Here is a 57671-nt window from a genome sequence, read left to right as displayed (position 1 = left end):
GGACATGCCGTTACCTTTTTTAAGAAACCCAATAGTAATTAAAGGATTTGGAGTTTTGGGGATTTTATTTTTTGGAGGTACTGGAATTTACGGGTTTCGAAAAATATTTGACAAAAGGATTGGGCTGATTCTCGACTCGAACGGAATAACCGACAATTCAAACGCATCAAGTATTGGACTTATTGAATGGAGTGATATATCTGTTATTACAACAAAGCAAGTTATGTCAACCAAATTTCTGTTGATTAACGTAACAAATCCTGAGAAATATATCGGAAAAGCAAAAAGTGGAATGAAAGCAAAACTTATGCGTTCCAATATGAAAATATACGGGACACCACTTTCGATTATATCTAATACCCTTAAATATGATTTCGGAGAACTTGAAAAGTTAGTACAAACCGAATTTGAACGAAATAAAAACGTTGGGTAACATTGGTATAATATAAAACTGAACAAATAAATGAGAAACGTTCATTTTGACCATATTGGAGGAAATTGGAAATCAATAGCAATAATGATTTTTGCTCTTGCTTGTATTCTAGTCGGAACATTTGAAATTATTGATTTTTCAAATCCAAAACTGAATAAATATTTAAACGTTATTGGGTTTTTAATTATAACGATTCATTACAGTAAAATATTTTGGTACAAAAACTATGTTCAATGGAACAAAAAAGGTGCTCTTATCCGAATAAATTCTTTTATAGGAAAATCCTTGAGCTTTGACCAAATTAAAACAACGGAACTGAATGATAAAAAGTTGGTTATAACAAAAAAAGACGGAAAAACAATTGCGTTTGACCTTAATGAAATTGTGGAATCGGACACTCAAAAACTGAACGAAATCATTATAAACAATACTGTTACCAATAACTAGGTGTTCGTTTGGCAGGTATCAAGCATGAACAACGAGTCTGTCCTATTTTTAGAGAAGGCTTCATCCAAAGTATGCATTTTTTTAAACAAGAAAGGCTCTCGATTTCTCGAAAGCCTTATTACTCTTGTGATCGCGACAGGATTCGAACCTGTGACCGTCTGCTTAGAAGGCAGATGCTCTATCCAGCTGAGCTACGCGACCAATAAAGTCGGGGTGGCAGGATTCGAACCTGCGACCTCCTGCTCCCAAAGCAGGCGCGATGACCGGGCTACGCTACACCCCGAAAACAGTCATTCGACTTGAAATACCCTAAACGTTAAAACCCAATTCCAATTGTTAACCCAATTGAAGTAGACTGGAAACCGAGTGAAGCTTGTTCCGAACTTAATGTGGTACTAAACCCCGTTATAAAATATTTGTCTTATTTGCGGAGAGACCGGGATTCGAACCCGGGCAACACTTACGCGTTGACAGATTAGCAATCTGCTCCATTACCACTCTGGCACCTCTCCTAATTTTTAATGAACGCTGCAATAAATTTGCGGTTGCAAATGTAGGCTAAAGGAACGTACAACGCAACTATTTTTTTTAGTTTTTTATAAAAATTATTCAGGGTATTCAATCCTTAAATGGTAAATGTTTGCAAGCTTGTGCTTTAGAACTTTCTTAATGGACTGAATTTCTTTAAAAGTTATGTTCGCATTTAAAAATTGCCCATCCTCTATCTGCTTGTTTATGATGTTTTCAACAAAGGCATCAATTTTTGTAGATGTAGGTTCTTTTAAACTTTTTGATGCCGCTTCAATACTATCGCACATCATCAAAATAGCTGTTTCCTTACTAAATGGTCTAGGACCGGGATAACTAAAATCGGATGATTCCACTTCGTCAAAATCCTCTTTTTCCTTCATATAAAAATAATAAACGACACTTGTACCGTGGTGTGTTCTAATAAAATCAATTACACGGTCCGGTAGTTTGTTCTTTCTGGCTATTTCAATTCCATCAATAACGTGATCTATAATTATTCGTGCACTCTCTTTCGAAGACAGTTCGTCATGAGGGTTAATACCTGTTGATTGGTTTTCGGTAAAGTAAGTTGGGTTTTTCATCTTACCAATATCATGGTACAATGCCCCTACCCTTACAAGCATGGCATTTGCCCCTATTTCGTTTGCAGAGGCTTCAGCCAAATTAGCAACGTTCAATGAATGATGAAAAGTTCCTGGTGCTTTATTAGACAACTCTTTTAATAATTTTGAGTTCGTATCAGATAGCTCTAAAAGAGATACATCGGATACTAAACCAAACAACTTTTCATAAGCATATATTAAAGGTTGAACAAATAAAGTAGCTAAACCACATAAGATAAACCATACAAAAGTTTCCCATTTAATTGTCTCCACACTTCCTTCATGGATAACAAAAAACGCAAAATAAGCCACAATATAGATTAAGGTTATTTGTCCTACGGAAATAAACAAATTGGCTCTTTTATAGAGTTCTGAAACCGTTAATATAGTCACGATCCCTGCCGTAATTTGAAGAAACATATACTCATAGCTATTAGGAACTATCGATCCTAACAACAATACCGTAATAACATGTGAAAACAACCCTAAACGCGCATCGAAAAAAGCTTTGAATACCAGGGGTAAAATACAAATAGGCACTACATAAATGTATTTCGAATTGTAATTAACCACCAAAGTAGTAATGAATACCATTAAGAATATATTGAAAAAAATAAAGGTCACCTTAGTATTATTCTCAAAAACTTTTGTTCGGTACTTCCTTAAAAACAATAACAACATTAAAAGCGCCAAGGCAACCAACAAGGTATACGCAAACAAAACCCAATAATAATTGGACTTGGTCCATATCTGCGATTCATATTCCGATTGTAATGATTTTAATATTTGAAATTTATCACCTTCAACTACTTCTCCTTTAGAAACAATTAGCGTTTCCCTTTCAATACTGCCTCTAGCATAAGCTATTTTATCAAGTTCTTCTTGTAAAACTTTATCTGTAAACGACTTGTCAAAAGTCAAATTAGGTTCGATAAGATCAAAAAACAACGAAACAAATGTTGTTTTGTATTGGGATAAATCATACTTTATCAATATCTTATCAATAATTTCAGTAATCTCGTTTTGTCCTACTAGATTAACAAATAACGTATTCTGCTTTTCAACCCTTTCATCTAATAGCGTTACCGCTCGATCACCTGAGAAGTTATAACTTTCACTTAGAACACCAAAAGTGTATAAATCTGAAATAATTTCCTTTCCAGCACTAAACAATGTGTCCAATAATGGTTTAGGAACAGTTTCTGAAAAGGCTTTTGTAAAGGCATTGGGGTACAAATTGTTTACTTTTGTCCTTATAGTATTATCAACATTAAAGAACAAAGAGGCATTTTCCGTAATGTTTTTCTTTTCAGAATCTATTTCTTCTTCCGATTTTTTAATGGCAAAATCAAATGGAGCATATAGGTTTTCGGATTGCCAAGGTTTGCCCCGTTCAAAATTATATCTAAATTTCCCACTCTTTGGGAACAAGTACACTATTAAAAAGGTAGTACACACAAATAATAAACCTTTATAAATTAAGGCATGGTTTCTATACAGTTTATTTATAAGGTTATTCATGTAAACGCAATATTAATTATTTTGGTCAAAACACAAAGCTCAATCATTCTTTATATTTTAGACAGTAAATCCTTTATGCAAAAAATATAGGTTTTCAAATGTAGTAAATTCTTAGCTTTCTAAGATTTTTATAATCCTTCAATCATTCTAATATATACTGAAAAATGATTATTTTCGTTGCTAGTAATTTAATCACTTAAAAATGAACAAAGAAGTCGTCATTGTTTCTGCAGCAAGAACGCCAATAGGTAGTTTTTTAGGTGCCTTATCAACAATTCCAGCTCCAAAGCTAGGTGCTATTGCGATAAAAGGAGCTTTGGATAAAATAAATTTAGATCCCAATCTAGTTGATGAAGTTTTAATGGGTAATGTTGTTCAGGCAGGTACCGGACAAGCTCCAGCTAGACAAGCTGCCATTTATGCCGGAATACCAAATACAGTACCTTGTACTACTGTAAATAAAGTATGTGCTTCTGGAATGAAAGCTGTTATGCAAGCGGCCCAAACCATAGCATTGGGAGATGCCAATATTGTAGTAGCAGGAGGCATGGAGAACATGAGTTTGAGCCCCCATTATATATATGCCAGAACAGCGACTAAGTTTGGGCCGACTTCGCTAATCGATGGCTTACAAAAAGATGGTTTGGTTGACGCCTACGATCAAAATGCCATGGGTGTTTGTGCCGATGCTTGCGCTAAAGAATATGCTTTTACTAGAGAAGAACAGGACGCATTTGCCATACAGTCGTACAAACGATCTGCTACGGCATGGGAAACGGGAAGATTTGATAATGAAGTAATCCCTGTTGAAGTTCCACAACGCCGAGGTGAACCCATAATGGTTGTCAGGGATGAAGAATTTACCAATGTAAAGATGGACAAGATAACTCAATTGCGCCCAGCCTTTACTAAAGATGGCACCGTTACAGCCGCCAATGCTTCTACAATAAACGATGGCGCTGGAGCTGTGATATTAATGAGTAAAAACAAAGCTGAAGAATTAGGATTGGTTCCTTTAGCATCTATTAAAAGTTACGCAGATGCAGCACATGAGCCTGAATGGTTTACTACAGCCCCTGCAAAAGCCTTGCCTAAAGCTTTGGATAAAGCCGGTATTTCAATAAATGAAGTTGACTATTTTGAATTTAATGAAGCTTTTTCTGTTGTTGGTCTTGCTAACATGAAACTCCTCGGACTTGATGACAACCGTGTAAATGTAAATGGTGGAGCCGTATCTTTAGGTCATCCTCTAGGCTGTTCAGGAGTTAGAATTATAATCACATTACTTAATGTTTTAGAACAAAATAATGCTAAAATAGGAGCTGCCGCAATTTGTAATGGTGGTGGTGGTGCTTCGGCAATTGTTATAGAACGAAATTAAGCTTATTATTTAATGCAATACGGAATTTGTAGTTTAAGTGTTGTTCCCTTAAGAAATGAACCAATGGATAGTAGTGAACTTGTATCGCAAGTACTCTATGGTGAACATTTTAAAGTATTGGAGCAGCGTAAAAATTGGAGTAAAATTAGACTTGCTTTCGATAATTACGAAGGATGGCTTGATAACAAGCAATATATAGAAATTACAGAAGTACAATACAACCATTTGCATAAAAGCACGCCTAAATTATCTATTGATCTGGTTGAGTTTATTCAAGACACAAATGAACAGTTACATCCTATTTTATTAGGATCTTCCCTAAATGGATTATCCATTTTAAGCCACTCCCATGACGGCAGTATTACAGAAGGAAAGAACGCAAAAGAAAACCTAATCCGTACAGCATTCTTATATTTAAACACACCCTATCTATGGGGGGGTAAAACACCATTTGGTATAGATTGTTCTGGATTTACCCAAATGGTTTATAAACTTAATGGATACAGACTTTTAAGGGATGCTTCCCAACAAGCAACACAAGGCGAGCCATTAAGCTTTATTGAAGAAAGTGAACCAGGAGACCTTGCTTTTTTTGACAATAACGAAGGATTAATTACACATGTGGGCATCATTATGGAGGATAATTATATTATTCATGCCCATGGCAAAGTGAGAATTGACAGGTTGGATCATTCTGGCATTTACAATGTAGATAAAAGAACCCACACTCATAAATTACGTGTCATTAAAAAAATAATATAAAAAAAGCCGCAATTTATGCGGCCTTTTTATACTTATTTCGTTTCTCTTTTACTAGTTCCCTGCTTCAATTGCATCAACCTTTTCTTTAAGCGCCTTATATTTAGCTGTCTCACCTAAAATACTGTAAATATTCATTAAGGTTTGCGCTGCATTTAAATTATTAGCATCAATTTCTAAGGCTTTTTGTAAGTAAGGTACAGATTCCTTATAAATCGATTGACGTTCTTCGCGTAATTCGTCATAACGCTTATCATCTTCTTTTGAGCTTCCTAAACCATTCATTTCTTCAATAATTGGCTTTTCTTTTGCTAAGATGATGGCTGACAAATTAATGTATGCATTTACATAAGAAGGATCTAATTCGATGGCCTTATTATAATATTTCTTAGCCGCTTCCATATCTTCAGACTCCGCAGATATTACACCTAAATTGTACTGTAACTCGGCGTTACCAGGATCCATTTTTGTTGCTTTCTCTAATAATCTTTTAAATTCTTCTTTATTTCCCATTTTAAAATGGACGTTGGCTTCAGAAAGCAATAAATTTATATCTTCAGGGTTTTCTTGTCTCGCATCCTTCATAGCAGCAAGTGCTTTTTCATCATTCCCTTCACTAACATAAATAAGTGCAATATTCTTAACTATCTCAGCTTTCTTTGAGTCAGTTAAACGCTCACCCGGACTAATGTGGCTGCCTGATTTCACATAAATATCACGTGTGTTTTTATCTAAAATCTCTTCTTTGTTTGTCTCTTTGTTTATAGCAAAATATTGCTTTTCTATCCCTGTATAACCTAAATCTTTAAGCTCTTCGTAAAGTTTTAAGGCCCTGTCGTATTCTTGAACGTTTACAGCTGTAGCCGCAGCATAATAAAGGAACGTCGTATCTTTAGTTGATGCTCTATAGGCATATTCGAAGTACTTTGATGAAGTTGAAAAATCTTTTTTCTCGTATGCTTCATTTCCTTTATTAATTAGGCTATTTACCATATTTTGTCTCAATTCGGCTACCTCGTCTTTATAAGAACCAGTAACTTTATCCAGACTTTCCAAAGCTTTTGTTATATCTTGATTAGACCCTGCTCCATTGGCGTATAGTGCCTGTCCTACAACATAATAATACTTGCTCTTGCTTTTATCATCCATTGATGACAACATAGCTTCTGCTTGTTTTAATGCAGCCTTTGCTTCTGAATAATTATTGTCTTTAATAGCTTTTTCGGCTGCTTTCAATTCTTTCTTTTGTGCGAATGAAAACGCACTAATTGAAAATGCTAAAGCTATAATTGTTTGTTTTTTCATTTTATAAAATATTTAATTGTCTGTATTGTTTTCGTTTATGGTATTATCAAGAGTTGTGCCACTATCAGTGCCTTCATTGGCCTCCGATACGTCATTTAAGCCTTCATCATCAACTTCATCTTCATCATGCATTACTTTAGCAACGGCTGCAATGGAATCTTTATTCTTAAGATTAATTAGCTTAACTCCCTGAGTAGCCCTTCCCATAACTCTTAAATCTTTAACCTCTAATCTAATTGCTATGCCAGATTTATTGATAATCATTAAATCATCATTATCGGTAACTGTTTTAATAGCTACTAAATTACCAGTTTTTTCCGTAATGGAAATGGTTTTAACCCCTTTTCCTCCGCGGTTGGTAATTCTATATACAGGTTCTCCATCTTCTGGATCATCTATATAGGTACGTTTCCCGTAGCCATTTTCTGAAACAACAAGCACAGACTCCTCTTGTGGGTTTTCAACCGTAATCATCCCAATAACTTCATCGGTATCACTAGCTAAAGTTATTCCTCTAACCCCTGAAGCACCACGTCCCATAGGCCTGGTTTTAGCTTCTTCAAATCTAATAGCCTTACCAGATTTAAGAGCTAACATAACCTGACTTTCACCAGTTGTTAACCTTGCTTCTAATAGCTCGTCATTATCCTTTATTGTAATGGCATTTATTCCATTGGTTCGTGGTCTTGAATATTGCTCTAAAGACGTCTTTTTAACTTGACCATTCTTAGTAGCCATAATTACATAATGGCTATTAATATAGTCTTCGTCTTTCAAATCTTGTGTACAAATAAATGCCTTAACAGCATCGTCCTGCTCAATATTTATTAAGTTTTGGATAGCACGCCCTTTAGACGACTTGCTTCCCTCTGGAATTTCATAAACACGCATCCAAAAACATTTTCCCTTTTGGGTAAAGAACAACATATATTGGTGGTTAGTACCAACGAATAAATGTTCTAGGAAATCCTCGTTTCTCGTTGTTGAAGCTTTTTGACCAACACCGCCCCTGTTTTGTGTTTTATATTCCGAAAGGGATGTGCGCTTAATATAGCCTGCATGCGAAATGGTGATAACCACTTTTTCATCAGGGATCATATCTTCTATACTTAAATCGCCACCAGCATATTCAATAATAGAACGACGCTCATCACCATATTTATGCTTTACTTCTTCCAATTCTTCCTTAATGATATCCATACGGCGCTCCTTCTTGTCCAAGATATCTTTCAAGTCGATAATTGTTTTCATCAGCTCTTCATATTCCGAACGCAATTTATCTTGCTCTAAGCCTGTAAGCTGACGTAATCGCATCTCAACAATGGCCTTCGCCTGAATCTCTGTAAGTTCGAAACGCTTTATCAAGCTTTCACGTGCTTCGTCAGCATTAGAAGATGCCCTAATAATAGCTATCACTTCATCTATATTATCTGAAGCAATAATAAGTCCTTCTAAAATATGAGCACGTTCCTCTGCTTTTCTAAGTTCATAAGTTGTTCGTCTTACTACTACATCATGTCTGTGCTCAACAAAATAATGGATTAATTCCTTTAGGTTCAACAACCGTGGTCGTCCATCGACTAAAGCAATATTGTTAACGCTAAACGAAGATTGTAATGCGGTATACTTGTATAATTTGTTTAGTACAATATTTGGAATGGCATCACGCTTTAAGACATAAACGATACGCATACCATTCCTGTCAGACTCATCACGAATCGTTGCTATACCATCCATCTTTTTTTCATTTACCAAATCAGCAGTCTTTTTAATCATGTCTGCCTTATTGACTTGATAAGGGATTTCTGTAACAATAATACATTCACGCCCGTTAACCTCTTCTATATTTGCTTTGGCTCGCATTATTATCCGACCTCTTCCTGTATGAAAAGCTTCTTTAACACCATCATAACCATAAATCGTCCCTCCTGTTGGAAAATCGGGAGCCTTAATGTGCTTAATTAATTCATCGATCTCAATGTCGCTGTCATTAATATAAGCTATCGTTCCATCAACTACTTCCGAAATATTGTGTGGTGGCATATTAGTTGCCATTCCAACTGCAATACCCGAAGCACCATTAACCAAAAGACCGGGTATACGGGTTGGTAAAACAGTAGGTTCTTTTAAAGTATCATCAAAGTTTAGTTTATGGTCTACCGTTTCTTTATCAATATCTGCCAACATGTCTTCAGATATCTTTCTCATACGGGCTTCGGTATAACGCATTGCCGCAGGGCTATCGCCATCTACAGATCCAAAGTTACCTTGACCATCAACTAACATATATCGCAAGCTCCATTCTTGCGCCATACGCACCATAGTATCATAAACCGAAGTATCACCATGTGGGTGGTATTTACCTAAAACTTCTCCAACTATTCTTGCTGATTTTTTATGTGCCGAATTAGCTCTAACTCCAAGCTCGTGCATACCGTAAAGAACCCGTCTGTGAACCGGCTTTAAACCATCTCTTACATCGGGCAACGCACGTGACACAATGACCGACATCGAATAATCGATGTAAGCCGATTTCATCTCGTCTTCAATATTAATAGGGATAAGTTTTTCTCCTTCTGCCATATAAAATATTATTAAGTTTTTATAAGTATTTCAAAACGTGCTAATATAAGAATTTCGTCAGTCCTAGCTTATGTTTTACCATTACTTTTTTAATATTTTTTATTAACAATATATCGTACTTTTTTCGTTAATAAGTAAAGCCCCTAAAATTTTGAATTTATAAAGTTTTTTTCGTCAATTAGCAACTTTCATATTATTTAGGGTATAGTTTTTGCCTTTAGTAAAATGTTTTAGTATTTTTAATGCAGAAAGGAACTATTATGGACGATAATTTTTCACCTAGAGTAAAAGATGTAATTGCTTATAGCAAGGAAGAGGCATTGCGTTTGGGCCATGATTTTATTGGTACCGAGCATTTAATGCTTGGATTATTACGTGATGGAAACGGGAAAGCGATAAATATTTTAAATGCTCTTGATGTTGATTTAAATCATTTAAGACGAAAAGTTGAAATATTAAGTCCTGCCAATCCTGACATTTCAACAGCTTCTAATCAAAAAAAGAACCTTCACTTGACAAGGCAAGCCGAACGTGCTTTAAAAACAACGTTTTTGGAAGCTAAGTTGTTTCAAAGCTCATCTATAAATACAGCGCATTTATTACTTTGTATTTTAAGAAATGAGAACGACCCCACTACCAAGCTTTTAAATAAGCTTAAGATAGACTACGATAATGTTAAAGAGCAATTTAAATTTATGATCACAAACGATAATAACTATATAGAACCTAAGTCAGAATCTTTTCAAGATGATGATGCAAGTCGTGAAGACGATGCTTCAAAAGACAATATTTTTAGCACTCCCTCAGGTAAAGCAAATAAAAAGTCTAAAACCCCTGTTTTAGATAATTTTGGCCGTGATTTAACTGCTTTGGCCGAAGAAGGCAAGCTAGACCCTGTAGTTGGAAGGGAAAAGGAAATACAACGTGTTTCTCAGATATTAAGCCGACGCAAAAAGAACAACCCGCTCTTAATTGGAGAGCCCGGTGTTGGTAAATCGGCAATAGCCGAAGGCCTGGCATTACGTATTGTAAAACGCAAGGTTTCACGTATTTTGTTTAATAAACGCGTTGTTACTTTAGATCTTGCAAGTCTCGTTGCCGGAACAAAATACAGAGGACAGTTTGAAGAGCGCATGAAAGCTGTTATGAACGAACTTGAAAAGAATGATGACGTTATTCTTTTTATTGATGAAATCCACACTATAGTTGGCGCTGGTGGCGCTACCGGTAGTTTGGATGCTTCCAATATGTTTAAACCAGCACTAGCCAGAGGCGAAATACAATGTATTGGAGCTACAACGCTTGATGAATATAGACAATATATCGAAAAAGACGGTGCTTTAGAGCGTCGGTTCCAAAAGGTTATAGTAGAACCAACAACAGTAGACGAAACTATAGAAATTCTAAATAACATCAAGGAAAAATATGAAGAGCACCACAATGTAGACTATACCCAAGGTGCTATCGAAGCCTGTGTTAAATTAACAAATCGTTACATGACAGAGCGATTTTTACCAGACAAAGCTATTGATGCGCTTGATGAAGCTGGATCGCGTGTTCACATCACCAACATAGAGGTTCCTGAACAAATTCTGGAACTTGAAAAGAGATTGGAAGAAGTTAAGGAAACCAAGAACTCGGTAGTTAAAAAACAAAAATATGAGGAAGCCGCTAAACTACGGGACGATGAAAAACGCCTTGAAAAAGAGTTAGCTACGGCACAGGAAAAATGGGAAGAAGACACCAAGTTACATAGAGAAATTGTTACCGAAGACAATGTTGCCGATGTTGTATCGATGATGACAGGAATTCCGGTGAATAGAGTTGCACAAACCGAAATTAATAAACTCGCCCAGTTACCGGATTTAATAAAAGGAAAAGTAATTGGTCAAGACGAAGCCGTTGCAAAGGTTGTTAAAGCGATTCAACGTAATCGTGCTGGACTAAAAGACCCTAATAAGCCTATTGGCTCATTTATATTTTTAGGTCAAACCGGAGTTGGTAAAACACAGCTAGCCAAAGTGTTATCTAGAGAACTGTTTGATAGCGATGATTCCCTGGTAAGAATAGACATGAGTGAATACATGGAAAAATTTGCTATCTCAAGGTTAATAGGTGCGCCTCCAGGTTATGTAGGCTATGAAGAAGGCGGACAGCTAACAGAAAAAGTTAGACGCAAGCCCTATGCCGTTATTTTGCTAGACGAAATAGAAAAAGCGCATCCAGACGTATTTAACATGTTACTTCAAGTATTGGATGACGGCTATTTAACAGATAGCTTGGGCAGAAAAATAGACTTTAGAAATACCATTATTATCATGACTTCCAACATTGGGTCCAGAAAACTTAAAGATTTTGGCACTGGGGTTGGTTTTGGAACAGCAGCCCAAAAAGCGCAAGAAGATGCCAATGCCATAAAAGTTATTGAAAATGCACTTAAAAAATCGTTTGCACCAGAGTTTTTAAATAGAATTGATGACGTCGTTGTTTTCAATCCATTGGAAAAAGAAGATATAAACAAAATAATTGATATAGAATTAGATAAACTTCTATTAAGAATTAACGCTCTGGGCTATACTTTAAAATTAAGTAAAGCAGCCAAAGACTATATAGCTGATAAAGGTTTCGATAAGCAATATGGAGCCCGACCGCTAAAAAGAGCGATTCAAAAGTATATTGAAGATGCTTTAGCAGAAGAAATAATTGCTTCACATGTTGGAGAAGGCGATATAATTGCGATAGATCTAGATAAGAAAACGCAAGAGCTAAATATTAAGGTTGAAAAAGCTGAAAAGCCAACAGAGTCTTAATTAATGTAAACAACCTCAGGCAAGACCACGAGGTATTTCAATCTCGATTATCGAGTAATTTAAATAGGTCCAAATCCTACATTCTAAAAAGAGCGTAGGATTTTTTTTGATAAACTGTAACACCCCACTCTTTTAAGCATCTATACTATAACAACACGTTTTTATTGGTACTAGAAAAACTAAATACGGAACAGCTTATTGAACTTTGTAAGATCAATAACCAATCTGCACAACTGGAAATTTATAATCGCTATTATAAAGCAATGTACAACACTGCTTTTAGGATTGTAAAAGATAGCTTTGAAGCCGAAGACATTATGCAAGATTCGTTTTTAATGGCTTTTACAAAATTAGAAAAGCTGAAAGAGGCAAAAACATTTGGTTCTTGGCTAAAACGAATAGTCATAAATAATAGTATTCAGCACTATAATACACATTCAAAAAATATTAAAGTACCATTGGACAATGTATTATATAAAATAGATGATGAGAATAATGCTAATTACAGTGCAGTTGGTTACGAATCTTTAAAAGCGCGACAGGTATTGAGTATGTTAGGCAGCTTAAAAGAGAATTATAGAATTGCTTTAACCTTAAATTTAATTGAAGGTTACGATTATGAGAAAATAAGTGATATTATGAATATTTCGTATGCGAACAGTAGGACAACCATTTCTAGAGCTAAAGAAAGTTTAAGGCAAAAATTGCAAACTACTATTAGCTATCAAAAATAGAAAAGCAATGACAACGTGAATATTACACACCTGTTCTATTTTTTTTGGATTGGACAAGATAAACTTAAGCCTTAGCATACCCATTGAAAACAATAAATATAACCGAATGAAACGAGCATTAAGAAATTTTAAAAATTACTTCACAAAAGGAAATGTTTGAAATTTTTAATGAGAGAACGAGTGTAAGGAGTGGTTACACACGTTCTTAATTTTATAATTACAATAAAATCAATTAATTACTAAAATTTAAACGTGTGAAAGAAGATAATATTGATAAATTATTTAAAAACCTAGGGAACAACTTTGACATAGAAATTCCAGATAGCAACCATGCACAACGCTTTTTGGATAAATTAAATCAAACGTCTTCTCCAAGTTCTAGATCTGTATTCAAAATACCTTTTTGGAAACCACTTATAGGTATTGCAGCATCAATAGTGCTTCTTACGGTGTTGGCCATAGGCATCAAACAAACAAATAATAGCCGAGAATTGGCCGATGTGTCACCAGAAATGGCGAATACACAAAATTACTTTACAAGTACCATTATAGAAGAATTTGTTAAAATCCAAGAAATATCAACACCAGAAGTTCAAAGTATAGTAAATGATGCCATAAAACAAATTGAAATTTTGGAAGACAATTACAATGGCTTAAAAAATGATTTAATTAATAGCGATAACGATAGTCGTGTTATTCATGCCATGATCAATAATTTTCAAAATAGAATAGATATTTTAAAAAAAACACTTGAAGAAATTAAAAATGTACAACAATTAAAACATGCGTCCAATGAAACCCATATTACAATTTAATAAGACCATACTACTCTTTATTTTTCTCTCTTTTGTTGCTAATGCTACAAATAATGCAGATGGCAAATACACAAAAAAGAAAACCATCAATAAAACATATGCCGTATCACCTACTGCCAACCTAAATGTAGATAATAGCTACGGAAATGTTGATGTTATTACTTGGAGTGAAAATAGAATAGTATTTGAGATTACTATAACGACCACTGGTGATGACGAAGAAAAGGTTCAAGAACGGTTAGACGCTATTAATATTGAATTTGAAGGGGCTTCCCACAATGTTTCTGCTAAAACAAAATTTGGTAAAAGTAAATCAAAATCTTGGTGGAGCTGGAATTCCAAAGGTAAAGTACATATGAAAGTTGACTACCTAATAAAAATGCCTGTTACAAACAATTTGGGTTTAAGCAACGACTACGGCACCATTAACCTCGACAAACTAGAAGGAAGGGCCAACATTAGCTGTGATTATGGAAAAATAATAACCAAAGAATTACTGTCTAACAACAATACCCTTTCCTTTGACTATACTAAAAACTGTTATTTTGAATATATTAACAAGGCTGAAATAAATGCAGACTATAGTGATTTTACTGTATCAAAAACAAACAATCTAGATATCAATGCGGATTATACCAATATTAATATTGAAATAGCCGAAAACATAAACTATAATTGCGACTATGGTAATGTAAAAATAGACAATGTAAATAATGTTGTTGGTAACGGAGATTATTTAACAACCTCTATAGGCAATGTATATAAAAACCTAACGCTTAATGCCGACTATGGTAACATTAAAATAAAGAATATCACTCAAAATGCAGGTAATGTAACCATTAAGTCAGATTATGTCGGTATAAAAATAGGTTACGAGTCCAGTTATAATTTTAATTTTAATATCAAACTAGATTATGGCTCCTTAAAAAATAATGGTGCTTTAGAATTCACTGAAAAAAAGGACTCCTCTACAAGTAAATATTACAGTGGTTTTCATGGCAGTAACAACTCATCCAATAACATAACAATCGATTCAAATTATGGAAGTGTTACAGTTATAGAAAATTAACATCAATTCTATTTTAAATTTGCTAAAAGAAAATGATGGATTTTTTTGTGCTAGACATAAAAGAAAAATCTAGCATAGCTGCAACATACATTTTATTTGCGATGATGTATAGTACAAAAAGGGCATTTTATGTGTATCAATTTAAAGTTTTAAGGTATAATCCCAAAACAAACTACTTCGGAGCTAGCCCACCACGAGGCTTTTATTAGAACAAACACTTTGATTTAGAGGAAACCCTCGGAGCATTAAATTTAGATTATCAAATAAAAGAGCGACCAAATTTTGGGCGCTCTTTTATTTTTATGTTTTTAAATAAATTAAACATTGGTTTAATTCTGGGTTCTGCTGTACAAGAGAATGAATAAAACTTTTCAGTTCTTCAATCTCATAAGGCAACAAACGTTCTAAAGCCTTTTGTACTTCTTTGCAAAACAAGTTAGTATCAAAACTCACCTTTTTAAGTACAGTCTTTGTATACTCAAGCATTGCTCTTGCCATAATGTTATGTTAAGGTTTTGGTTAAAGTAGATTTGTTTTATAGGCTTGTGTAGTTTTAATGTTGAACATCTAAATTTAATAAAAAAATGAATGCTCGATACAAAATATATTAAATTTTAACATTTTAAAATCTATTGTCACCATCCAACAGGTCACCTAAACCACCTAAAAGGCTTCCTTCTCCCTTGTCCTTCCCTCCCGCCCTTGGTGCTGATGCTAATACACGGCCAGCTAAACGGCTAAAAGGTAATGATTGTATATAAACAGTTCCAGGGCCTTGCAATTTTGCAAAAAACAATCCCTCGCCCCCAAAAATAGTATTCTTAATGCCCCCAACAAACTCTATATCATAATCCACATTCTGAGTAAACCCCACAATGCACCCTGTATCTACGCGCAAAACTTCACCTGCCAAAAGCTCTTTCTTTGCCATAGTACCTCCTGCATGCACAAATGCCATACCATCGCCTTCCAGTTTTTGCATAATAAACCCCTCGCCTCCAAATAAGCCGCGCCCCAATTTTTTGGAAAACTCAATACCAATACTTACCCCTTTGGCTGCACAAAGGAAGGCGTCTTTCTGACAAATAAATTTACCACCAAACGCCCCTAGATCTATCGGTAAAATTTTTCCAGGGTAAGGAGATGCAAACGACACACTGCGTTTTCCTACCAAATTATTATAAAAAGCCGTCATAAATAAACTTTCTCCAGTTAGAATACGCTTACCTGCTCCCCATATTTTTCCCAAAAACCCTGAGTCCTTTTGTGAGCCATCACCAAAAATGGTTTCCATTTTAATGCCGTCGTCCATCATCATAAAACTTCCCGCTTCCGCAATAACACCTTCCTGTGGATCCAGTTCTATCTCTACATATTGCATTTCTTCACCATAAATACTATAGTCTATTTCATGTGCTGTCATTTTTTGTTTTGTTTTTTTGTTGATTTGTTTATTGGTTGAACAATTACATAATTTGTTACAACTTTCTTTAAAATTGAAAACTAACGCTTCATTTTAACACTCCACTCAAAATTAAAAGTAGATACAATATCTCCTGTTTTATCCTTTCCAACCGATTGCATCCAAACTGTTTGGCCTTCACCTGTAGTGATAGCCTTTTCTAATACTTCATCTATTAATATACCATCGTTGCATTCGAATGTAATACTACCTGTAGCTTTCTTGGTAAATGTAGCATTATTGCTAGTCACTAACATGGACACCCGCTTCCCCGATGCCTTTATCTTTAACATCATTAATGCTCCTGTAGAAAACTCTGCTGCCATACCCTGCACCGCCCAAAACATAGATTTAAAAGGATTTTGATTGATCCATCTATGCCTTACGGTAATTATACTCTTATCACTATCTATATATTTGGTGCGAACGCCACAAAGATATGCCGAGGGTAACTTAAAGATTGTGAATACATTAAGTTTTCTGGGTGTTATATTCATACTCATAGATTGTTTTCTCTAAAATATTGAAAATATTCCAAACGCCAATATGTTAAAAATATGTTAATTTTTAGTACTATGCCTAACATAATACCTTCTTTTAGACATATATTTGCATAAGAAACTATTATATGTTTTTAAATCATGCTAGATAATCATCAAAAAAACATCGCAACATTTATTCATTTATCAACCTTTTGCCGATTCTTTATCCCCTTTGGGAATTTAATTGGGCCTTTTGTTTTGTGGATAGCAAATAAGGACAAGTCGGATTTTATAGACCAACACGGCAAACAAATTATAAATTTTCAATTTAGTATTCTGCTGTATGCTATTATTTTGGGAACCTTAACCATTCCGTTATTCATTTTCAAACTGTTTAACATGATTGACTTTATTGACTTTAACGATTTTCATGATTTTCATATAAGTATTGGCAAACCCTCACCGCTTTTATATATAGGAGGTGCTCTTGGAGGTTTAATGATAGTGGCTTTCATTATAGAACTAGCCTTAATTGTTAGGGCAAGCCTAAAAGCCAGAAATGGTGAATCATCTCATTATCCATTAACCATTAATTTTTTAAAATAATTTATGCTGAACTTGCTTCAGCTGTTTAATCAAAATAAAATAATTTCATCATCAATCATCAATCAAAAAATGAACAGTTTCACAATACAAAAAAGCTTTAGAACATGAAGATAGAAAACACAAAAGCACAAATGCGCAAAGGTGTTTTAGAATACTGCATACTTTCCGTCTTAAAAGATGACGACGCTTATGTTGCAGAAATTCTAGAAACACTAAAAGACGCTAAGTTACTTGTAGTAGAAGGTACAATTTATCCGTTGCTCACAAGGCTTAAAAATGCAGGACTTTTAAATTATAGATGGGAAGAGTCCACTTCCGGCCCCCCAAGAAAATATTATGGGTTAACCGAAACAGGCCAGCTCTTTTTAAATGAATTAAATACCACTTGGAACGAATTACAAAACGCAGTAAATATAGTAACAAGCCAAAAAAACAACAAAAATGAATAAGACAGTCAACATAAATTTAGCAGGCTTATTTTTTCATATCGATGAAGATGCCTACTTAAAGCTACAACGGTATCTTGAGGCTATAAAACGTTCGTTTACAGATTCTCAAGGACGATCAGAAATTATAGCTGATATAGAAGCTCGTATTGCCGAACTCTTTAATGAGCGCATACAAAACAACAAACAAGTTATACGAATTAAAGAGGTTGATGAGATCATTTCAATTATGGGGCAACCAGAAGACTATCTGGTTGATGATGAGATTTTTGAAGACGAACCGCAACCATCATACAAGAGCAAATTAAAAGCGTCTAAAAAATTATTCAGGGATACCGATAACTCCTATATAGGAGGTGTATCGTCTGGATTAGGACACTATTTTGGCATCGATGCTATTTGGATTCGTTTAGCTTGGATTATATTAATACTAGGAGCCGGAACAGGCATCTTGCTATATATCCTTCTTTGGATATTAGTTCCTGAAGCGAAAACTACAGCAGAGAAGTTAATGATGACTGGAGATCCGGTTAATATTAGTAATATAGAGAAAAAGATTAAGGACGGATTCGAAAATGTTTCGGAAACTGTAACCGATGTTGCAAAGAACGTTTCCGATTCAGTAGGAACTGCCGCAAAAAATGTATCTGATTCTGTTTCAAAAGCTACTAAAAATGTAGATTTTAAAAAGCAGGGCAACTCTATAAAATCATCTTCAAAAACCTTTTTTGATGCCATAGGCGATATTTTTATGTTTTTCTTTAAAATCTTCGCTAAGTTTATTGGTATCTTCCTAATTATCATTGGTGCTTCAACACTAATAGCCTTAATAGTTGCAATGATCTCGGTAGGCGTTGGTGGTATCATCCCAGGACTGGATCTCGTCGATATTGTTAATGCAGGAAACACCCCAGTATGGTTAGTATCGCTACTTGTTTTCTTTGCTATTGGCATTCCTTTCTTCTTTATTTTTTACTTAGGCCTGAAAATACTAGTCAACAACTTAAAATCGATAGGAAGTATAGCCAAGTTTACCTTATTAGGAGTTTGGTTAATTTCTATTATAGGTTTAATAATTGTCGGTATACGACAAGCCAGCGAACATGCATATGATGAAAGTGTTATCGATAAAAAAGAACTTGCTATAACGGCTCAAGATACCTTGAAAATAAAAATGCTAGGAAACGATTTATTTAGAAAAAAAATAGGGCATAGCAGTTCTTTTAAACTTGCCCATAATATAGATGGACAAAAGACCATTTATTCGTCAGACATTACTGTTATTGTAAAATCAACCTCCGATTCTTTAGCCTCTTTAAGTATTGAAAAAAGTGCCGATGGCAGAAGTTACGAAAAAGCCAGAGAACGCGCACAAAACATTAACTACAATTACGAACTTAAAAATGGCACACTATTTCTGGATTCGTACTTTACAACAGATCCTAAGAATAAGTTTAACGACCAAGAAATGGTACTTGTACTATATTTACCAGAAGGCACAGTTGTTAATTGCCATGACAATACCAAAACATTTTTTCCTTACAGAAATTACTATGGTACCATAATAACATATAAGGATACTAACCATTACTTAAAAGTAAAGGAGGACAGTGTTGAATGCTTAGATTGTCCGGTTGAAGAACCTAGAAAAGAATTAAAAATAGACGTAGACGTGAAAGGAGAAGATAGTTCCTTAAAGATCAACAATAAAGGTGTTGAAGTTAAAGTAGATAGTGCCAAATTGAAAATAAACAATACGGGTATAAAAGCTAAAAATGAAGACGTAAAAGTAAACATTGATTCCGATGGGATTGAAATAAAATCAGATTCCTAATTCCATCTCTAATCAAGGCAACGGTTACTTAATCACTAACCTAAAAACAAACTAAAATCATCAACTAACACTGAAATTTAACACTATGCAACATGGGGCTTTTTCAGTATCAAAAAACGAACAGTTATTATGACAACTCTAGTAAAAATTATTGTATCAACACTTTTAAGCATGAGCTTGTTTTCATGCAATTTTGACCTTAATTTCAACTCCGGCATCCCCGGCAATGGAAATGTAACGATTGAAAAGCGCTCTATCAATAAAGACTTTACAGCCATTAAAGCATCCGAAGGTTTACAAGTTTACCTAACTCAAAATGGCAATATAGGGATAACGGTTGAAGCCGATGAAAACCTCCACGACCTAATCATAACCGAAGTCATTGATGGGGTTTTAAAAATTCACTGTAAACAAAACATAGGACGAGCCACTTCAAAAAAAGTAAAAGTAAACTTTGCTAACATTTCAAGCATCTCATCTACTAGCGGCAGTTCTGTTTTTGTTACCAATATTGTAAAAACCGAAGAATTAACCATAAAAACCAGTAGTGGCAGCAATATGAAAATAGAGGTAAACACATCCCATTTAAACTGTAAATCAACCAGTGGCAGTAACCTTAAAATTTCAGGAAAAACCAATAATCTTATTGCAGAAGCTAATAGTGGCAGTACTATAAAAGGGAAACATCTTATTGCAACGTCCAGTCAGGTTAAAGCAACAAGCGGTGCCGATGTTTCTGTTAATACCTCCGAGGAATTAGTTGCAAAAGCCACAAGCGGAGGAAGTATTAAATACTATGGAAACCCCGAAAAAGTTGAGAAAAAAAACAGTGTATCAGGCGACATAAAAAAATATTAGAGCCAATCAGTTTCACATTGCAATTGTTGCCAAAAAGACCGGGGTATATCTTTACCTCGGTCTTACTTATTTAACACGAACCTTGGATAAGGCAACAGTTTTGTCGATATTGGTTATCTGGCTAACATTTAGTAAATTGAAATACCTATGAAACTTTATAGAATTGGTCAATTTACCCAAGGAATTTGCTTTCCACACAATAAACCGTACACTTTTAATGCATAACAGCCCTATAGCTTATAGCATATAAATGAGTGTTCCAATAGAGGTTCACCCGTGTCAAAGGGCAGTCAAAGCCATATCAACCTCATGTAAATCCCGTATAAAAGTTAACTATGGGACTTGTCTACAAAATTATGTATTAGAAAAAAAATTGAATTTTAAACAGTCTCTTAATACATCATAAGCCAATAACCATCAACCAACAACCATTAACCAACAACCATCAACCATTAACCATTAACCATTAACCATTAACCATTAACCAATAACCAACAACCAATATTTAGTTAATAGCAATTTTATATATTAGGACATATAAGGTTTCAACCGATCACAAAAAATTTAATTCTATACCTTTCGCCCTTTAAATTGCTTAATAAATCCTATTTTTGAAAAAGGACAATAAAACACTTAAATTGAACATTAGAACGTCTCAAAAAACCTATATCGCACTTTTTAACAAAGTAATTTATATACTTTTTGTCCTTACCATATTCTCATGTAATAAGACAAAAAACAAGCTATCCGATTCACTGGTTTTTAGATACAACGAGCATAAAAATATTGGCTCACTTGATCCCGCTTTTTCTAAGGATATTGCAGATATATGGGCTACAAACCAATTGTTTAATGGTTTGGTACAAATGGACGAGAATTTAAATGTATTGCCGTGCATTGCTAAATCATGGACGATATCTGAAGACGCACTCACCTATGTTTTCGTGCTTCGAAACGATGTATACTTTCATAAACACGAACTATTTGGAAGTGATTCGACACGTACTGTCAAATCCACTGACTTTGAATATAGTTTTAATAGGTTACAAGATAAACAAGTTGCCTCTCCTGGAAGTTGGGTTTTAAATAAGGTCGATTCGTTTAATGCTATTAACGATTCCATCTTTAAAATTACACTTAAACAGCCGTTCCCTGCTTTTTTGGGAATGCTAACCATGAAATACTGCTCGGTAGTACCTAAAGAAATTGTTGAACACTATGGTAGTGATTTTAGATCACACCCAATTGGTACGGGGCCGTTTAAATTTAAACGATGGGAAGAAAATATTAAATTGGTTTTTAGAAAACATCACAATTATTTTGAAAAAGATAACAAAGGCACTTCTCTTCCTTATTTAGAAGCTATCGCTATTACTTTTTTACCCGACAAGCAAAGTGAGTTTTTGCAATTTACACAGGGTAACATTGATTTTGTTTGTGCACTAGACGCATCCTACAAAGATGAAATATTAACGGCTGATGGAAAACTTCAAAAGCGCTACAAAGACGATGTTAATATGACGCGTGGCCCGTATTTAAACACCGAATACCTAGCCTTTTATATGGATTCTGAAGTCACTGAAATTCAATCTGAATTATTACGAAAAGCTATAAACTATGGCTTCGATCGCAAAAAAATGATGATTTACTTGCGTAATGGCGTAGGCTTTCCTGCTAACGGTGGTTTTATTCCTAAAGGCTTACCTGGCTATAACGCATCCATTGGTTTTACTTACCAACCAGAAAAAGCAAGACAACTGGTAGAACAGTTTAAAAAGGGGACAGGCAATCAAACCCCCAAAATTACCATTACCACTACAGGAAACTACTTAAGTTTTTCTGAATACATTCAACGTGAATTAGAAAAGATAGGGATTCAAGTTGCAATTGATGTCGTTCCAGGAGCTGCCCTAAAAGAAGCTAAAGCAAATGGAAAACTAGGCCTATTTAGAGCCAGTTGGGTAGCCGATTACCCGGATGCCGAAAATTACCTTTCACTATACTACAGCAAAAATTTTGCCCCTAATGGCCCCAATTACACCCACTTTAAAGATGCGCAATTCGATAACTTCTACGAACAGGCATTCACCGAAACCAATAATAAGAAAAGAGAATCCCTATATACGAAAATGGATTCTTTGGTAATGTCTAAAGCCCCTGTTGTTCCTCTTTTTTATGATGAAGTTATTTATTTTACGAGAAAAAAATTAAACGGATTAAAGCTAAACCCTGCTTATATATTAGATTTAAAACAGGTTAAGAAAAACTAATTTTGTAACGCCGTTCCCTTACAATACCCAAAACTATAAAATACATGGCTGTGCCATAAAGCATCATGATTAAAAAATCTTGAAAGGGTAAATCTTGCCTAAAGGTTTTAACCGCCATAATACTTTCACTTATTATAAACGTTATAACCCCTAAGAAAACATACCTATAACTTATTTTATTAAACACCCCTTTTCTTAAATAAGCAAATTGAACCATTAATAGTGATAGAAAAAAGCTCAATAGTGCGGGCACCAAAAATTTCTTAAGCCCATTAAGAACTATACTAATAATAAAAACGGCGTATGAAAACATAATAATTGAAAAAGGTACCAGCCTTAAAACATTAAAATCTTTTTTATGCGAAAATTTTAAGCAAAAAAATATTTTTCCCAATGAGAAAAGCAATAAACTCAACCCTAAAAAAACAATATCTGCGGCTTTTATTATTAACAAGTCCCCTAACAGAAAAAAAGTCAACCCCAAAAACACCCACAAGTGCTGCTTCAAACCTTTACCTCTTTTGTTTACATAATAAAAAGCAAATAAAACGAGAATTACAAAGGGCTTTGAAATAAATCTATAAGGGAAAATAGGACAGTATAGTTTTACCCAAATATCCACAAAGAGAATTACAAAAAAGAGCAAGGTGAACCGCTTCTGATCAGAAAAGATCCTATTAATCATAATTGGTGCTATTAATTAATCTAGTTCAAAATAGAAAAAAATACCCCAACCGCACATCAATTTCAAAGGTTTTAGATAAACAGCACTTTTTTTGAATAAATTCCAGCTAGCAGCAACCGCTTTATGCCAAACCTACAAGGCATATGTAAAGAAAATCCATTTTTATTTCGGGTCAAACCCTGAGCATTTAAATTACGATTATCGAGTAAAATAATAAATATCATCATCTCCAGAACCCCCGTCTCTTTTTGATGAAAAACACCCTGTTCTATTTTGCTCATTTATGATTAAAGAGAAATCATCTTTATTACTATTTACAGGCTTTGGTAATTTTTCAGAAGCTTCAAACGTTCCATCAGCATTCATTTTACTTTTATAGATGTCGAACCCTCCATAGCCATTAGGACGGTTAGAGGCGAAGTATAAAGTATTATCAGCACTTAAAAACGGAAACATTTCACGGCTATACGAATTAACCGCTCTTCCTAAATTTTCAGGTTCACCAAAAGTGCCGTTCTCTAAGACAGCAACTTTAAAGATATCTGAGCCGCCTTTGGTTGTTTCCTTGCCCCCTCTAATATTTGCTGTAAAAAACAAAACCTTACCATCGGGACTAAGGGCAGGATGTGCATACGAGTATTTAGGGTTACAAAATGGCAAAACTTTAAAATTTGTCCATCCTACACCAGCTACGTACTCCCCTATCTCTAAATGAAAATTACTGTCTTTAAATTCTCCTTTGGGCTTATTCTTATTGGTATATTGGGTTGCTATGTATAATTGTTTTCCATCTGGGGATAGCGTTGCACTGGTGGTATTCAAAACACCATGTTCGCTACTAATTTTAACAGGAACACTATTTTGAATGTCGCCAGAATCAGATAACAAGCCTTCATAAATGGTAAGTACCGGGTTTCCTGCATTTTTTTTTACCTTCCCACTTTTTGATAAAAGAAAGGAAGTAAACATAATCTTGTTACTTCCTAGATACATCAATCCAAAATGTGGATATTCATTATTGATTTTTGAATTTGTAACACGGTAGACTTGGTCTTGCGTATATCCAAAAAGTCCTACTAAAAAAGCTAACGAACAAAATAACTTAATCATAAAAAACAGGTTTTAAACAAATATAAGGATTTGTAAAAAACACTTTAAAAACTTAGAACCTTCCTTTATTATACCTCCTAGGCTATTCCCTCCTGTACTTAGCCGACAGTTCAAACACGTGCTCTAAGATACGGGCATCCACTTCTGTAAACTCCAAACCGCGTCGTGCCATAACCATCTTTGCTACTTCAAACGCTTTCTTGGTTAAAAAGGTGGAAAAACCACTCTTACCTCCCCAACTAAAACTTGGTACAAAATTTCTAGGAAAACCACTTCCAAAAATATTGGCACTAACACCAACAACCGTACCTGTATTAAACATCGTATTAATTCCGCACTTACTATGATCTCCCATCATGAGTCCGCAAAACTGTAGGCCTGTTTTAGCAAAACCTTCGGTTTCATAGTTCCACAATCGTACTTCGGCATAATTATTTTTTAAGTTCGAACTGTTAGTATCGGCGCCAAGATTACACCACTCGCCAACAACAGAATTTCCCAAATAGCCCTCATGACCTTTATTGGAATTCGCAAACATGACAATATTTTTAACTTCACCTCCTATTCTACAGTAAGGGCCAATAGTAGTAGCTCCATATACTTTAGTCCCCATTTTTGTACCTGCACCTTCACATAGAGCAAAAGGCCCTCTAATTAGCGTACCTTCCATAACCTCTGTATCCTTTCCAATGTATATAGGGCCAGTACTTGCGTTTAAAGTCGCAAATGCTACCTTAGCACCCGGCTCTATAAAGATATCCTTAGCATTAACAACATTATTACTGGTTGGTATAGGTTGCGACTCCCTATCCTGCGTTAAAAGATCAAAATCAGCCCTTAAAGCTGCATCGTTTTTAGAAAACAAATCCCAAGTATGCTCGACTTTTAAAATATCATTATCAAATTCTATTACTGTGTAAGCATCTAAATCAACTTCTCCTTGGTTGTCCTTGGTATAAAAAGCAACAACTTCATCATCTTTAAAAATAGCCTGATTTTCTTTAAGTGATTGAATTAGGTCTACCAAGGCATTATTTGGCAAAAACGAAGCATTTATCATAACGTTCGATGCCATCTCTACCATAGGATATTTGTCCGACAAATAATCTTCGGTAACCGTTGTGGTTGTATTACCCAAAAAGGCTTCCCATTTTTCGCGAATGGTTAAAATACCTATTCGAAGATCGGCAACAGGTCTTGTGTAAGTAAATGGCAATAAATTACTTCGTGAAGGGCCATCAAAAAGAATATAATTCATAAAGTTTAGTTTTTGGATTGTTTTTATAGAAATGCGTTAAAGCAATAATTATAAAAACTCAAATTAAATTTTGTGTTCGATAACATTAAATATATTCCATAAAAAAAGCCTTTCTAAATTTAGAAAGGCTTTGATATTTATATCTAATAGCTAAATTACTTTTTGAATTTAGCATATTTAGTTTTGAATTTATCAATTCGTCCAGCAGTATCTACCAATTTAGATTTACCAGTATAATAAGGATGCGACGTTCTTGAAATTTCCATTTTAACTAACGGATATTCAACACCATCAACTTCAATTGTTTCGTTAGTAACTGCAGTAGATTTTGTTAAAAAAACATCGTCGTTAGACATATCTTTGAATGCTACTATTCTATAATTTTCTGGATGTATACCTTTTCTCATCGCTAAACGCTTTTTATTCTTTATAATTTTGGAGCTGCAAATTTAAGTATTTTTTACAAATCTACAATACTTTTTAATATTTTTTATTTAATAGCATTATGTAACGTTTTAGTATCTTTGAACACCTATAAGTGAACATTATCTTACATTAAATAAAATGGAAAAAACTTTAAAATCTATTGCCTCAAATTATGGTTTGTATTTGGGCGCATTACTAGCATTATTAACGGTATTGGCGTATGCTATAAACATTGAACTATTAACCAATATGTGGTATGGCATTTTTATTCTATTCGCTATTATAACGTTTGGAATCATTTCTGTTGGAAAAATCAAACAGCATTTAAACGGATTTGCTTCGTTTAAACAAGCATTTACGGGCTATTTTGTTACTGTAGTAATTGGCCTAGCAATAAGTACGCTTGTTTCTTATTTACTCTTTAATTTTATTGATACTGGTGCCGCCGATGTGTTAAAAGAAAAGACTGTCGAAAAAACGGTTCAAATGTTGGAAAGCTTTAACACGCCCCAAGAAACTATTGCCGAAGCCGTTAACAACATAGAATCTCAAAATCAATATTCACTGGGAAACATTATTAAAGGTCTCGCTGGATACCTTGTGTTTTTCAGCATTATTGGCCTAATTGTGGCAGCAGCTATGAAAAAAACAAATCCAGATTCCTAAAATAATTTCTTTACATTTGGTTATAGAATCACAGTAAATTTTTTAAATGAATATATCTGTAGTTATACCACTACTCAACGAACAGGAGTCGTTAATAGAATTATATGATTGGATTGCAAAAGTTATGCAATCCAATCGTTTTTCTTATGAAATCATTTTTATTGACGATGGCAGTACAGACGATTCTTGGCAAGTTATTGAACAATTATCACAAAAAGACGATAATGTAAAGGGAATCCGTTTTTTAAAAAACTTTGGCAAATCACAAGCACTGCACGCAGGTTTTGAAAAGGCAAGGGGTAACGTTGTTATAACTATGGATGCCGACCTTCAAGACAATCCCGACGAAATTCCCGAGCTATACACTATGATAGTAAATGACGGCTTCGATTTAGTGTCTGGTTGGAAAAAGAAACGTTACGACTCTGTTATTTCCAAAAACTTACCTTCTAAATTATTTAATTGGGCAGCTAGAAAAACTTCTGGGGTAAAATTGCATGATTTTAATTGCGGATTAAAGGCCTACAAACAAGAGGTTGTTAAAAATATTGATGTTAATGGTGAAATGCACCGCTACATCCCTGTACTGTCTAAAAATGCCGGATTTGCCAGGATAGGCGAAAAAGTGGTACTACATCAGGCTAGAAAATATGGCGAAACCAAATTTGGCATGGATCGATTCATCAATGGTTTTCTAGATTTAATTACTATTTGGTTTATATCCCGTTTTGGTAAACGCCCCATGCATTTATTTGGGGCTTTAGGAGTCCTCATGTTCATCATTGGGTTTGGTTTTTCCTTATATCTCGGTATTGACAAAGTATTCTTCAATCCTGAAGGGCGCCTTATCACCGAACGTCCACAATTTTACATCGCCTTAGCCACAATGGTTATTGGTACGCAATTTTTTGTTGCTGGCTTTTTAGGAGAAATTATCCTACGATCAAGACAAGACAAAAAACGCTATTTGATTAAGGACAAATTAAATTTATAACCTTTTTATCATAAAATAAGCCTTATTTAAACATTAGCATTTTGGTAATTGCTTATTTTTGCACTTTATACAATAACACTATGATTTATATCGAACCAAAAATTTTAGACAGGATCAATACATGGCTAACTCCTTCTTTTGATGAAGAAACACAAACATTAATAAAGGAAAGCATTGCCAATAACCCAAAAGACATTCAAGAAAGCTTTTATAAAGACTTAGAATTTGGAACTGGAGGTATGCGTGGTATTATGGGCGTTGGCACCAATAGAATTAATAAATACACCCTTGGAAAAAGCACTCAGGGCCTGAGTGAATATTTGCATAAATCATTCCCTAATGAAACCCCAAAGGCAGCCATAGCATACGATTGTAGACACAACAGTAAAACCTTAGCAAAGGTCGTAGCCGATGTATTTTCGGCAAACAACATTGAAGTGTACTTATTTGAAGATTTACGTCCAACACCAGAGCTGTCTTTTGCTGTTAGACATTTAAACTGCCACTGTGGCATTGTTCTAACCGCTTCTCATAATCCGCCAGAATACAATGGTTACAAAGTATATTGGCAAGACGGAGGCCAACTCGTTCCTCCCCATGATGACGCTGTTATTCAAATGATTAACGATTTAGATTATAGTGATATAAAGTTTAAAGCTAACAACGACCTGATCCACTATATCGGTAAAGATGTCGACGACGCTTTTATTGACACCTCTGTAAGTAACGGAAGCTTTAATACACCTGAAACTGCAAAAAATGACCTAAGCATTGTTTTCACTTCATTACACGGGACATCAATTACAGCCGTTCCCGAAACCTTAAAACGTGCAGGATATAAAAACGTACATATTGTAAAAGAACAAGAAGTTCCTAACGGCGATTTCCCTACCGTAGTATCTCCAAACCCTGAAGAACCAGCTGCGTTAAAAATGGCTTTGGAATTAGCCGACAAAGTAAATGCAGACATCGTTATAGGTACCGACCCTGACTGTGATCGCTTAGGAATTGCTGTTCGTAATTCCGAAAACAAACTGCAATTACTTAACGGTAACCAAACCATGCTAATGATGACCGATTTTCTTTTGAAGCAATGGCAAAATGCAGGAAAGATAAATGGTAAAGAATTTATAGCATCTACTATAGTATCAACACCCATGCTAAATAAATTGGCTGATGACTATAAAGTAGAGAGCAAAATTGTACTAACTGGGTTTAAATGGATTGCCAAACTAATTAAAGACTTCCCAGAACTAAACTTTGTTGGTGGTGGCGAAGAGAGTTTTGGTTATATGGTTGGAGACTTTGTTCGTGATAAAGATGCCGTAACCTCAACACTTTTAGCTTGCGAAATTGCTGCCCAAGCAAAAGCCAATGGTAGCTCACTTTATGAAGCACTTATTCAACTTTATGTTAAATATGGTTTTTATAAAGAGCATTTGGTTTCCTTAACCAAGAAAGGCATAAAAGGTGCTCAGGAAATTGCCCAGATGATGATCGATGCCCGAGAAAATCCGCTTAAAGAAGTAAACGGATCGAAAGTGGTTAAAATTGAAGACTATCAGGCATCAACTTCAAAAAACATGCTTACCGGTGAAGAACAAGCCATCGATATACCAAAATCGAACGTATTAATTTATTATACCGAAGACGGTACACAAGTTGCTTTACGTCCTAGTGGTACGGAGCCTAAAATAAAATTCTATATCAGTGTGAATACAACCTTAGGGTCTGTCGATGATTTTAAAGCTACCGAAGTACAGTTAAACTCCAAAATAGAAGCTATCCTTAAGGATATGAAACTCAATTAATAAATGAGAGGCGCTATTTCTAGCGCCTCTCAAGTTTTTTTATCCTCTAAACCATACAGATACACCTAAATGAATCACTTTTTTAATATCTTACGATACGCTAAGCCCTACAAGCACTTTGCTATAGCACATGTAATCTCCAATGTGTTTTTTGCGCTATTTGGCACATTGTCATTTATTGCATTAAAACCTATGCTAGATGTAATTTTTAAAAAAAATGTTGACCCTTGTGGTGAGGAAATAATTTTTACAGCCCCAGAAAAACCTATTTATAAAGGACTGACTGACATTGGTGAATTTGCTGAAAGCTATCTTGCCTATCATATGCATCAATTTACAGGCGGCGACAATTCCAAGGCACTTGTATTTGTAATTGCTTTGATTGTTGTAATGTTTCTATTAAAAAACTTATTTGGGTATCTAGCCAACTATTTTCTTGTTTTTTTAAGAAATGGCGTTATTAGGGACTTAAGAAATGCTGTCTATAAAAAAATAATGGAATTGCCACTTTCCTTCTTTTCCGAGCAACGTAAAGGAGATATTTTAGCAAGGGTAACAGGTGATGTTCAAGATTTACAATACTCTTTTTTATCTGTGCTAGAACTAATGGTTAGAGAACCCTTAACTATTATTTTTACTATAACTGCCATGCTTATCATAAGTCCGCAGCTTACACTATTTGTATTTCTCTTCATTCCGGTAATGGGCTTCATTATCTCCAAAATAGGAAAGAGCTTAAAACGAAAATCGGATCGTGTTCAAAAGGAACAAGGTGTATTTTTATCTACACTAGAAGAAACCTTAACAGGTTTGCGTATTATAAAGGGGTTTAATGCCGAGGATAAATTCAATGAAAAATTCCAAGACTCTACAAATCGCTTTTATAATTTTTCAAATAAATTACTAAACCGACAAAATTTAGCATCACCCTCTAGTGAATTTCTAGGAATATGTATGATTTCGGCTATATTGTGGTACGGTGGAAAATTAGTGCTTAATGCAGGTGCAGATTCCCTGCTTGATGGTGGTACGTTTCTTGTTTACATGGGCTTATCATACAATATATTAACACCTGCAAAAGCTATATCTAGAGGTCTTTACAACATAAAAAAAGGAGGAGCTGCGGCAGAGCGCATTCAAGAAATTATTGACTCCAAAAACCCATTAAAGGATAAAGAAAATGCCATAGAAAAAAGTAGTTTTGATACCGATATTACTTTTGATAACATTTCGTTTAAATATGAGAATGAGTATGTTCTAAAAGACTTTTCACTAACCATTCCCAAGGGAAAAACCGTCGCTTTGGTTGGACAGTCAGGAAGCGGAAAATCTACTATCGCTAACCTAGTAACGCGATTTTATGATGTTAACAAAGGAAAAATATTAATTGACGGTATTGATATTCGTGATTTAACCACCAAATCACTCCGTCAGCAACTTGGTATCGTAACCCAAGATGCCATTCTTTTTAATGATAGCATTAAAAACAATCTAAAATTAGGAAATGACAATGCTACCGACGAACAAATTGTTGAAGCCTTAAAAGTCGCCAATGCCTGGGAATTTGTTAAAGACCTCCCCAATACCATTAACACCAATATTGGTGACTCTGGAAACAAATTGTCGGGAGGACAAAAACAACGCTTAAGCATTGCGCGAGCCGTTCTTAAAAGTCCCCCTATCATGATTTTAGACGAGGCCACATCTGCCCTCGATACCGAAAGCGAACGTCTAGTACAAGTTGCTTTGGAAAATATGATGAAAAATAGAACGTCCATCGTTATTGCCCATAGGCTATCCACTATTCAAAATGCCGATGAAATTGTGGTACTTAATAAAGGGGAAATTGTTGAGCGAGGCAAACACAATGAACTTATCGCCCTTAAGGGTGTGTACCAAAAATTGGTAGACATGCAAAGCTTTGCTTAAACTTTAATAAAACACAAACTCAACCAATATAATATGGCTTGAAACCCTATAGGTTCTGGTACGCAATAAATTGCCTATCTAAACAGCACAGACGGCTCTTTTGTCAATTTTAAAAAGTTAATACCTCTTTACCATTAACCAAATAATAAAAAAGGATAGAGATTTGGGGCTTCTATCCTTTTTCTATTCACTGTTAGACTTGGGGATGACTAACATCATAAGTAGGTTTCTGTAGCAAACATAATACAAAAAAGCGTAGCAAACAAGGAAAAAATGTATTTTATCGCATTTAAATGCATTTTATCGATGTTTATGCAAATTCAACCCAATACTCAAAAAAATATTTTTTTGCGAAAAAGTACGTAACAGCTTAAACTTTTAATATATTTAATAGTCTAAATACTAAACTATTTTTGTGATAGAAGAAGTACAGCTGGTTGCGCACCTAAAATCTGAAACCAATAAAGAGGAAGCCTTTAGAGCTTTAGTATCTCTCTATAAGGAACGCTTGTACTGGCATATACGCAATATTGTAAAGTCACACGACGATGCCGATGATGTACTTCAAAACACATTTATTAAAGTTCATAAGAATATCAACAATTTTAAAGGGGACAGTAAGTTGTTTTCATGGATGTACCGCATAGCAACCAATGAAGCAATTACGTTCATTAATAACAATGCCAAGCGATTGCAAGTAACGAACAATGAAGTTCAGCAATTAGCCATAACCAATTTAACTTCTGATGTTTATTTTGAGGGTAGCGATATTCAAATAAAATTACAGGAAGCGATAGCCACCTTACCCCAAAAGCAACAATTGGTTTTTAATATGAAATATTTTGAGGATTTAAAATATAAAGACATGGCTGAGATATTAGAAACAAGCGAAGGAGCTTTAAAAGCTTCTTACCATATTGCTGTAAAAAAGATTGAAACCTATTTAACTAAAGATTAAACCTTTACCTAATTAAACAGTCTTATAGATAGAATGAAACGAGCATTAAGAAATTTTAAAAATTACTTCACAAAAGGAAATGTTTAAAATTTTTAATGAGAGAACGAGTGTAAGGAGTGGTTGCACACGTTCTTAATTTTATAATTACAATAAATTCAATTAATTACTAAAATTTAAACGTGTGAAAAAACAGAAATTACATAATATAAAATCACCAGGTTTTAAAGTTCCCATAGGGTATTTTAATTCTTTTGAAGATACGCTTTTAAGTGAAATAAGACTTAAGGACACTTTGGAGGGTCAAGGATTTAGAACGCCCGAAGGTTATTTTGATGATGTAGAGGACAGTATCATGGATACGATCTCTTCAAAAAACAATACTTCAAAAGTTGTTAGACTTTTTAGTAAAAGAAACCTTTTATATGCAACGAGTGTAGCCGCCTGTTTTATACTTTTGTTTAGTTTACCACTTTTAAACACTAAAATAACTTGGGACTCATTAGACACGGAAACTGTTGAGAACTATATTATGAATGAAAATGTGGGAACCTATGAAATAGCTGCCCTATTTAATGAAGAAGATCTGGAAGAGGTAGATTTTGTGAACCATACGTTTAACGAAGAAACACTCGAAACGTATTTACTGAACCACTTGAATATTGAAAACTTTATTATCGAATAAAAAATACCGTTGACCATGAGACTACTTATAATACTAATGTTAACACTATTATTTACGGTAAGCATCCACGCCCAATCAAAAAGGGATCGCATCAAAGCACTAAAGGTTTCCTTTTTAACTGAAAGGTTGGACCTTACGGAGAAGGAAGCCCAAAAGTTTTGGCCCGTATACAATGCGTACGACGAAAATACCGTAAAATTAAAATACCATACGCTGCGCAAGATCCGACATGAAATAAAGGACAGCCTAGAAATCCTTACAGATGCCAAAGCACAAGAACTATTGGATAGACTTGATGCCGCAGAAAACAAATTACATCATGAACAAATGCAGCTAAACAATAAATTAAAGCAAATTATTTCGCCTAAGAAAATTCTTTTACTTAAAGTCGCCGAAGAAGATTTTACCCGAAAACTTTTTGAAGAGTTTAAAAACAGGCGCCATGATCATCCTAAAAAAAAATAATCTGGTATATCACTTAAACACTAACTTGGCGATACGTCCCTTACCTGCTGCATAAGCTGTACTGTCATTTAAAAAGCGGATTGTATAGAATCCTTCGTCGCTTAGATGTTTCCATGTATTTCCAGAATCGTTGGAGAAATCAATACCATCGAATCCTGTTACCACTAATTCTTTACCTTCCCTATTAGGTATATATTGAACGCAACTGCGGTAACCTGGTTCCTGATTCTGCGCAACCACTTGCCAAGTCATCCCTCCGTCCTGCGTACGTATTTTGTTGGATGTATTACCTTCAGGTTTAGTATAATCACCGCCAATTCCAAAACCATTTAACGCGTCATAAAAGTCAATTGAATAAATACCCTCCGTTTCCTGCGTTTGTACTATTGGTGTTTTAACGTATTGCCAGGAGTGCCCTTTATCATTTGAATAATAAATATTTCCGCTAGATGTCCCAATCCAGGCCTTATTACCCAATACTTTTACATTGGTATTACTAGCTGCAAAAGCCGCTTCATTTTCTTCCGCTTTAGGTAAAACGTCACAAGGTAACTTTGTCCAGGTCTGTCCGCCATCTTTAGTCACAATTATGGACAAACACCCTTCAAAACTATCGCCCACCGCAATACCTTCGGTATCGTTCCAAAAAGCCATGGCATCATAAAATACAAATTCCCCTTCTTCTTTATACACTAACTCCATAGTACCCTTTGCCCCTGTTTTATATAACAATGCTGGTGTCCCAATGCTTAGCATAAAAAAATCGGCCCTCGTATGTGCAATGGCTCTAAAATGCAATTTTAAACCATCGTACGCCTGAATGGAAGTGCGCCATACTTGTTTGAATGGATTGTATAATCCATAAATACCATTGTTAGCTGCAAATGCCAAACTACCATCATCAAGAATATCGATGGCCCGAATGCTTATTAAAGAATCTGTATAAATAGGTTCTATTGTAACAGTTGAAAAGTTCCTTGGTTTAAATTTGCCAGTCTCTTTACAAGAAAAAAACAACATACCAATGCATAGAAATATTAAATGTTTCACGTTAAATTTTTCTATAAAAATAGAAAAGCACTATCAATAAACAGTACTTATTTAAACTTTTTCAAATAAGCTAACAAATCGACATTTTAAATGTAACTTTGCATGCTTAATTTTATACCATGCGATTACACAGAAATTTATGCTTTGCAGTTATTGACGGACTTACCCTTATTTTTAATGAGGGCAATTATGCCGATAAGGTTATTCAACAACTCTTAAAGCGCGATAATCGCTGGGGCAGCCGAGACCGTGCATTTGTTGCCGAAACCACCTACGATATTGTTCGTTGGAAACGCTTATACGCCGAAATAGCCGAAGTAAAAGAGCCTTTTGATCGCGATAACCTATGGCGTATGTTTGCCGTTTGGGCAGTGTTAAAAGGTATAAAATTACCCGATTGGAAATATTTTGAAAACACACCGGCAAGAAAAATAAAAGGACGGTTTGATGAACTTTCAAAAATCAGAAAATTTAAGGAATCTATTCCCGATTGGATGGATGCATTGGGCGAAAAAGAATTAGGTAAGGGCGCTTGGACCAAGGAAATAGCTGCATTAAATGAACAAGCCGATGTTATTTTAAGGGTTAACACCTTAAAAACAACTAAAGAAAAGCTACATGCCGAACTCTACGATTTAAACATTGAAACAGATTTTTTGCCTAATTACCCTAGTGCACTTAAATTAAAGGAGCGCGCCAACGTTTTTACTACAGAAGCTTTTAAAAATGGGCACTTCGAAGTACAAGACGCATCATCACAATTGGTTGCCGAATTCTTGAATGTAAAACCGGGCATGCGCGTGGTCGATACCTGTGCCGGTGCCGGAGGTAAAACACTGCATATCGCTTCCCTTATGGAAAATAAGGGACAGGTAATCGCCATGGATATCTACGCAAACAAACTAAACGAATTAAAACGTCGCGCTAAGCGCAATGGTGCCCATAATATAGAGCCCCGCCTTATTGAATCGACAAAAACCATCAAAAAACTATACAATAAGGCCGATCGCGTATTAATTGATGCTCCCTGTTCTGGTTTAGGTGTTTTACGAAGAAACCCCGATGCCAAATGGAAATTGCAACCGGATTTTATTGAAAATATAAAACGTACACAGCAGGATATTCTGCAACAATACTCAAGAATGCTTAAAGCTGGCGGACAATTGGTTTATGCCACCTGCTCTATCCTTCCATCAGAAAATCAGGAACAAGTAAAAACATTTTTAAGCTCCGAAACTGGTAAGGATTTTACCCTAGTAAAAGATAAAAAAGTACTGGCTCACCAATCTGGTTTTGACGGTTTTTATATGGCTCTTTTGGAGAAAAACAAAGCGTAACTTCCTCATAGCTATAACGAAATTATATTAATAAACGTGAGTTCGACGTAATCCAACCGATAAAGTGGTTTAAACTTTTTGGATTGAAGCGAAAATTAATGGGTTTGTGACCAGATGAAGGCTTTTTTGAGTCGCGTAGCAGGGCTACATGATGATAAAAAGACAAAATATGGGCGCAAACTGGCAATTTTTTAGCCAATTTGTAAAAGTTTAAATCACTTAGATATACAAAAACGTATTTTCAATACTATTACTCTTCTAAAAATCACTCAAATTGACAGTTTTTGAATGAAAATCATGTCAGATTGGACGGGATTACGAAGGAATTTTACATCGAAATCAAATGGTTTTCTTACATCGAATTCACATTAATAAACAGAAACCTAATGCCTTCTATTTTTTAAATGCAGTGACACGGTCTACAACCTTAAACAACGTCTAAAACTCTTAGAAAAGCGAACCAAAAGCAGAGCGGCAAGCCTGCTCGTTACTGTTTTAAAAAATCAACCTAATATTATGTCCATATAGCTCATTTACTTAGAGACTGTTTAAATTCCACCTTGGTTTTGTTATGCCCCTTTTTTCATCACTTTTCGTTATGAAAATCCTCATTTAGCGCTGCTAAACTCCGGTTTTAAAGCCTTAATTGACAAAAAAATGACCTATAACAAATTTCAAAAACGAATTTTAAACAGTCTCTTAATTCCAAACCAAGTTCGACCTGTAAACCAAGTGCCTTTAAAAGGATGTTTATCTTGTTTTTATATAATCAGGGACTTGGGTAATGGTTACTGGTATTACAAGCTTTTTAGTTCCATTCCTCATTCAAGATACTATAAACATAAGTACCTTCACTTTCTCCGTAAGATTGAATGTTATAGTTCCTAAGAAACCCTTCTTTTACGGCTCCGAGTTTCTCTATGGCCCTTTGTGATTTAATGTTTTTAATATCAACCTTAAACTCTACTCTTCTTAATGCTAATTGATTAAAGCAGTAATCCAAAAGAAGCTTTTTACAAATTCCATTAATTCCAGTTCCTTGAAACTTTTCGGCTATCCAAGTCCATCCAATTTCCAATCTTTTATTTTGAAAGTCTATGTTGCCAAACATTGTTATCCCTACTGGTTTTTTATCTTCTTTTTTTAATATAATAAGCGGGTATAGTTCTTTATTTGACTTAGCAACATTACAATAATCAAAATACCGTGATAGGTCACTTTGGTTTTTTACTCTAGCACCAAATTCTCCGAGCTCCATTGAAAAACTAATCATTTCGACTTCATTAATATCTGATTTCTTTAAAGGACGTAAAAGAAGAATGTCATTTTCAATTATTAGTTCGTTTGAGAAAAATGTTTCGTTGTTCATTTAATTGCTTGTAACTACTTAATATACGCAACCAAATATATGTAAATACTTACTAACTTTAATAAGTAACGCTGTAGAATTTTCCGTCTTCGTTTTAGGGTTTTATAATTCGTTTGCCTCAGTTAGGTACAAAATCTCCTAAGTTTAAATATTTACGAGGATTATAACGTGCTATTTGGTCGAATTCTTCCTCTGTTAAGCCTGCTCGCATATCTGCTAAGATGGCCTTGTCACTTTTATGATTTCTAACTACATAAAAATCTGAACCATAAAGTATTTTCTCTTTTAGCGTTTTATTAGTTAATGTATGCTTTAGTAAAGCTAAAATAGCTTTATTGTGTAATATGTAACTAATATCGGCATAAACATTATCATATTGCAACATAATACTGCAAATGATAGTGTACCAATCTACATATTTCCAAATAAAGGCAAGTTTACCTAGACTTGGTTTTCCATTTGCATTATTAAAAAAGTCGATACCTTTTTCTGGCTGTAGAATCATTTGTGTGGTATAATTATCCCGGTCACTTTCTAAAAAACGGTTCCATTGGTCCTCGCCCCCAAAATGGGCAAAACAAATTTTTAAGTCCTTTAGTCCACCTCTAAAAGCACCATTGGCATCGTAAAAGATATGTCTTAACCTGAGGTCTTTGGCATTATCTACGATTTTAACCAAAAGATCTTCTTCTAATAGGCATAAATAGTTTAAAGGGTTGGTAAAGTTATTGGAAAAGCTAATATTTTTAACCTCGTTTAAATATAAGGGTTTATCTTCCTCTTGGATATAATGGGCATTGATATCGAAATCTATCCTCTTGTCTACTTCAACAGCTGCCCGTTTGGTTTTATCTACTTTGCCTTCTGTAAAGATTGGATGGGTATCCCATTCTTTTTTCTTTTTACCCCTATAGAAAATTGTTCCTTTTATACAGTGCGTCATAACGGGCAATCCTTTTTGAATACAGTATTTCCAAAGGGGTAAGAGCGCTTCATCAAACGGGTAATAGCCTAATGCCGGATACATTTTAATACCTGAAAATTTATGTACCTCTAAATAGGTTTGCATTAAACAGCCTTTTACAAGCTTTACATCTCCATTGGCATCTACGGTATAATCGAAATACCTGGGATCTGCCATCCGTCGGGGATCTGCAAAAACAAAGGGGTGGAATCGATCTTTATCTTCTGTACGTTTTTTTATTTTTAAGAGACCTTCCATTTGGTGCTTCATAGCAAATAGGCTATCTCTCTTGTTTGTTCGCTTATCCTTCGGCACGCTCATCATCTTTTTGGAATCCAGATCGTAAACTTTTTTAATCTTTCCAGCTTTCATAAATTCCATATCCATTGGCAAACCTACAAAGTGTGAATCTATGGGATACTGCTTTTTAAGCTTATCGTAAATACCCCTTTGTTCTCTATATTTAGAAAACAAACCAATTTGTACATAACGTTCGAACAAATGCGTGAACTCTTTGCCCGGTAGCACCTTAAATTGTCTTAAAATAGCAAAGAACGCATTGCGTACAGACTTAAAAAACACCAGTATCAGTACAAAGAATATAATCTTGTAGTATAAGCTCTCAACAACAAGTATGCAGCCCGATTCTTTAATAAAAATTAAAGCTTTTACTATTGTAGCCTTAAAACCATGATAAAGCGAAGGTTTCTCTGTATTAAACAGCCATATCCCTATATAGAAGCATATCGCAATAATTAAATAAACCTCAATTATAAACTTTAGTATTGCTAGAAGGTAGCGCCTTTTAAAAAACATTTCGCATTTGTACCAGAAACGTTTCCATTGCTTATAATCGTTCTTATAAAATATTGGCTTAACGTTGTCGTAATACCATCGCAAAAACTTTATAACAAACCGTAAAGACAACAACCGGTATAAAGGCTCAGGCAAATAGGTCTTTGCCAAAAATGCGGTACGTAATCTCCTGTAAACACATGGGCGTGACAGTTAATTATTGGTGGTTTCTTAGCTTGTGCCATGGCCCTATTTTTATAAGATTAGTCTTCTTTTTTAAGTTTGTTCACAAACGAACTTAAATTGGTGGCATAGCCAACCATCATTTGTGGGAACACTTTATAACTGCCTAGGTTGTAATGACCTCCTATTCTAAAATAGACCCCTGAATTATTTTTATCGGAATTGGTTAATGCATAAATATTGGCCATAAGCTTTAGGTTGGGTGCATTGTTGGTTGTAAAAAAGCCAAGATCGTTTTTATTGGTTCCATTGGCTCTAAACCAGTTTAGGCCAAAAGTAACATCAGCTCCCACACTGGATTGCGGCCTGATCTCAAAATTGATTTCGGCTTCCTGTCCAATCGAAAACACTTGAAAACCCTTCCGTTCTTTAAGGGTTTCCTGTACTGTAGGTGTGTTGTTAACCAAAATGGTGTCTTGTGTTTTTACATTATACTCTATACCTGTTCTTATAAAACGTAAGCCATAGCGTAAATGAATAAAGGTTGAGGCTCCTTTCCATTCTAATGTCACAGGTGTTACGAGTATACCGGCATCTATATTGTTGTTTACAAGCAAATTAAAATTGTTAGTTTTAAACTTTTGACTATTGGTTTCTGTATTTTCCTCAGTGTCTAGCATATCATCCAGCTCAACTTTTCGGGAACTGTTTTCAAAGCCACTAAACAGATTGACTGATGCATAGGCAGTGATATTGTCTAATAATGTTAATACTCCATAATTCCTTAGGTGCCAAGGAATGCGAATGCGTCCTTCGGCTACAATCAAATTGTTATTATTGTTACTGTTTAAGCCTAGAAAATCCGAAAAGAATATTCCTGTAAAATAATCCCCAATTTTGCGTTCTATCACCCTAATACTGTCCTTATTACCTACTTTAATTTCAGCATTCTTTACAGCATAGTTAAACTTTTTATATGGGAGATAATCCAAAATATCATCATAATAATAAGTATACTGATTACCATCTTTATCGGTTAGTGTATTGGTCTGATGGCGATTATTAAACTCCCTTAAGGGTAAGCTATACATTCTGTTAGTAAATACCTTTGTGTTTTTTTTATCATTGCTCAATCGTCCTACAATGGTAATATTATCTGCCCTGTTATTAAAAAAACTAATGTTTACACTATCTATTAACAACTCTATTTCTGCACGGTATTTCTGATTGCTATATTTATCCTTGATAAACGCTCTCCTTTTTATTAATTTTCTTTTGTCATAAAGCTTAGCTCTTTCATTAATAACAATCTGACCACTAAAGGTGTTTTTGGCATTTTCTATTTTTTCGAAAATGTTGGTAATGGAGTCATTCATTTCTTTTTTTAAAGCAGATGTTTGTGCATCCTGTTTTTTAATAACGAGCTTATAATACACTTTACTGATGGCTTCTTGGTTATCTGTATCTCCATCCTTAAACTTGCCATGTTGGTTTATTATACTGTAGATGAATTCATTTTCAGGAATCGACAAATTGAAAGGGCCATAGACATCACATTCTTTTTTATCTTTAACGTCTTTATCTTTAACATCACATACCCTAACGTATATGTTTTTATTCTTAATGAGATAATGAAAGTTATAGCTATTCTTTTTGAAACTAGTATCTGTTAGTTCCTTAGTTGTTAAATACACATAGTCCCCTGTTTTAACAATGGAGGTATTGTACAATTCTTTTAACAGCTCCTTAAAATCTGTTTTAACACTAGCGACAATTGTTTTCCCTAGCGTATCTTTATTTGCTTCTAAGTGTTCAATTAAAATGGCGTCAATTGTTTTCTTATAATCACCGGTCTCTTTATTAAGATTTCCTATACTGTCGTCAGTGCTTGAAGTAATAACATAATTATCATTATCTTTTTTCTTTATTGTGAATTTAGGAAACCCACAAGTTGGAGCTTTATCTATTTCTAACCACATATTGTCCTCTATTTCATTGAAAGTTTCTGGGCTATTTGTAATCTTTATATTGGAATAATCGTAAGCAGATAGTTCCGATAACTTTTTTTCTTCACCAAAATAATTAAACTTATAGGTTTTCATTGCTTTTTCGGTAACACTGTCGAGCGCTTTCATAAAACTAAACTCATCTTCATTTTCTATAATCCATTTGTAACACTCGGACACATCCTCCTTTTTTTTACAAATTTCAAATTCGTTTCTTTCCTTTTTGTAGTTGGCTGTATACTCATCTCCTAAAATGGTTTTGGTCTTAGGGTTCTGGCCGTAAAACGATAAAGTAAACATGAGGAGTACACTAAGTAAATATTTCATAATTGATTGTATAATATAGTTGATTAAGAAAATATTCAAATTAAAAAAGAATATTCATCCTCAAATGTAAGAAAAAACAATTAAAATGTAATGACCGAAAATCCGTTGCTAATTTTGAGTCAGACTAGTTTCAAAAATGTCTGTTTGAAGGTGCTGTCAGATTGGGCTATACAGGAAGATAAAACACTGGTTTTTACATCATAACGGATATTCGATTCACCATACAAATTTTACTCTTTCAATCGTAAAATTGACTCGAATCGACAGAATTTTATAAGAATGCACAACGGATTATTGAAAACACATAGATTATTGATAATAAGCAAAATAAAGTTATAGTGTAGTGATTTGATTTGGCTCAAATATTCTATAAAAGTATCACATCCATATTGTAATGAATGTTAGTACGGACTGAAAAGTCTTTATCAACAACTATAAAATTAACCTTTTATCCTTTTCGTCCATAGGTAAAAAGTTGATATCCAAATAACCTCCACTGGCGTTGTCATCAGCAACTATTTGAGGTTTTCCTTTTATTATTTCAATAGAATTTCGATGGATATGTCCTGAAAATATACCTAAAAGGTTTGGCGCGTTAAAAACGCTCTTATGGAAGTTAAGTGTTGTTTTGGTATGCCCGCTTTCAGGCCATTTGGGGCGTTTTTCCAATTCAAAATTTTGATCTGTGCCTGCTCCCCAATTTGGGTTTCCACAACCAAAATAAACATTTTTACCAGGGGCATACATTGGAATATGGACCAGTAAAACCAAAGGCAAGCCACTAGCTACATGCTTGATAAAAAAGGCTAATTGTTCCTCATTAATTTGGTAGGTGGAATTATCGATAGCCAAAAACCGGATGCCTTTAATATCATAAGCAGCCATTAATGGGTGGTTGCCTTGATATAAGGGCAGTAATCGCTTTTCAATCCACGTATTACGCAAGGATTCCAATGAACCTTCCATGCCTTCATAATGCCAATCATGATTTCCAGCGGTATAAATATATGGAATACCTGTTTTTTTTAACTTTGATAGCACCCATTCTATTGCTGCCTCAGATGGAAAACTAAAAATATCGCCAATCAATGTAATCACATCTGCATTTACTTCTTTTGCAAATGCGAGCGTTTGTTCAAAGGCTTCTTCTGGATTCGTTTTTATTCCTGTTTTAAAATGGGTCGTCTGGTTATATGCTTTTGCCATTCTATGACTATACTCCTGATAAGGTATTCCCCTTTCGTCATCTTTAAACAAGTGCGTATCCGCTATATGAACGACCTTTATTGGCTCATTAATTACCTCGGCATAGAAGAACACTTTTTCTTGGTCCGTGGTTGTACATAACTTAATAGGGCTTTTAGTTTTCTTGTCGGTTGTATTAGCAAAAGAACGCGTTGTAAGTCCTAATCCAACTAAGCCTGTGGTAACTTCTTTAAAAAATGATCGGCGTTTCATAATGTACTGTTTAAAGATTCCTTATTGTTGAATAGCAAAACCTATAATACCTATATAGTTATAAAAGTAAAAGAATTATTGGCGTTCTCCCATATTAAGAGCAGATTTTTCCACTTTTAGAGACTGTTTAAAATATGTTAGGAATCTTCCATATAGCTCCTTTATTAATCACAAACATAAAACAAACGCCCTCAAAAGGGTGCGATTCTATCTTATTTTTATAAACGATAACTAGTACTGTACTTGATGTTTTAATAATATGATCTATTCAGATTGATTTAACTCAAACCATTCCCCTTAATTCTTTATCTATAAAATAATTTTTCTATAAATGGTTTTTCTGCTTGTAAAGTTCTTTCTCTAATATGCAGACTTAATTGAAACACCTATTTTATGAAAACTATTTGTTGTATCACTTATGAAGTTGGCAACTGTCCTTAACAAAAAGATATCTACCAGCTGTATTACCTCTTAGTGCATCTTAACCTATTCGGTACCTCCTATTACAATTCCACTGTAAACAACCTACGATATATATTTTAAATACGCTTGTTAAAAATACTGTTAATAAGCCCCCATCCTTTCGTGAAAAAAGCAAGCTTAAATGCGTAAAAAAGTGTATTTTTGCACTTTGTTAAACACAACACAAATCGCACATAATGATTCATTTCTTTGGAAACGTAACCGGTAAGGTATTTGCCGTTCAAACAACAAAAGAATTATCAACCGAAAGTATTTCCAAACTTAACTGGTTATTTGGAAATCAACCAAAAATAGAGCAAGCATCCCTAGATGCTTTTTTTGTTGGCCCTAGAGCAGCAATGATTACGCCTTGGAGCACCAATGCTGTTGAAATTACACAAAACATGGGTATTTCGGGCATTATTAGAATAGAAGAATTCCAAGCTATTTCGGAAGATTTCAAAGATTTCGATCCAATGATTTCCGAAAAATTCAAAGGTTTAAATCAAGACACCTTTACTATAAACATTCAACCAGAAGCCATCCTCAATATCGAAGATATTGCAGCTTACAATAAACAGGAAGGTTTAGCTTTAAGTGATGAAGAAGTCGCATATTTGGAAGGCGTCTCCAAAAAAATAGGACGTCCCCTAACCGATTCTGAAGTCTTTGGTTTTTCACAGGTAAACTCAGAACATTGCCGACACAAGATTTTCAACGGTACCTTTGTAATTGATGGCGAGGAGAAACCAACCTCTTTATTCAAACTTATTAAAGAAACATCGAAACAACATCCTAACGATATTGTTTCGGCATATAAAGATAACGTGGCCTTTATAAAAGGTCCTAAAGTGGAGCAGTTTGCACCAAAACGTGCCGATATTCCCGATTATTATACCACACAAGATTTCGACTCTGTCATTTCCTTAAAAGCTGAAACGCACAATTTCCCTACCACTGTAGAGCCATTTAATGGTGCAGCAACAGGATCGGGTGGAGAAATTAGGGATCGATTAGCTGGAGGAAAAGGTTCCATACCATTAGCAGGAACCGCAGTTTATATGACCTCCTATTCGCGATTAGAAGAAAACAGACCTTGGGAACATGGTGTAAAAGAACGTAAATGGTTGTACCAAACGCCAATGGACATCTTGATTAAAGCCTCTAATGGAGCTTCCGACTTTGGTAACAAATTTGGTCAGCCCCTTATTTGTGGTTCCGTATTGACTTTTGAACATGAAGAGGATGCCCGCAAATTAGGATTTGATAAAGTAATTATGCAAGCTGGTGGTATTGGATATGGTAAAAGTGAGCAAGCATTAAAAGCAACGCCTCAAAAAGGTGATAAAATAGTCATTCTTGGTGGAGAGAACTACCGTATTGGTATGGGGGGTGCTGCCGTATCTTCTGCCGATACAGGTGAGTTTGCTTCAGGCATCGAGCTAAATGCAGTACAACGTTCTAACCCAGAGATGCAAAAACGTGCTGCTAATGCTGTTCGCGGCATGGTTGAAAGTGATGAAAACTATATTGTATCCATTCATGATCACGGTGCTGGTGGCCACTTAAATTGCTTGTCTGAACTCGTTGAAGACACTGGTGGTAAAATTGATTTAGATGCGTTACCCGTAGGAGATCCTACTTTATCTGATAAAGAAATAATTGGTAACGAATCACAAGAACGTATGGGATTAGTGATTACAGAAAAGCATATTGATACATTGCAACGTATTGCAGAGCGAGAACGTTCTCCCATGTACACCGTTGGTGATGTTACTGGTGATGATCGCTTTACATTTGAATCTAAAAGCAATGGTCATAAACCAATGGATTTAGCTTTAGAAGACATGTTTGGAAGTTCTCCTAAAACCATCATGACCGACAAAACCATTAACAGAAATTACAGTAATGTAAATTATACTACTGATAAATTTCATGATTATCTAAATCAGGTGCTACAATTAGAAGCTGTTGCCTGTAAAGATTGGTTAACTAATAAAGTAGACCGTTGTGTTGGTGGTAAAGTAGCCAAACAACAGTGTGCAGGACCTTTACAGTTACCTTTAAACAACGTAGGTGTTATGGCCTTGGACTATAAAGGTAAGGAAGGTATTGCTACTTCTATTGGCCACTCTCCTATTTCAGGATTGATTGATCCCGTAGCAGGAAGCCGAAATAGTATTGCCGAAGCGTTAACTAATATTATTTGGGCACCGTTAAAAGAGGGTTTAAAAAACGTGTCTTTATCTGCCAACTGGATGTGGCCATGTAAAAATGAAGGTGAAGATGCTCGCTTGTACGAAGCTGTTGAGGCTGTTTCAAAATTTGCTATCGATTTAGGTATTAATGTACCAACCGGAAAAGATTCTCTTTCTATGAAGCAAAAATACCCTAACGAAGAGGTTATTGCTCCCGGAACTGTTATTATTTCGGCTGCCGCTAATTGTACTGACATCTCTAAAGTTGTTGAACCAGTATTTAAGAAAAATAAAGGTAGTGTATACTATATTAACATCTCTCAGGACAACTTTAAATTAGGAGGAAGCTCGTTTGCTCAGATCCTTAACAAATTAGGAAATGAAGCCCCTACAGTTAAAGATGCCGCTTATGTAAAAACGGTGTTTAACACGATCCAAAATTTAATACAAAGGGATAAGATTGTTGCTGGTCACGATGTGGCTTCAGGTGGTTTGATCACCACTTTGTTGGAAATGTGTTTTGCAGACAATAACCTTGGTGCAGAACTAGATCTCTCTGGTTTAAACGAACAAGATACCGTTAAGTTATTGTTTTCTGAAAACGCAGGTATTGTTATTCAAGCAAAGGACGACTCCTTAAGTGACACCCTTTCTGCTGCAAATATAGACTTCTACCGTATTGGAAATGTTATTGACGGCAATACATTACACATAACAAATCATTCTGAAACGTTGGCGCTTAACGTTTCCCAACTACGAGACACCTGGTATAAAACTTCGTTCCTGCTAGATCAAAAGCAAACGGCTAACAATCTGGCTGAAGATCGCTATAAAAACTATAAAGTTCAACCTTTAAACTACACCTTTCCAAAACAATTTACTGGCAAATTGCCTGTAATTGATGCTAATAAACCACGTCCTAAAGCCGCCATCCTAAGAGAAAAAGGCAGTAATAGTGAGCGTGAAATGGCAAACGCCATGTATTTGGCCGGATTTGATGTGAAAGATGTACACATGACCGATTTAATCTCTGGTCGTGAAACGCTTGAAGATATTCAGTTTTTAGGTGCCGTTGGAGGTTTTAGCAACTCAGACGTACTAGGTTCGGCAAAAGGTTGGGCCGGTGCCATAAAATATAATGAAAAGGCAAATAAAGCCATTCAGGACTTCTTTAATAGAGAAGACACCTTATCCGTTGGAATATGCAATGGTTGTCAGTTATTCATGGAATTAGAAGAAATCAATCCAGATCATAACGTTCACGGCAAAATGCTCCACAACGACTCCCATAAGCACGAAAGTAGTTTTACCTCTGTAAAAATTCAGGAAAACAACTCGGTTATGCTTTCCAATCTTTCAGGAAGTACCTTGGGTGTCTGGATTAGTCATGGGGAGGGTAAATTTAATTTACCTCACAGTGAAGATCAATACAATATTGTTGCAAAGTATGGTTATGAAGGCTACCCGCACAACCCAAATGGCTCCGATTATAATACAGCCATGCTATGTGATAAAACGGGGAGACATTTAGTAACCATGCCACATATAGAGCGCTCTATGTTCCAATGGAACTGGGCTTATTACCCTGATAACAGAAACGATGAAGCAACACCTTGGCTCGAAGCCTTTGTAAATGCAAGAAAGTGGATTGAAAAACACCAATAGTTTTGCCAAAATTAATCGTCTCCAATTTAATTAAAGACCATCCTTTATTTTTAAGCATTGTAAAGGTAAACTATAAATTGGACGACACTTCGACAATTGCTTCGACTGGCTATAATTACTTGGTCTTTATACTGTCTGGTAATTTTAAAATTAAAGATGAGAAAGGAGAGCGTTATTTATCAAAATACTTTTTAAATTCATCTTCAAATTATTACGAACTATCTGCCAGGAAAGGAGATACTTTCCTGGCCATTCGTCTTTCTCCTGACAAATTTCATAGAATCACGGGAAACGATCTGTCAAAATCCGACCCTCGTTACAATTTAGAACATATCATTCCAGAAGAAACATGCACACAACTCCAATCGGAACTACAAAATTGCAATGATGTTGATGATCATATCAAGATACTAGACAAGTATTTAAGCACATACTACAGTGAATGGCTCAAACCAACGGCTATTTCGACAATACTTGAGCATATTTTAAAAAATAACGGGATGTTAAGTGTTACCGATATAATTGAAAACTTTCATATTTCGCATTCAACACTAAACAGGCATTTCAAAAAAGTAACAGGAGTAACTACTAATAAGTTCTTAAGGCTTATTAGGGTTAACTACATTATCAGGCAAATCGAACAAAACAAAACGACTGACCTCTTACCAATTATAGAAAACTATAAGTATTACGATTACTCACATTTTTCTAAGAACATTAAAGAATTTACGGGACAAACGCCTAAGCAATTCTTTCGTAACAAGCACTCAAATTTAAGAGAAATACTTTATAAGAAAATTAACTTCTAATGTCAACTTTTTTATTTTGACGATTTTTTACATGCAAATAAACTAAAAGAGGGTTAAATTTGATATAGAGATAATTTTAATGGGAGAAACATTAGAATGCTATTAATCAATTTAGAAAAAGAGGTGTAAGTCACACCTCTTTTTTGTACGCTCTATTATCCTTGTTTCGCTTTCAAATAGCGTTCTAAATTAACCTGATCCAGGGAATCACTATCCTTATATTTAAGGCGTAATTCTTCTAACTTTTTGTGCATATTTACGCGAATATTCGAGTAATCCGGATCATCGTAAACATTATGCATTTCTGAAGGATCTTTTTCCAGATCATATAATTCCCAAGTATCTATGTCGTAATAAAAATGAATCAGCTTATATCGGTCTGTTCTAACGCCATAATGCCTTTTAACGTGATGTTCTCCCGGAAATTCATAGTAACCGTAGTATATGGCATCTCTCCATTCCTTTTGATTGCCGTTAACTAATCCCCGGAACGATTCTCCCTGAATATCTGATGCAATATCTACTCCTGCATAATCTAAAAAGGTCGGTGCGAAATCCAAATTCTGAACCAATTCGTCAATAACTGTACCTGCCTTGATCTCTTTAGGGTACTTCATTAACAATGGTGTTCTAAACGACTCTTCGTACATAAAACGTTTATCAAACCAACCATGCTCACCTAAATAAAACCCTTGATCGGATGTATAAACGATTATAGTATTTTCTGCTAATCCGTTAGCTTCCAAATAATCGAGTACCTCACCTACACCATCATCAACCGATTGAATGGTACTTAAATAATCTTGCATATAACGGTTGTACTTCCACAAAGCCAGTGCTTCGCCTTCTAGCTTTTCCCCTTTAAAATTGGAAATAATCGGATCATAATGAGCATCCCAAGCTAATTTCTGAATGGAATCCATACGATTATACTGTCCTTGAAAAGCGTTTCGGTATTTGGTTTTTATTTCACCTTCCTTATCTAGCATTTTCAAATCGTACACTAGATCCATATGTTCGTATATCCCCATTTCGTGTTTTGCAGCCGCTTCTCTCCCCTTATAGTCATCAAAGAAATTAGCTGGAGGCGTAAAATCCTTATCCTTAAAAAGACTAAAATACTTGGCTTCGGGCATCCAGGTTCTGTGTGGCGCCTTTTGATGGTACAATAATAAAAATGGTTTGTCCTTTTCGCGCTTGTTATTGAGCCAATCTAAGGCAATATCGGTTGTAACAGAGGTCACATAACCCTGGTATTGTTTTTTAACCCCATTTTCAATAAAGTCAGGGTTGTAATATTGACCTTGTCCCGGTAACACATTAGAATAATGAAATCCTTGAGGCAAACCGTCCAAATGAATCTTTCCAACCATAGCCGTTTGATACCCTGATTTTTGAAGCGACTTCGCAAAATTTTCTTGATCCCAATCGAATTCCTGAATGTTATCTACTTTTCCGTTAATATGGCTATGCTTGCCTGTTAGCATGACCGCTCTACTTGGGGCACAAATAGAATTCGTTACAAAACCTCTATTAAAAATAGCTCCTTCCGTTGCTATTCTATCAATATTAGGGGTATTGTTGAGTCCGTGTCCGTAAGCACTTATCGCTTGGTAAGCATGGTCGTCGCTCATAATGAATACAATATTTGGCCGCACATGTTCTTCTGCTTTTTCCTGCTTATCTTCCTTCTGTTTACAACCTACCGACACCAATCCCATCAAGTAAACCAACAATATTATACATAAATTAGATTTCGCTTTAGCAATCAATTTTTCAATACTTTTAAAAGGCACTCGTTCCATGGACGCAACTTAATTTTATATTAAACAGTTAAGCCTGCAATATATCCATTTAATTCAATAATGACTATGCATTATTTTGCCTAAACTTGAAGTTTATCGTTATTTTTTAATGGCAAAACACAATAACTGTATTTATCTAAATATGCTATTCGTAAGCTTATCATTGCTATTAGTCTAAAAACAAAAAGAAGCTAACATTAAATTTTTAAATTGCAGTGATAGTACTTTATAAGTTTTTAAAACACTAAATCCTATAAAATGAATTGTTTTTCTAATACGTTAAAAAGCATTTTTAATATTCTTATTTTCATATTAAGTTTCCAATTTTATTCGCAAAACAATACTAAACCCAATGTTATTGTCATCTACACGGATGATCAGGGGGCTATTGATTTGGGAAGTTATGGTGCCGAGGATATTTACACTCCTAATCTGGACAAATTAGCCAAAATGGGAACGCGTTTTACCCAAGCTTATGTAGCTGCTCCTGTATGTGCGCCTTCCAGAGCAGCTTTATTAACGGGTAAGTACCCTCAAAACGCTGGGTTAACAGGAAATACATCGGCAACACCTGGTTCTCATGGCTTGCCAGAAGAACAATATACATTGGCCGAATTATTTAAAGACAATGGTTACAAAACGGGTCATATAGGCAAATGGCATTTGGGTATGAGCGAAGCATCTAGTCCAAATGCGCAAGGTTTTGATTATTCTTTTGGTCACCTACGTGGTTGCATTGATAATTATTCTCATTTCTTTTACTGGGAAGGTCCTAACATTCATGACCTCCACGAAAATGGCAAAGAAGTGTTTTATGACGGTCAGTACTTTCCAGACTTGGCATCAAACAAAGCTTTGGATTTTGTTGAAAAGAACAAAAAAAATCCCTTCTTTATGTATTATGCTATTAATATGCCCCATTACCCTTACCAACCAACGCAAAAGTGGCGTGATTACTATAAGGACGTAGAAAAACCACGTGGCGATTATGGAGCATTTATTTCAACTATTGATGAGCGTATTGGGTTCTTAATTGATAAACTAAATTCCCTGAAACTTTTAGAGAACACAATTATTGTATATCAATCAGATAATGGGTATTCTACCGAAATAAGAGCTTTTGGTGGTGGCGGAAATTCTGGTCCTTACCGAGGCGCTAAAAGTAGTCTGTTTGAAGGAGGTATTAGACTTCCAACTATCATTAGCTGGAAAGACCATCTTCCAGAGAATATTGTAAACGATCAATTTCTTGTAAATATCGACTGGATGCCAACCTTAGCTAAACTATGTAATTTAAGTGTTACACCAACTAATTTGGATGGCATCGATATGTCCAAAATGCTTCAAAACCCAAGCATGGCATCTCCCAGAAATACTGCCTTTTGGAAGTATGGAAACCAGTGGGTGGTTAGAAAAGGGAAATGGAAACTTATTGGTTACCCCAAAGACACCTCGCACAAAGGCATCCTAAACATGGAAAATGATGCTTTGTTTTTATCCAACTTAGAGGATAATGTCTCTGAAATGGTAAACCTAGCAAAAAAGCACCCAGATATTGTAAAAGAATTGATAGACCTATACCTCTCTTGGGAGCACGGTTCTAAGAATGATATTCCACAAAAAATGAAAACGGTTTCTCATCTAGGTAGCAATGCCAGTATAACTGCATTAACTCCTTTACATAACAAATATAAAAACCTCAATGTATTACTTGATGGTAAAAGGGGCTATAACGATTATGCCTCTGGACAATGGATAGGACAAGAAGGTACAAACTTAGAACTTATTATTGATTTAAAGGCTACAAAGCAGCTTTCTAAAATAAGTACTGGTTATATGCATGAACCCGGTAATTGGATATTTAGTCCCAAAGCGATTGAAATAAGTTTTTCTAATGACGGTAATACATTTGGATCTCCCCAAAAAGGCATATTACCTACCAATAGTAATAATAAAAATAAGTTTATTGATTTATTTATAATGAAAGTCGATCAAAAAAGTAGATATCTAAAAATTAATGTTCAAGGTATTGGCACCTGTCCAAAAGGACATCCAGGTGATGGCTTTCCTGCTTGGTTTTTTATAGATGAAATTATTATAGAATAAATCTGTTGAGCAAAAAATGAACACAATCTCTTATTGCTGTTTCTCAAATATTTAAGGAACGATTTTTGATGCTTAAATATGAAAAGGGATGTTCCTTAATTGTTAGTACTTAAAATATTTTTAGTTTATTGAAATTTCAATAGTGGGTATACGTCTAACAATAAATGTACTCCTAACATAAAAACGTATGAAATGCCCATTAACAATAAGTTGCAAACCCAACCAATATGATAATTTGGGCATCGCATCTGACCTCTAAAACAACAAAATTTAAACAGATGAAAACTTTAGTTTATTTAGTATTGGCAATAGGTATTCTTATAGGTTGCAACACTTCTAAAACAATGGCAGCAAAAGAAGACCAAGTCGCAAAACAGGAGGCTGTTAGCGATACGGTACGCATTGCAAATGACAAATTAGAATACGAAATTATTATTATAGAACCTGGATTTAATTTCTGGTTGGCCAGTAGGGCAAAGCCTGAAGGTTACTACTCTCAACAGTTTATGGAAAACCGAAACATGTTTTACGTGAACGAGTGGAACAGAAGGGTTTTAAATCCAATGCGTTATAATCCCAACTTGTACGAAATGCAAATAGATTACCAAAACCATATCGACTATGGATATGACGTAAACTACAAACTGTACAACTATTTTATATATTTCCAATTAACCTATAAACAGCGATTAGCTGGTTTTATTCCTAGGATTTAAATCTCTTTTAGCTATTTTTGCATTTTAAATTATTTCTGTGAAAAAATTAAAAGAACGCTGGGAGATACATAAAAACTGGCAATTACTCTTTCCTGTAATTGGACTTATAGCCTTAATTTATTCTGCATATAAGCTTTCCAGTAGTTTTATTGCCCCCACTTATAACACTTATATTTATATTTTAACAGCAATTTTATTTTTTGCGCTACTAAAGCTGGTGCTTACCATTTTTAATAGATTAGAAAAGAAATGGCAAGTAACGTATCGGTGGGAACTCATTACTATATTTTTGGTTTTTGCTTTTACCGGGTCGTCTTCTGTTTTTGTAAGCCGTCCCATCATAAAATTAGCTGGTATTACCAAAGATAATTTACCACTAGCCCTTTATTGGATCCTATACATCTTTATTGGATTTGTTTTTTACCAAGTTACATTGGTACTAATGGGCTGGTTATTTGGACAATTTAAGTTCTTTTGGAACTTTGAGAAAAAAATGCTTCGCCGTTTAGGGTTTAAACGTTTTATTAATTAGTGAAAGTATTAAGAACACATATTGTTTTTAAAACCCTTACCTTCCTATTGGCAGCAGCTTTGTTGTTTCCTGCTGCAATAAAGTTTGCTCATATTTTTTCACATCACGAGCATGAGGTTTGCCTAGGTGAATCTACCACGCACTTGCACAAGCTAGATGTTGATTGTGCTTTTTACAAGTTTAAATTAAGTAACACCTATACCTTTTCTTTATTTAGTGTTGAGCTATTTTCAGTTGAAGAGCCTACATCAAAAATAGAATCGTATTATACTTTTTTAAGTGAATACCAATCTAGTCATACATCCCTTAGAGGCCCACCCTCCAAACTAATTTTATAGATCGTTTGCTGAAAAACTATTCAGCATCCCCTTAAATCAATTATAAACAGATATTATAGGAATTCAATGTATGAAATCCTGTAGTATCCAATACTCTTACATAAACATTAATATGAAATCAATATTAAATATACTGCTATGTTTAAGCATAGCTGGTATACAAGCTCAAAATACCCTAAAAGGAAATGTAGTCGAAACCACTACAAAAAAAGGTTTAGCCTTCGTAAATGTTTACATCCCAGATTTAGAAAAAGGGACTTACACAGATGAAGATGGTTCTTTTAACTTAGACCGCCTGCCTTCAGGAAACTATACTTTAATTGTTTCAGCCTTAGGATACGAAACCTTATCATTAAAAGCAACAATACCCACAAACACTTCCCTTACCATATCTTTAATGCCTTCTGCTATAGAAATTGAAGGTATCATTATCTCTACACCATTTCATAAATTACAAAGTGAAAATGTTATGAAAGTGGAGCAAGAAAGCGTAAGGGATCTAAAATCCAATGGTGCCATAACGCTTGCTGAGGGCATTAGTAATATTGCAGGTGTAGAAAGTATTTCTACTGGTTTAAGCATTGGCAAGCCTGTAATTAGAGGGCTTAGTTCTAACAGAGTTTTGGTATACACACAGGGCATTCGACTGGAAAACCAACAATTTGGGGGTGAACACGGATTGGGAGTTAACGATGCAGGTATAGAAAGTGTAGAGGTTATTAAAGGCCCTGCATCATTACTCTACGGCAGTGATGCCCTTGGTGGGGTCTTATACCTAAATCCTGAGCGTTTTGCCCAACAAAACACCAGTTCAGCTGACATTAATGCTAACTATACCAGCAATACAAAGGGCTATTCTACCAATGTAGGCTATAAGCAATCAAATGATCGTTTTAAGTTTCTATTTAGAGGAAGTCTTACCGAACATTCCGATTACAAAACAAAATCATACCGCGTTACCAATACACGATTTAGAGAACAGGACTTTAAGGCTGGATTAGGATATCAATCTCAAGGAGTTAAAACAGAGTTTCGGTATAATGTTAATAATTTAAAGCCGGGCATCCCAGAAAATATAGGGGAACAATCTACTAGAAAATCGCCCTTACTACCCTTCCAAGAAGTCACAAATCATGTATTTAGTTCAAAAACAAAACTGTTCTTCGATACTTCAAGTCTAAATATTAACTTGGGTTATGTTTATAATGATCGTAAAGAATTTGAAGAACATCACCATGACGAACACGAAGAGCATGATGAAGATCATGGACATGAAGAAGAACATGATGAAGAGCATGAAGAAGAACTCCATGATGATGACATTCTGGAGGCTGCTTTACACATGAAACTAAAAACCATAAATTACGATGTTAAATATAACTTACCAAAATTAGGTAAGTTTGAAACCATTTTAGGGGTTCAAGGCATGAATCAGGTAAACACAAATTATGGTGAAGAAACCCTAATTCCCAATGCCTTAACTAATGACTTTGGTATTTTGGGAACGTCTCATATTCATTTTGAAAATTTAGATGTGCAATTGGGTGCTCGCTTCGATCATCGTAACATAGAAATTAACAATTCTCTTAATAGAAACTTTAACAGCTTCAATGGTGCTATAGGATTTAAAACAGATATAGTAAAAAATGTTACCGGTAGGGTTAATCTAGCCAGTGGTTTTAGAGCCCCTAACCTATCTGAACTAGCTTCGGACGGCACACATGAAGGTGCCAATCGTTATGAAATTGGCAATAGCAATTTAAAGAACGAACAAAATTTTCAAACGGATGTTTCATTGGAATATAAAAGCCAACATCTCGAATTTTTTGTTAACGGATTTTACAACGCTGTAAATAATTATATATTTCTAGCGCCTAGTGGAACAGAAATAGACAATACACCCGTTTATACATACTCCCAAGAAGACGCGAAACTTTATGGTGGGGAGTTTGGATTTCATTTACATCCCCATCCTCTAGACTGGCTACACGTTGAAACAAGTTTTGAAACGGTTACTGGCAAGCAAACCAATGGTTTATTTCTACCGTTAATCCCTGCAAATAGTTTAAACAATATGGTTAAAGTTGAACTTAATAATGAATGGTTAGACAAAGGCTATCTTTTTGTTAATCTTAAATCTGTCTTTAAACAAAATAAAGTCAGCAATTTTGAAGATGCGACCCCAAGTTATAACCTACTAAGTGCTGGTTTGGGAGGCACCTTTATGTGTTTAAAACGTGAATTAACCATTACATTGGCAGGAAATAACCTTACCAATAAAACCTATATAAGCCATTTGTCGCGCTTAAAAGCTAATGGTATTTTTAATATGGGAAGAAATATTAACTTAGGAGTTTCTTATAATTTATAAAGTCCGATTAACCTTAATTGATTGGTTACGTATAGTTATTTTATACCATACGTAACCTCTCATTTTAAGGATAAAACCTAAGCCCTTATTCTAGTACTTTTAGAGCTGAATACATGTACATATAACCACATTAATGTAAAGGTTGGAACAACATCCACACCTGGCATAAGCTCTTCAACAAAAGAAACAACTGCCGCTATTTTTCCAGCTCTACCTTTATAAAGCTTAGTCATTAACCAAGCTGATACTGGAGCCCAAACCACATCCGAAAACTCCCCAAATCCGGGAATTAAAAACGAGATATACCCTATTGCATCCAGAAATAGGCAAAGCACTAATTTTTTGTATCTATTCATAGCATAGTTAATTGTTAATAATCATTGCATGTTGTATGTAACAATCTATTTGCCTATCAACTTTAAAAACTCGTTTCTTGTTTCAATTTTTTCAAATTGCCCCCTAAATCCCGAGGTGGTGGTTACCGAATTTTGTTTTTGTACACCGCGCATCATCATACACATATGGTATGCCTCGATTACAACGGCAACACCTTGAGGTTTTAAGGTATCGTTTATACAATCTAACACATCCTCAGTGAGGCGTTCCTGAACTTGTAATCGTCTTGCAAAAATATCAACTACCCTAGGCAATTTGCTTAATCCAACAATATTTCCGTTAGGGATGTAAGCAATATGTGCTTTACCAAAAAATGGGAGCATATGGTGCTCACAAAGCGAATACAGTTCAATATCCTTTACAATAACCATTTCATTATAAGACTCCTTAAACATAGCGCTTTTAAGCACCTCAACAGGATCCTGATGATATCCCTGGGTTAAAAACAGCATGGCTTTAGCTGCACGCTCAGGTGTTTTTAGCAATCCATCCCTGCTTGTATCTTCTCCTAATTCTTCAATAATGCTCTTATACCTATTTTTAACATCATCTGTAACCTGAATGTTGTATTCTTCTAATTTTTTATATGGCATTTAATTCTATTTTATAGTTATAAAAATAATCATTAGTGTCCGATAAAGTTTTTTAAAAGCGGGATTTCCATAGTTGGATTTCCCGCTTTGCTTTATATCTTGTTTTACCACAAAACCAGATATGAATAAAAGTACAAACTTTAGCGGATTTCAAACATGAAAATAAGTATAGACCAAAACACCATTTTGTTCTATATTTCGTTTCGCCCTTTAGGTTGATACCTTTAGGGCGAAAATTTTTTGAAATAGCCTGTGATTA

The 57671-nt window shown here is 34.9% G+C and carries 47 protein-coding genes and 3 tRNA genes (1 of these 50 only partly in view); 29 read left to right on the top strand and 21 right to left on the bottom strand.

Annotated features, from left to right (window positions below; genetic code table 11):
- On the top strand, nt 1-433 hold the 3' portion of the coding sequence (locus JF259_RS06170) for an STM3941 family protein (RefSeq protein WP_199114428.1). The gene continues 116 nt to the left of window position 1, outside the view; 433 of the gene's 549 nt are visible here — the last part of the coding sequence; its start codon lies beyond the left edge, outside the window; its stop codon occupies nt 431-433.
- A 30-nt stretch (nt 434-463) separates the two neighbouring features.
- The gene (locus JF259_RS06165) at nt 464-880 is read left to right on the top strand and encodes a hypothetical protein (protein WP_199114427.1); all 417 of its coding nucleotides are present in this window, start codon (nt 464-466) and stop codon (nt 878-880) included.
- Nucleotides 881-1007: 127 nt separating this feature from the next.
- Here JF259_RS06165 and JF259_RS06160 read toward each other — a convergent pair.
- The 4 genes from JF259_RS06160 to JF259_RS06145 all read right to left on the bottom strand — a co-directional run bounded on the left by JF259_RS06160 (nt 1008) and on the right by JF259_RS06145 (nt 3534).
- A tRNA-Arg gene (locus tag JF259_RS06160) sits at nt 1008-1081 on the bottom strand.
- A 7-nt stretch (nt 1082-1088) separates the two neighbouring features.
- Nucleotides 1089-1163: transfer RNA gene (locus JF259_RS06155), tRNA-Pro, on the bottom strand.
- Between the two features lie 145 nt (nt 1164-1308).
- Nucleotides 1309-1392 (bottom strand) — tRNA-Ser (locus JF259_RS06150).
- Between the two features lie 93 nt (nt 1393-1485).
- Complete coding sequence (locus tag JF259_RS06145; RefSeq protein ID WP_199114426.1) at nt 1486-3534, bottom strand: HD family phosphohydrolase; 2049 nt, start codon at nt 3532-3534, stop codon at nt 1486-1488.
- Nucleotides 3535-3736: 202 nt separating this feature from the next.
- On the opposite strand from JF259_RS06145, the gene JF259_RS06140 reads away from it, so the two are divergent.
- Nucleotides 3737-4915: an acetyl-CoA C-acyltransferase gene (locus JF259_RS06140; RefSeq protein ID WP_199114425.1), complete on the top strand. Its 1179-nt coding sequence runs from the start codon at nt 3737-3739 to the stop codon at nt 4913-4915.
- Between the two features lie 12 nt (nt 4916-4927).
- Complete coding sequence (locus JF259_RS06135; protein ID WP_199114424.1) at nt 4928-5677, top strand: C40 family peptidase; 750 nt, start codon at nt 4928-4930, stop codon at nt 5675-5677.
- Between the two features lie 51 nt (nt 5678-5728).
- On the opposite strand, the gene JF259_RS06130 is transcribed toward JF259_RS06135, so the two are convergent.
- Both JF259_RS06130 and gyrA read right to left on the bottom strand, forming a co-directional pair.
- Nucleotides 5729-6979, bottom strand: a complete 1251-nt coding sequence (locus tag JF259_RS06130) for a tetratricopeptide repeat protein (protein WP_199114423.1) — start codon at nt 6977-6979, stop codon at nt 5729-5731.
- 12 nt (nt 6980-6991) lie between these two features.
- Entirely contained in the window at nt 6992-9562 is a 2571-nt protein-coding gene (gyrA, locus tag JF259_RS06125) for a DNA gyrase subunit A (RefSeq protein WP_199114422.1), read from the bottom strand.
- 260 nt (nt 9563-9822) lie between these two features.
- Between gyrA and JF259_RS06120 the strand changes: the two genes are divergently transcribed.
- From JF259_RS06120 to JF259_RS06105, 4 genes are all read left to right on the top strand, one after another.
- Nucleotides 9823-12372 carry an ATP-dependent Clp protease ATP-binding subunit gene (locus JF259_RS06120; protein ID WP_199114448.1) on the top strand — a complete coding sequence of 850 codons (2550 nt, stop codon included), beginning with the start codon at nt 9823-9825 and terminating at the stop codon, nt 12370-12372.
- Nucleotides 12373-12536: 164 nt separating this feature from the next.
- Nucleotides 12537-13106, top strand: a complete 570-nt coding sequence (locus JF259_RS06115) for an RNA polymerase sigma factor (RefSeq protein WP_199114421.1) — start codon at nt 12537-12539, stop codon at nt 13104-13106.
- A gap of 254 nt (nt 13107-13360) precedes the next feature.
- Nucleotides 13361-13921 carry a hypothetical protein gene (locus JF259_RS06110; protein WP_199114420.1) on the top strand — a complete coding sequence of 187 codons (561 nt, stop codon included), beginning with the start codon at nt 13361-13363 and terminating at the stop codon, nt 13919-13921.
- Entirely contained in the window at nt 13899-14990 is a 1092-nt protein-coding gene (locus JF259_RS06105; RefSeq protein ID WP_199114419.1) for a DUF4097 family beta strand repeat-containing protein, read from the top strand. The genes JF259_RS06110 and JF259_RS06105 overlap by 23 nt, the downstream gene beginning before the upstream one ends.
- A 300-nt stretch (nt 14991-15290) precedes the next feature.
- On the opposite strand, the gene JF259_RS06100 is transcribed toward JF259_RS06105, so the two are convergent.
- The 3 genes from JF259_RS06100 to JF259_RS06090 form a co-directional block, all read right to left on the bottom strand.
- Nucleotides 15291-15488: a hypothetical protein gene (locus JF259_RS06100; protein WP_199114418.1), complete on the bottom strand. Its 198-nt coding sequence runs from the start codon at nt 15486-15488 to the stop codon at nt 15291-15293.
- A 124-nt stretch (nt 15489-15612) separates the two neighbouring features.
- Entirely contained in the window at nt 15613-16413 is an 801-nt protein-coding gene (locus JF259_RS06095) for a TIGR00266 family protein (protein WP_199114417.1), read from the bottom strand.
- A gap of 80 nt (nt 16414-16493) precedes the next feature.
- On the bottom strand, nt 16494-16949 hold the full coding sequence (locus tag JF259_RS06090) for a DUF4442 domain-containing protein (RefSeq protein ID WP_199114416.1): 456 nt from the start codon (nt 16947-16949) through the stop codon (nt 16494-16496).
- Between the two features lie 144 nt (nt 16950-17093).
- On the opposite strand from JF259_RS06090, the gene JF259_RS06085 reads away from it, so the two are divergent.
- The 5 genes from JF259_RS06085 to JF259_RS06065 all read left to right on the top strand — a co-directional run bounded on the left by JF259_RS06085 (nt 17094) and on the right by JF259_RS06065 (nt 22948).
- Nucleotides 17094-17540 carry a DUF4870 domain-containing protein gene (locus JF259_RS06085; protein ID WP_199114415.1) on the top strand — a complete coding sequence of 149 codons (447 nt, stop codon included), beginning with the start codon at nt 17094-17096 and terminating at the stop codon, nt 17538-17540.
- Between the two features lie 104 nt (nt 17541-17644).
- Nucleotides 17645-17989 carry a PadR family transcriptional regulator gene (locus tag JF259_RS06080; RefSeq protein WP_199114414.1) on the top strand — a complete coding sequence of 115 codons (345 nt, stop codon included), beginning with the start codon at nt 17645-17647 and terminating at the stop codon, nt 17987-17989.
- Nucleotides 17982-19820, top strand: a complete 1839-nt coding sequence (locus tag JF259_RS06075) for a PspC domain-containing protein (protein WP_199114413.1) — start codon at nt 17982-17984, stop codon at nt 19818-19820. The genes JF259_RS06080 and JF259_RS06075 overlap by 8 nt, the downstream gene beginning before the upstream one ends.
- Before the next feature lie 129 nt (nt 19821-19949).
- Nucleotides 19950-20678 (top strand): head GIN domain-containing protein, encoded by a 729-nt coding sequence (locus JF259_RS06070; RefSeq protein WP_199114412.1) that lies wholly within the window; start codon nt 19950-19952, stop codon nt 20676-20678.
- A gap of 644 nt (nt 20679-21322) precedes the next feature.
- Nucleotides 21323-22948 carry an ABC transporter substrate-binding protein gene (locus tag JF259_RS06065; RefSeq protein WP_394370587.1) on the top strand — a complete coding sequence of 542 codons (1626 nt, stop codon included), beginning with the start codon at nt 21323-21325 and terminating at the stop codon, nt 22946-22948.
- On the opposite strand, the gene JF259_RS06060 is transcribed toward JF259_RS06065, so the two are convergent.
- From JF259_RS06060 to JF259_RS06045, 4 genes are all read right to left on the bottom strand, one after another.
- Nucleotides 22935-23633: a lysoplasmalogenase family protein gene (locus tag JF259_RS06060; protein ID WP_199114411.1), complete on the bottom strand. Its 699-nt coding sequence runs from the start codon at nt 23631-23633 to the stop codon at nt 22935-22937. The genes JF259_RS06065 and JF259_RS06060 overlap by 14 nt on opposite strands.
- A 198-nt stretch (nt 23634-23831) precedes the next feature.
- The gene (locus JF259_RS06055; protein WP_199114410.1) at nt 23832-24743 is read right to left on the bottom strand and encodes a TolB family protein; all 912 of its coding nucleotides are present in this window, start codon (nt 24741-24743) and stop codon (nt 23832-23834) included.
- 82 nt (nt 24744-24825) lie between these two features.
- Nucleotides 24826-26001: a GlmU family protein gene (locus JF259_RS06050; RefSeq protein WP_199114409.1), complete on the bottom strand. Its 1176-nt coding sequence runs from the start codon at nt 25999-26001 to the stop codon at nt 24826-24828.
- Nucleotides 26002-26156: 155 nt separating this feature from the next.
- Nucleotides 26157-26408, bottom strand: a complete 252-nt coding sequence (locus JF259_RS06045; protein ID WP_199114408.1) for a type B 50S ribosomal protein L31 — start codon at nt 26406-26408, stop codon at nt 26157-26159.
- Between the two features lie 157 nt (nt 26409-26565).
- Here JF259_RS06045 and JF259_RS06040 point away from each other — a divergent pair, with 157 nt between their 5' ends.
- The 7 genes from JF259_RS06040 (at nt 26566) to JF259_RS06010 (ending at nt 33932) form a co-directional block, all read left to right on the top strand.
- Nucleotides 26566-27093 (top strand): DUF4199 domain-containing protein, encoded by a 528-nt coding sequence (locus tag JF259_RS06040; RefSeq protein ID WP_199114407.1) that lies wholly within the window; start codon nt 26566-26568, stop codon nt 27091-27093.
- 46 nt (nt 27094-27139) lie between these two features.
- Nucleotides 27140-28087, top strand: coding sequence for a glycosyltransferase family 2 protein (locus JF259_RS06035; protein ID WP_199114406.1), 948 nt, complete (start codon nt 27140-27142; stop codon nt 28085-28087).
- 80 nt (nt 28088-28167) lie between these two features.
- Nucleotides 28168-29898, top strand: a complete 1731-nt coding sequence (locus tag JF259_RS06030) for a phospho-sugar mutase (protein ID WP_199114405.1) — start codon at nt 28168-28170, stop codon at nt 29896-29898.
- A 69-nt stretch (nt 29899-29967) separates the two neighbouring features.
- Nucleotides 29968-31827 carry an ABC transporter ATP-binding protein gene (locus JF259_RS06025; protein WP_199114404.1) on the top strand — a complete coding sequence of 620 codons (1860 nt, stop codon included), beginning with the start codon at nt 29968-29970 and terminating at the stop codon, nt 31825-31827.
- A gap of 415 nt (nt 31828-32242) precedes the next feature.
- Nucleotides 32243-32785, top strand: coding sequence for an RNA polymerase sigma factor (locus JF259_RS06020; RefSeq protein ID WP_199114403.1), 543 nt, complete (start codon nt 32243-32245; stop codon nt 32783-32785).
- Between the two features lie 181 nt (nt 32786-32966).
- Nucleotides 32967-33467, top strand: coding sequence for a hypothetical protein (locus tag JF259_RS06015; RefSeq protein WP_199114402.1), 501 nt, complete (start codon nt 32967-32969; stop codon nt 33465-33467).
- A gap of 15 nt (nt 33468-33482) precedes the next feature.
- Nucleotides 33483-33932: a hypothetical protein gene (locus tag JF259_RS06010; RefSeq protein ID WP_199114401.1), complete on the top strand. Its 450-nt coding sequence runs from the start codon at nt 33483-33485 to the stop codon at nt 33930-33932.
- Between the two features lie 9 nt (nt 33933-33941).
- Here JF259_RS06010 and JF259_RS06005 read toward each other — a convergent pair whose 3' ends face one another.
- Nucleotides 33942-34982 (bottom strand): WD40/YVTN/BNR-like repeat-containing protein, encoded by a 1041-nt coding sequence (locus tag JF259_RS06005; RefSeq protein ID WP_199114400.1) that lies wholly within the window; start codon nt 34980-34982, stop codon nt 33942-33944.
- A gap of 119 nt (nt 34983-35101) precedes the next feature.
- On the opposite strand from JF259_RS06005, the gene JF259_RS06000 reads away from it, so the two are divergent.
- Nucleotides 35102-36319 carry an RsmB/NOP family class I SAM-dependent RNA methyltransferase gene (locus tag JF259_RS06000; protein WP_199114399.1) on the top strand — a complete coding sequence of 406 codons (1218 nt, stop codon included), beginning with the start codon at nt 35102-35104 and terminating at the stop codon, nt 36317-36319.
- A gap of 808 nt (nt 36320-37127) precedes the next feature.
- Here the strand turns inward: JF259_RS06000 and JF259_RS05995 are convergent.
- The 4 genes from JF259_RS05995 to JF259_RS05980 all read right to left on the bottom strand — a co-directional run bounded on the left by JF259_RS05995 (nt 37128) and on the right by JF259_RS05980 (nt 43421).
- Nucleotides 37128-37688, bottom strand: coding sequence for a GNAT family N-acetyltransferase (locus JF259_RS05995; protein WP_199114398.1), 561 nt, complete (start codon nt 37686-37688; stop codon nt 37128-37130).
- A 118-nt stretch (nt 37689-37806) separates the two neighbouring features.
- Nucleotides 37807-39618 (bottom strand): amidohydrolase family protein, encoded by a 1812-nt coding sequence (locus JF259_RS05990; RefSeq protein WP_199114397.1) that lies wholly within the window; start codon nt 39616-39618, stop codon nt 37807-37809.
- A gap of 92 nt (nt 39619-39710) precedes the next feature.
- The gene (locus JF259_RS05985) at nt 39711-41963 is read right to left on the bottom strand and encodes a hypothetical protein (RefSeq protein ID WP_199114396.1); all 2253 of its coding nucleotides are present in this window, start codon (nt 41961-41963) and stop codon (nt 39711-39713) included.
- A 432-nt stretch (nt 41964-42395) separates the two neighbouring features.
- Complete coding sequence (locus JF259_RS05980) at nt 42396-43421, bottom strand: metallophosphoesterase family protein (RefSeq protein WP_199114395.1); 1026 nt, start codon at nt 43419-43421, stop codon at nt 42396-42398.
- Between the two features lie 450 nt (nt 43422-43871).
- Here JF259_RS05980 and JF259_RS17795 point away from each other — a divergent pair, with 450 nt between their 5' ends.
- From JF259_RS17795 to JF259_RS05965, 3 genes are all read left to right on the top strand, one after another.
- Nucleotides 43872-43964, top strand: coding sequence for a hypothetical protein (locus JF259_RS17795; protein ID WP_199114446.1), 93 nt, complete (start codon nt 43872-43874; stop codon nt 43962-43964).
- Between the two features lie 116 nt (nt 43965-44080).
- The gene (gene purL, locus JF259_RS05970; protein ID WP_199114394.1) at nt 44081-47746 is read left to right on the top strand and encodes a phosphoribosylformylglycinamidine synthase; all 3666 of its coding nucleotides are present in this window, start codon (nt 44081-44083) and stop codon (nt 47744-47746) included.
- A gap of 2 nt (nt 47747-47748) precedes the next feature.
- The gene (locus JF259_RS05965; RefSeq protein ID WP_199114393.1) at nt 47749-48555 is read left to right on the top strand and encodes a helix-turn-helix domain-containing protein; all 807 of its coding nucleotides are present in this window, start codon (nt 47749-47751) and stop codon (nt 48553-48555) included.
- Nucleotides 48556-48710: 155 nt separating this feature from the next.
- Here the strand turns inward: JF259_RS05965 and JF259_RS05960 are convergent, their stop codons facing one another.
- Entirely contained in the window at nt 48711-50360 is a 1650-nt protein-coding gene (locus JF259_RS05960) for a sulfatase family protein (protein WP_233164133.1), read from the bottom strand.
- A 258-nt stretch (nt 50361-50618) separates the two neighbouring features.
- Here JF259_RS05960 and JF259_RS05955 point away from each other — a divergent pair, with 258 nt between their 5' ends.
- From JF259_RS05955 to JF259_RS05935, 5 genes are all read left to right on the top strand, one after another.
- Nucleotides 50619-52466, top strand: a complete 1848-nt coding sequence (locus tag JF259_RS05955) for a sulfatase family protein (RefSeq protein WP_199114392.1) — start codon at nt 50619-50621, stop codon at nt 52464-52466.
- Nucleotides 52467-52744: 278 nt separating this feature from the next.
- A complete protein-coding gene (locus tag JF259_RS05950) occupies nt 52745-53182 on the top strand; it encodes a DUF6146 family protein (protein WP_199114391.1) in 438 nt (145 codons plus the stop codon).
- Between the two features lie 37 nt (nt 53183-53219).
- Complete coding sequence (locus tag JF259_RS05945; protein WP_199114390.1) at nt 53220-53714, top strand: DUF6787 family protein; 495 nt, start codon at nt 53220-53222, stop codon at nt 53712-53714.
- On the top strand, nt 53714-54052 hold the full coding sequence (locus JF259_RS05940) for a hypothetical protein (protein ID WP_317192066.1): 339 nt from the start codon (nt 53714-53716) through the stop codon (nt 54050-54052). The genes JF259_RS05945 and JF259_RS05940 overlap by 1 nt, the downstream gene beginning before the upstream one ends.
- A 112-nt stretch (nt 54053-54164) precedes the next feature.
- The gene (locus JF259_RS05935) at nt 54165-56423 is read left to right on the top strand and encodes a TonB-dependent receptor (protein WP_199114389.1); all 2259 of its coding nucleotides are present in this window, start codon (nt 54165-54167) and stop codon (nt 56421-56423) included.
- Nucleotides 56424-56500: 77 nt separating this feature from the next.
- Here JF259_RS05935 and JF259_RS05930 read toward each other — a convergent pair whose 3' ends face one another.
- On the bottom strand, nt 56501-56779 hold the full coding sequence (locus JF259_RS05930; protein ID WP_199114388.1) for a hypothetical protein: 279 nt from the start codon (nt 56777-56779) through the stop codon (nt 56501-56503).
- A 45-nt stretch (nt 56780-56824) separates the two neighbouring features.
- Entirely contained in the window at nt 56825-57412 is a 588-nt protein-coding gene (folE, locus tag JF259_RS05925) for a GTP cyclohydrolase I FolE (RefSeq protein WP_199114387.1), read from the bottom strand.
- Between the last annotated feature and the right edge of the window lie 259 nt (nt 57413-57671).

This window comes from Snuella sedimenti, from assembly GCF_016428595.1.
Classification (GTDB): Bacteria; Bacteroidota; Bacteroidia; order Flavobacteriales; family Flavobacteriaceae; genus Snuella; species Snuella sedimenti.
Note: the sequence above shows the minus strand (reverse complement) of the source record. Positions and strands in the feature narration are given on the sequence as shown.

Bases quoted from the DNA above. Each gene is read 5' to 3' on its own strand.
- JF259_RS06135 (WP_199114424.1), top strand. From the start codon at position 4,928: ATGCAATACGGAATTTGTAGTTTAAGTGTTGTTCCCTTAAGAAATGAA.
- JF259_RS06060 (WP_199114411.1), bottom strand. From the start codon at position 23,633: ATGATTAATAGGATCTTTTCTGATCAGAAGCGGTTCACCTTGCTCTTT.
- JF259_RS06010 (WP_199114401.1), top strand. From the start codon at position 33,483: ATGAGACTACTTATAATACTAATGTTAACACTATTATTTACGGTAAGC.
- JF259_RS06095 (WP_199114417.1), bottom strand. From the start codon at position 16,413: ATGACAGCACATGAAATAGACTATAGTATTTATGGTGAAGAAATGCAA.
- JF259_RS06075 (WP_199114413.1), top strand. From the start codon at position 17,982: ATGAATAAGACAGTCAACATAAATTTAGCAGGCTTATTTTTTCATATC.
- JF259_RS06000 (WP_199114399.1), top strand. From the start codon at position 35,102: ATGCGATTACACAGAAATTTATGCTTTGCAGTTATTGACGGACTTACC.
- JF259_RS05930 (WP_199114388.1), bottom strand. From the start codon at position 56,779: ATGAATAGATACAAAAAATTAGTGCTTTGCCTATTTCTGGATGCAATA.
- JF259_RS06100 (WP_199114418.1), bottom strand. From the start codon at position 15,488: ATGGCAAGAGCAATGCTTGAGTATACAAAGACTGTACTTAAAAAGGTG.
- JF259_RS06070 (WP_199114412.1), top strand. From the start codon at position 19,950: ATGACAACTCTAGTAAAAATTATTGTATCAACACTTTTAAGCATGAGC.
- JF259_RS06165 (WP_199114427.1), top strand. From the start codon at position 464: ATGAGAAACGTTCATTTTGACCATATTGGAGGAAATTGGAAATCAATA.
- JF259_RS06025 (WP_199114404.1), top strand. From the start codon at position 29,968: ATGAATCACTTTTTTAATATCTTACGATACGCTAAGCCCTACAAGCAC.
- purL (WP_199114394.1), top strand. From the start codon at position 44,081: ATGATTCATTTCTTTGGAAACGTAACCGGTAAGGTATTTGCCGTTCAA.
- JF259_RS06090 (WP_199114416.1), bottom strand. From the start codon at position 16,949: ATGAATATAACACCCAGAAAACTTAATGTATTCACAATCTTTAAGTTA.
- JF259_RS06130 (WP_199114423.1), bottom strand. From the start codon at position 6,979: ATGAAAAAACAAACAATTATAGCTTTAGCATTTTCAATTAGTGCGTTT.
- JF259_RS06080 (WP_199114414.1), top strand. From the start codon at position 17,645: ATGAAGATAGAAAACACAAAAGCACAAATGCGCAAAGGTGTTTTAGAA.
- JF259_RS06145 (WP_199114426.1), bottom strand. From the start codon at position 3,534: ATGAATAACCTTATAAATAAACTGTATAGAAACCATGCCTTAATTTAT.
- JF259_RS05935 (WP_199114389.1), top strand. From the start codon at position 54,165: ATGAAATCAATATTAAATATACTGCTATGTTTAAGCATAGCTGGTATA.
- JF259_RS06040 (WP_199114407.1), top strand. From the start codon at position 26,566: ATGGAAAAAACTTTAAAATCTATTGCCTCAAATTATGGTTTGTATTTG.
- JF259_RS06050 (WP_199114409.1), bottom strand. From the start codon at position 26,001: ATGAATTATATTCTTTTTGATGGCCCTTCACGAAGTAATTTATTGCCA.
- gyrA (WP_199114422.1), bottom strand. From the start codon at position 9,562: ATGGCAGAAGGAGAAAAACTTATCCCTATTAATATTGAAGACGAGATG.
- JF259_RS06140 (WP_199114425.1), top strand. From the start codon at position 3,737: ATGAACAAAGAAGTCGTCATTGTTTCTGCAGCAAGAACGCCAATAGGT.
- JF259_RS06055 (WP_199114410.1), bottom strand. From the start codon at position 24,743: ATGATTAAGTTATTTTGTTCGTTAGCTTTTTTAGTAGGACTTTTTGGA.
- JF259_RS06045 (WP_199114408.1), bottom strand. From the start codon at position 26,408: ATGAGAAAAGGTATACATCCAGAAAATTATAGAATAGTAGCATTCAAA.
- JF259_RS05960 (WP_233164133.1), bottom strand. From the start codon at position 50,360: ATGGAACGAGTGCCTTTTAAAAGTATTGAAAAATTGATTGCTAAAGCG.
- JF259_RS06085 (WP_199114415.1), top strand. From the start codon at position 17,094: ATGCTAGATAATCATCAAAAAAACATCGCAACATTTATTCATTTATCA.
- JF259_RS05950 (WP_199114391.1), top strand. From the start codon at position 52,745: ATGAAAACTTTAGTTTATTTAGTATTGGCAATAGGTATTCTTATAGGT.
- JF259_RS05985 (WP_199114396.1), bottom strand. From the start codon at position 41,963: ATGAAATATTTACTTAGTGTACTCCTCATGTTTACTTTATCGTTTTAC.
- folE (WP_199114387.1), bottom strand. From the start codon at position 57,412: ATGCCATATAAAAAATTAGAAGAATACAACATTCAGGTTACAGATGAT.
- JF259_RS06120 (WP_199114448.1), top strand. From the start codon at position 9,823: ATGGACGATAATTTTTCACCTAGAGTAAAAGATGTAATTGCTTATAGC.
- JF259_RS06105 (WP_199114419.1), top strand. From the start codon at position 13,899: ATGAAACCCATATTACAATTTAATAAGACCATACTACTCTTTATTTTT.
- JF259_RS05980 (WP_199114395.1), bottom strand. From the start codon at position 43,421: ATGAAACGCCGATCATTTTTTAAAGAAGTTACCACAGGCTTAGTTGGA.
- JF259_RS06030 (WP_199114405.1), top strand. From the start codon at position 28,168: ATGATTTATATCGAACCAAAAATTTTAGACAGGATCAATACATGGCTA.
- JF259_RS06035 (WP_199114406.1), top strand. From the start codon at position 27,140: ATGAATATATCTGTAGTTATACCACTACTCAACGAACAGGAGTCGTTA.
- JF259_RS05955 (WP_199114392.1), top strand. From the start codon at position 50,619: ATGAATTGTTTTTCTAATACGTTAAAAAGCATTTTTAATATTCTTATT.
- JF259_RS05995 (WP_199114398.1), bottom strand. From the start codon at position 37,688: ATGAACAACGAAACATTTTTCTCAAACGAACTAATAATTGAAAATGAC.